At 66.2% G+C, this 56072-nt stretch carries 55 protein-coding genes (1 of these 55 running past the window's edge); 30 read left to right on the top strand and 25 right to left on the bottom strand.

Annotation, left to right across the window (positions count from 1 at the left end; all coding sequences use genetic code 11):
• From leuC to G3O00_RS06065, 3 genes are all read left to right on the top strand, one after another.
• On the top strand, positions 1–1344 hold the 3' portion of the coding sequence (gene leuC, locus G3O00_RS06075; RefSeq protein WP_206142423.1) for a 3-isopropylmalate dehydratase large subunit. The gene continues 69 nt to the left of window position 1, outside the view; the window shows 1344 of its 1413 coding nt (coding positions 70–1413); its start codon lies beyond the left edge, outside the window; its stop codon occupies positions 1342–1344.
• A complete protein-coding gene (gene leuD, locus G3O00_RS06070) occupies positions 1337–1975 on the top strand; it encodes a 3-isopropylmalate dehydratase small subunit (protein ID WP_206142422.1) in 639 nt (212 codons plus the stop codon). Before leuC ends, leuD begins: the two co-directional genes overlap by 8 nt.
• A gap of 102 nt (positions 1976–2077) precedes the next feature.
• Positions 2078–3400: a 2-hydroxycarboxylate transporter family protein gene (locus G3O00_RS06065; RefSeq protein WP_206142421.1), complete on the top strand. Its 1323-nt coding sequence runs from the start codon at positions 2078–2080 to the stop codon at positions 3398–3400.
• 102 nt (positions 3401–3502) lie between these two features.
• On the opposite strand, the gene G3O00_RS06060 is transcribed toward G3O00_RS06065, so the two are convergent.
• The 3 genes from G3O00_RS06060 to G3O00_RS06050 all read right to left on the bottom strand — a co-directional run bounded on the left by G3O00_RS06060 (position 3503) and on the right by G3O00_RS06050 (position 7207).
• On the bottom strand, positions 3503–4942 hold the full coding sequence (locus G3O00_RS06060; protein WP_206142420.1) for an MFS transporter: 1440 nt from the start codon (positions 4940–4942) through the stop codon (positions 3503–3505).
• A gap of 164 nt (positions 4943–5106) precedes the next feature.
• Entirely contained in the window at positions 5107–6258 is a 1152-nt protein-coding gene (locus G3O00_RS06055; protein WP_206142419.1) for a CaiB/BaiF CoA-transferase family protein, read from the bottom strand.
• A 7-nt stretch (positions 6259–6265) separates the two neighbouring features.
• A complete protein-coding gene (locus G3O00_RS06050) occupies positions 6266–7207 on the bottom strand; it encodes a hydroxymethylglutaryl-CoA lyase (protein WP_206142418.1) in 942 nt (313 codons plus the stop codon).
• Between the two features lie 147 nt (positions 7208–7354).
• Between G3O00_RS06050 and G3O00_RS06045 the strand changes: the two genes are divergently transcribed.
• A complete protein-coding gene (locus tag G3O00_RS06045) occupies positions 7355–8272 on the top strand; it encodes a LysR family transcriptional regulator (RefSeq protein WP_206142417.1) in 918 nt (305 codons plus the stop codon).
• A 74-nt stretch (positions 8273–8346) separates the two neighbouring features.
• Here the strand turns inward: G3O00_RS06045 and moaD are convergent, their stop codons facing one another.
• From moaD to fdhD, 5 genes are all read right to left on the bottom strand, one after another.
• Positions 8347–8604: a molybdopterin converting factor subunit 1 gene (moaD, locus tag G3O00_RS06040; RefSeq protein WP_206142416.1), complete on the bottom strand. Its 258-nt coding sequence runs from the start codon at positions 8602–8604 to the stop codon at positions 8347–8349.
• 56 nt (positions 8605–8660) lie between these two features.
• Positions 8661–9230 (bottom strand): molybdenum cofactor biosynthesis protein MoaE, encoded by a 570-nt coding sequence (locus G3O00_RS06035; protein ID WP_206142415.1) that lies wholly within the window; start codon positions 9228–9230, stop codon positions 8661–8663.
• Between the two features lie 46 nt (positions 9231–9276).
• Positions 9277–10401 (bottom strand): GTP 3',8-cyclase MoaA, encoded by a 1125-nt coding sequence (gene moaA, locus G3O00_RS06030; RefSeq protein ID WP_206142414.1) that lies wholly within the window; start codon positions 10399–10401, stop codon positions 9277–9279.
• Positions 10402–10609: 208 nt separating this feature from the next.
• Positions 10610–11824 carry a gephyrin-like molybdotransferase Glp gene (gene glp / locus G3O00_RS06025; protein ID WP_206142413.1) on the bottom strand — a complete coding sequence of 405 codons (1215 nt, stop codon included), beginning with the start codon at positions 11822–11824 and terminating at the stop codon, positions 10610–10612.
• Positions 11824–12702 (bottom strand): formate dehydrogenase accessory sulfurtransferase FdhD, encoded by an 879-nt coding sequence (fdhD, locus tag G3O00_RS06020; RefSeq protein WP_206142412.1) that lies wholly within the window; start codon positions 12700–12702, stop codon positions 11824–11826. The genes glp and fdhD overlap by 1 nt, the downstream gene beginning before the upstream one ends.
• Positions 12703–13127: 425 nt before the next feature.
• Here fdhD and G3O00_RS06015 point away from each other — a divergent pair, with 425 nt between their 5' ends.
• From G3O00_RS06015 to G3O00_RS05995, 5 genes are all read left to right on the top strand, one after another.
• Entirely contained in the window at positions 13128–14528 is a 1401-nt protein-coding gene (locus G3O00_RS06015) for a cytochrome ubiquinol oxidase subunit I (protein WP_011349658.1), read from the top strand.
• A 3-nt stretch (positions 14529–14531) separates the two neighbouring features.
• Positions 14532–15539: a cytochrome d ubiquinol oxidase subunit II gene (cydB, locus tag G3O00_RS06010; RefSeq protein ID WP_174930118.1), complete on the top strand. Its 1008-nt coding sequence runs from the start codon at positions 14532–14534 to the stop codon at positions 15537–15539.
• Positions 15540–15717: 178 nt separating this feature from the next.
• The gene (locus G3O00_RS06005) at positions 15718–16638 is read left to right on the top strand and encodes a bestrophin (protein WP_174930119.1); all 921 of its coding nucleotides are present in this window, start codon (positions 15718–15720) and stop codon (positions 16636–16638) included.
• A 79-nt stretch (positions 16639–16717) separates the two neighbouring features.
• Entirely contained in the window at positions 16718–17311 is a 594-nt protein-coding gene (locus tag G3O00_RS06000) for an SMI1/KNR4 family protein (RefSeq protein WP_206142411.1), read from the top strand.
• 57 nt (positions 17312–17368) lie between these two features.
• Positions 17369–17755, top strand: coding sequence for a VOC family protein (locus G3O00_RS05995; protein WP_206142410.1), 387 nt, complete (start codon positions 17369–17371; stop codon positions 17753–17755).
• Positions 17756–17779: 24 nt separating this feature from the next.
• Here G3O00_RS05995 and G3O00_RS05990 read toward each other — a convergent pair whose 3' ends face one another.
• Positions 17780–18220 carry a nuclear transport factor 2 family protein gene (locus G3O00_RS05990; protein WP_174930122.1) on the bottom strand — a complete coding sequence of 147 codons (441 nt, stop codon included), beginning with the start codon at positions 18218–18220 and terminating at the stop codon, positions 17780–17782.
• 211 nt (positions 18221–18431) lie between these two features.
• Between G3O00_RS05990 and G3O00_RS05985 the strand changes: the two genes are divergently transcribed.
• Positions 18432–18842, top strand: a complete 411-nt coding sequence (locus G3O00_RS05985) for a VOC family protein (protein WP_206142409.1) — start codon at positions 18432–18434, stop codon at positions 18840–18842.
• A 117-nt stretch (positions 18843–18959) separates the two neighbouring features.
• Here the strand turns inward: G3O00_RS05985 and trpS are convergent, their stop codons facing one another.
• From trpS to G3O00_RS05955, 6 genes are all read right to left on the bottom strand, one after another.
• Positions 18960–19973 carry a tryptophan--tRNA ligase gene (gene trpS / locus G3O00_RS05980; protein WP_206142408.1) on the bottom strand — a complete coding sequence of 338 codons (1014 nt, stop codon included), beginning with the start codon at positions 19971–19973 and terminating at the stop codon, positions 18960–18962.
• Between the two features lie 208 nt (positions 19974–20181).
• Complete coding sequence (locus tag G3O00_RS05975) at positions 20182–20337, bottom strand: hypothetical protein (protein ID WP_167316001.1); 156 nt, start codon at positions 20335–20337, stop codon at positions 20182–20184.
• Between the two features lie 412 nt (positions 20338–20749).
• Entirely contained in the window at positions 20750–21736 is a 987-nt protein-coding gene (locus G3O00_RS05970) for an aldo/keto reductase (RefSeq protein WP_206142407.1), read from the bottom strand.
• 91 nt (positions 21737–21827) lie between these two features.
• On the bottom strand, positions 21828–22076 hold the full coding sequence (locus G3O00_RS05965; protein WP_206142406.1) for a 4-oxalocrotonate tautomerase family protein: 249 nt from the start codon (positions 22074–22076) through the stop codon (positions 21828–21830).
• Positions 22077–22151: 75 nt separating this feature from the next.
• The gene (locus G3O00_RS05960; protein WP_206142405.1) at positions 22152–22919 is read right to left on the bottom strand and encodes a glucose 1-dehydrogenase; all 768 of its coding nucleotides are present in this window, start codon (positions 22917–22919) and stop codon (positions 22152–22154) included.
• A 26-nt stretch (positions 22920–22945) separates the two neighbouring features.
• Complete coding sequence (locus G3O00_RS05955) at positions 22946–23215, bottom strand: DUF4148 domain-containing protein (protein WP_206142404.1); 270 nt, start codon at positions 23213–23215, stop codon at positions 22946–22948.
• Between the two features lie 462 nt (positions 23216–23677).
• Here G3O00_RS05955 and G3O00_RS05950 point away from each other — a divergent pair, with 462 nt between their 5' ends.
• The 3 genes from G3O00_RS05950 to G3O00_RS05940 are packed head-to-tail and all read left to right on the top strand — an operon-like array spanning position 23678 to position 27917.
• Positions 23678–24274 carry a (2Fe-2S)-binding protein gene (locus G3O00_RS05950; protein WP_206142403.1) on the top strand — a complete coding sequence of 199 codons (597 nt, stop codon included), beginning with the start codon at positions 23678–23680 and terminating at the stop codon, positions 24272–24274.
• The gene (locus tag G3O00_RS05945; RefSeq protein ID WP_206142402.1) at positions 24274–26523 is read left to right on the top strand and encodes a molybdopterin cofactor-binding domain-containing protein; all 2250 of its coding nucleotides are present in this window, start codon (positions 24274–24276) and stop codon (positions 26521–26523) included. The genes G3O00_RS05950 and G3O00_RS05945 overlap by 1 nt, the downstream gene beginning before the upstream one ends.
• 29 nt (positions 26524–26552) lie before the next feature.
• Positions 26553–27917 (top strand): cytochrome c, encoded by a 1365-nt coding sequence (locus tag G3O00_RS05940; RefSeq protein ID WP_206142401.1) that lies wholly within the window; start codon positions 26553–26555, stop codon positions 27915–27917.
• Positions 27918–27944: 27 nt separating this feature from the next.
• Here G3O00_RS05940 and G3O00_RS05935 read toward each other — a convergent pair whose 3' ends face one another.
• The 3 genes from G3O00_RS05935 to G3O00_RS05925 form a co-directional block, all read right to left on the bottom strand.
• On the bottom strand, positions 27945–28856 hold the full coding sequence (locus G3O00_RS05935; protein WP_206142400.1) for a LysR family transcriptional regulator: 912 nt from the start codon (positions 28854–28856) through the stop codon (positions 27945–27947).
• A 107-nt stretch (positions 28857–28963) separates the two neighbouring features.
• On the bottom strand, positions 28964–30196 hold the full coding sequence (locus G3O00_RS05930; protein ID WP_206142399.1) for an MFS transporter: 1233 nt from the start codon (positions 30194–30196) through the stop codon (positions 28964–28966).
• A 122-nt stretch (positions 30197–30318) separates the two neighbouring features.
• Positions 30319–30672, bottom strand: coding sequence for a cyclophilin-like fold protein (locus G3O00_RS05925; protein ID WP_206142398.1), 354 nt, complete (start codon positions 30670–30672; stop codon positions 30319–30321).
• A 483-nt stretch (positions 30673–31155) separates the two neighbouring features.
• On the opposite strand from G3O00_RS05925, the gene G3O00_RS05920 reads away from it, so the two are divergent.
• From G3O00_RS05920 to G3O00_RS05905, 4 genes are all read left to right on the top strand, one after another.
• Positions 31156–31803, top strand: coding sequence for a hypothetical protein (locus G3O00_RS05920; RefSeq protein ID WP_206142397.1), 648 nt, complete (start codon positions 31156–31158; stop codon positions 31801–31803).
• Between the two features lie 80 nt (positions 31804–31883).
• Positions 31884–32216 (top strand): RebB family R body protein, encoded by a 333-nt coding sequence (locus tag G3O00_RS05915; RefSeq protein WP_011349668.1) that lies wholly within the window; start codon positions 31884–31886, stop codon positions 32214–32216.
• A gap of 187 nt (positions 32217–32403) precedes the next feature.
• Entirely contained in the window at positions 32404–32787 is a 384-nt protein-coding gene (locus tag G3O00_RS05910; RefSeq protein ID WP_085964591.1) for a RebB family R body protein, read from the top strand.
• A gap of 178 nt (positions 32788–32965) precedes the next feature.
• Positions 32966–33289, top strand: coding sequence for a RebB family R body protein (locus tag G3O00_RS05905; protein ID WP_011349670.1), 324 nt, complete (start codon positions 32966–32968; stop codon positions 33287–33289).
• A gap of 80 nt (positions 33290–33369) precedes the next feature.
• On the opposite strand, the gene G3O00_RS05900 is transcribed toward G3O00_RS05905, so the two are convergent.
• The gene (locus G3O00_RS05900; RefSeq protein ID WP_241024984.1) at positions 33370–34212 is read right to left on the bottom strand and encodes a Crp/Fnr family transcriptional regulator; all 843 of its coding nucleotides are present in this window, start codon (positions 34210–34212) and stop codon (positions 33370–33372) included.
• 243 nt (positions 34213–34455) lie between these two features.
• On the opposite strand from G3O00_RS05900, the gene G3O00_RS05895 reads away from it, so the two are divergent.
• From G3O00_RS05895 to G3O00_RS05860, 8 genes are all read left to right on the top strand, one after another.
• Complete coding sequence (locus G3O00_RS05895) at positions 34456–35013, top strand: sigma-70 family RNA polymerase sigma factor (protein ID WP_206142396.1); 558 nt, start codon at positions 34456–34458, stop codon at positions 35011–35013.
• 114 nt (positions 35014–35127) lie between these two features.
• Positions 35128–35433: a RebB family R body protein gene (locus tag G3O00_RS05890; RefSeq protein WP_206142395.1), complete on the top strand. Its 306-nt coding sequence runs from the start codon at positions 35128–35130 to the stop codon at positions 35431–35433.
• A gap of 35 nt (positions 35434–35468) precedes the next feature.
• Entirely contained in the window at positions 35469–36080 is a 612-nt protein-coding gene (locus G3O00_RS05885) for a hypothetical protein (RefSeq protein ID WP_241024981.1), read from the top strand.
• Positions 36081–36381: 301 nt separating this feature from the next.
• The gene (locus G3O00_RS05880) at positions 36382–36828 is read left to right on the top strand and encodes a hypothetical protein (protein WP_206142393.1); all 447 of its coding nucleotides are present in this window, start codon (positions 36382–36384) and stop codon (positions 36826–36828) included.
• Positions 36829–37700: 872 nt separating this feature from the next.
• On the top strand, positions 37701–39329 hold the full coding sequence (locus G3O00_RS05875) for a tyrosinase family protein (RefSeq protein ID WP_011349676.1): 1629 nt from the start codon (positions 37701–37703) through the stop codon (positions 39327–39329).
• An 87-nt stretch (positions 39330–39416) separates the two neighbouring features.
• A complete protein-coding gene (locus tag G3O00_RS05870) occupies positions 39417–39848 on the top strand; it encodes a hypothetical protein (RefSeq protein WP_206142392.1) in 432 nt (143 codons plus the stop codon).
• A gap of 108 nt (positions 39849–39956) precedes the next feature.
• Positions 39957–40619 (top strand): hypothetical protein, encoded by a 663-nt coding sequence (locus G3O00_RS05865; RefSeq protein WP_206142391.1) that lies wholly within the window; start codon positions 39957–39959, stop codon positions 40617–40619.
• 225 nt (positions 40620–40844) lie between these two features.
• Positions 40845–41018 carry a hypothetical protein gene (locus G3O00_RS05860; RefSeq protein ID WP_206142390.1) on the top strand — a complete coding sequence of 58 codons (174 nt, stop codon included), beginning with the start codon at positions 40845–40847 and terminating at the stop codon, positions 41016–41018.
• A gap of 45 nt (positions 41019–41063) precedes the next feature.
• Here G3O00_RS05860 and G3O00_RS05855 read toward each other — a convergent pair whose 3' ends face one another.
• Positions 41064–41345 (bottom strand): hypothetical protein, encoded by a 282-nt coding sequence (locus G3O00_RS05855; protein ID WP_206142389.1) that lies wholly within the window; start codon positions 41343–41345, stop codon positions 41064–41066.
• 305 nt (positions 41346–41650) lie between these two features.
• On the opposite strand from G3O00_RS05855, the gene G3O00_RS05850 reads away from it, so the two are divergent.
• The 4 genes from G3O00_RS05850 to argE all read left to right on the top strand — a co-directional run bounded on the left by G3O00_RS05850 (position 41651) and on the right by argE (position 45346).
• Entirely contained in the window at positions 41651–42991 is a 1341-nt protein-coding gene (locus tag G3O00_RS05850) for an NAD(P)/FAD-dependent oxidoreductase (protein WP_206142388.1), read from the top strand.
• Between the two features lie 75 nt (positions 42992–43066).
• Entirely contained in the window at positions 43067–43504 is a 438-nt protein-coding gene (locus tag G3O00_RS05845; protein WP_011349682.1) for a RidA family protein, read from the top strand.
• Positions 43505–43512: 8 nt separating this feature from the next.
• Entirely contained in the window at positions 43513–44190 is a 678-nt protein-coding gene (locus tag G3O00_RS05840) for a DUF1028 domain-containing protein (RefSeq protein WP_206142387.1), read from the top strand.
• Positions 44183–45346, top strand: a complete 1164-nt coding sequence (gene argE, locus G3O00_RS05835) for an acetylornithine deacetylase (protein ID WP_206142386.1) — start codon at positions 44183–44185, stop codon at positions 45344–45346. Before G3O00_RS05840 ends, argE begins: the two co-directional genes overlap by 8 nt.
• 61 nt (positions 45347–45407) lie before the next feature.
• On the opposite strand, the gene G3O00_RS05830 is transcribed toward argE, so the two are convergent.
• Positions 45408–46331 carry a LysR substrate-binding domain-containing protein gene (locus G3O00_RS05830; RefSeq protein ID WP_041492437.1) on the bottom strand — a complete coding sequence of 308 codons (924 nt, stop codon included), beginning with the start codon at positions 46329–46331 and terminating at the stop codon, positions 45408–45410.
• 395 nt (positions 46332–46726) lie between these two features.
• Between G3O00_RS05830 and G3O00_RS05825 the strand changes: the two genes are divergently transcribed.
• Positions 46727–48211: a cytosine permease gene (locus G3O00_RS05825; RefSeq protein WP_206142385.1), complete on the top strand. Its 1485-nt coding sequence runs from the start codon at positions 46727–46729 to the stop codon at positions 48209–48211.
• A 214-nt stretch (positions 48212–48425) separates the two neighbouring features.
• Here G3O00_RS05825 and G3O00_RS05820 read toward each other — a convergent pair whose 3' ends face one another.
• From G3O00_RS05820 to G3O00_RS05805, 4 genes are all read right to left on the bottom strand, one after another.
• Positions 48426–50705 (bottom strand): FdhF/YdeP family oxidoreductase, encoded by a 2280-nt coding sequence (locus G3O00_RS05820; protein WP_206142384.1) that lies wholly within the window; start codon positions 50703–50705, stop codon positions 48426–48428.
• 125 nt (positions 50706–50830) lie between these two features.
• Positions 50831–53680, bottom strand: coding sequence for an AAA family ATPase (locus G3O00_RS05815; protein WP_206142383.1), 2850 nt, complete (start codon positions 53678–53680; stop codon positions 50831–50833).
• A 621-nt stretch (positions 53681–54301) separates the two neighbouring features.
• Positions 54302–54571 (bottom strand): hypothetical protein, encoded by a 270-nt coding sequence (locus tag G3O00_RS05810; protein ID WP_011349689.1) that lies wholly within the window; start codon positions 54569–54571, stop codon positions 54302–54304.
• Positions 54572–54675: 104 nt separating this feature from the next.
• Positions 54676–55491, bottom strand: coding sequence for a family 1 encapsulin nanocompartment shell protein (locus G3O00_RS05805; RefSeq protein WP_174930138.1), 816 nt, complete (start codon positions 55489–55491; stop codon positions 54676–54678).
• Positions 55492–56072: the final 581 nt, after the last annotated feature.

The following is a 56072-nucleotide window of genomic DNA, read 5'->3' as shown; positions in this document are numbered from 1 at the left end:
GTGCTGTACGCCGACCTGCACATCATGAACGAGTACACGAGCCCGCAGGCGTTCGCCGGGCTCGCGGCAAGGAACCTGCCGGTACGCTGCCCGGACAAGCAGATGGGTATCGTCGATCACGTGATTCCGACGCATCCCGTTCCGGTCGGCCAGCGCACGATCGTCATCGACGCGGCGGCCAGCCAGGCTGCGAATTTCACGCGCAACTGCCGCCGGCACGGCATCCACCTGTTCGACGTGCAGGACACCGAACAGGGCATCGAGCACGTGGTCGCGCCCGAGATCGGGCTGATCCGGCCCGGCATGGTCGTGCTGTGCGGCGACAGCCACACGACGACCTACGGTGCGCTGGGCGCGCTCGGCTTCGGCATTGGCACGTCGGAAGTCGAGCATGTGCTGGCGACGCAGACGCTGGTGTACCGCGTCGCGCGCGACATGCGCATCCGCGTGGACGGCGCGCTGCCGGCCGGCACCACGTCGAAGGATCTCGTGCTGTACATCATCTCGAAGATCGGTGCGCAGGGCGCGCGCGGCTTCGTCGTCGAGTACTGCGGGCCGGCGATCGACGCGCTGAGCGCCGAAGCGCGCATGACCCTGTGCAACATGACGGTCGAAGCCGGTGCGCGCGGCGCACTCATCGCGCCCGACGCGACGACGGTCGCCTACGTTCGCGACCGGATCCGCGATCTGCCGGCGGCCCGCGTTGACGAGGCCGTCGCGCAATGGACGCAACTGCAATCCGACGCCGACGCGCCATTCGACGTCACGCATCGCTTCGATGCGGCGGACGTCGCGCCATTCGTGACCTGGGGCACGAGCCCCGACCAGGCGATCGCGATTACTGCGCGCATTCCGGCGCTGTCGGCCGAGCCGCTCGAACGCGACAACGCGCGCAAGGCGCTCGACTACATGGGACTCGATACCGGGCAACCGATCGATGGCCTGCATGTCGACCACGTGTTCATCGGCTCGTGCACGAATGCACGGATCGAAGACCTGCGCGCCGTGGCGGACGTCGTGCGCGGCCGCACGGTCGCGCCGTCGGTGCGCGCGATGGTCGTGCCCGGGTCGGTCGCGGTGCGCGAACAGGCCGAGCGCGAAGGCGTCGCACGCACGCTGATCGACGCCGGCTTCGAATGGCGCCAGCCCGGCTGCTCGATGTGTCTCGCGATGAACGACGACGTCCTCGCGCCCGGCCAGCGCTGCGCGTCGACGACGAACCGCAATTTCGAGGGCCGCCAGGGCCGCGGCGCCCGCACCCACCTGATGAGTCCGGCGATGGCCGCCGCTGCCGCGCTGGCCGGACGCATCGTCGACGTACGCAAGGAGTTCGATCATGCGTGAGCACGCCTCCGTCACCGGTATCGCAGCGCCGCTGCCGCTGAACAACCTCGATACCGACCAGATCATGCCGAAGCAGTTTCTGCTCGGTATCGACAAGTCGGGGCTCGCGCGCGGTGTGCTGTACGACCTCCGCCACGATGGTTCGGGCGCGCGGCGGCCGGATTTCGTATTGAACCGCCCGGAGTATCAAGGGGCGCGCATCCTGGTGGCCGGCGCCAATTTCGGTTGCGGTTCCAGCCGCGAACACGCGGTGTGGGGCTTGCAGCAGGCGGGCTTCGACGCGGTGATCGCGCCGAGCTTCGGCGAGATCTTCTACTTCAACGCGCTGAACAACCGGCTGTTGCTGGTGATGCTCGATCCGGCCGTCGTGTCGACGCTCGTCGAACAGGCGCGCAACCCGGCCACGAGCACGTTGACGATCGACGTGCTGCGCCAGGTCGTCAGGACAGCAGAGGGAAGCGAGTACCCGTTCGATCTGCCTGAGCGGCAGAAGCGCATGTTCGTCGAAGGGCTGGACATGATCGGCATGACGCTCGCCGATCGCGATGCGATCGATGCGTTCGAGGGGCGCCATCACGCGGCCAGCCCGTGGATGAAGATCGATTTGCCGAAGCAGCAGCGCGCGGTGTGAAAAGGGCGCTTCGGCGCCCGCAGCACGGGGCCGGACGCGCGCCGCGCGATTTCGTCCGGCCCTGCCGATGTGCGAACTCAATACAAGAAACGGAGACATGACATGGAAGCTTCCCCCGTGCAGACGAGCCTGCCGCCGTCCACGCCGCTCGCGTGGCTGCTGAACCTGAAGATCGGCGGGATGCCGCTGCCGATGTTCGTTGCGATCGCGGTCGTCACGATCCTGGCGGCCGCGACGAAGCGGCTGCCGAACGACATGATCGGCGGCTTGGCGGTGCTGATGCTGTCCGGGCTGCTGCTCGGCGAGATCGGCCGGCGGATCCCGGTGTTCCGGCATATCGGCGGCCCGGCGATCCTGTGCCTGTTCGTGCCGTCGGCGCTGCTGGGCTACCGGCTGATGGACGACGCGACGCTCAAGGCGATCACGGTGACGATGAAGACGGCCAATCTTCAGTATCTCTACATCGCGTGCCTGGTCGCCGGGAGCATCCTCGGGATGAACCGGAAGATCCTGATCCAGGGCTTCCTCAAGATGTTCGTGCCGCTGCTCGTCGGCACCGTGGCGGCGATTGCAGCCGGGATCGCCGTGGGCTTCGCGTTCGGCTACGACCCGCAGCACACGTTCTTCTATATCGTGATGCCGATCCTCGGCGGCGGCATCGGCGAGGGCATCCTGCCGCTGTCGATCGGCTATGCGGAGATCACCGGCGTCGCGCAGGGCCACCTGATTGCGATGATGGTGCCGGCTGCGCTGATCGGCAATGTCGTCGCGATCCTCGCGAGCGGCATGTTGAAGCGCTTCGGCGAAAAGCATCGCCGCTACAGCGGCGACGGCCTGCTGGTGAAGACCGGCGAGGACCGCGAGCTGCTCGCCGCGCAGCAGGCCGAGGCCGGGCTGGACCTGCGGCTGATGGGCTTCGGCCTGCTGCTCGCGTGCACGCTGTTCATTCTCGGCGGATTGCTGGCGCCGCTCACCGGCATTCCGGGGCCGGTGCTGATGATCGTCGCGGCGGCCGTGCTGAAAGTGTGCCGCGCGATTCCCGAGTCGATGGAGATCGGCGCGTACCAGATGTACAAGTTCATGTCGACGAACCTGACGTTCGCGATCCTCGTCGGGCTCGGCACGCTGTTCGTGTCGTGGGACAAGCTCGTCGGCGCGTTCTCGCCCGGGTATTTCGTGATCTGCGCGTCGATCGTGATCGCGATGGTGGTCTCCGGATTCTTCGTCGGCGCCGCGCTGAAGATGTATCCGGTCGAATCCGCGATCATCACCGCCTGCCATAGCGGGCTGGGCGGTACCGGCGACGTCGCGATCCTGTCGTCGTCGAACCGGATGGGGCTGATGCCATTCGCACAGATCTCGACGCGCATCGGCGGCGCGGCGATGGTCGTGTTCGCGACGATCGTGATGAAGTGGCTGCATTGACGGACGCAGCCGTGTAATCGTAAAGCATGCGAGGGTTCGTGCGTCGGCGCGGCGACGCCTGAATCCGGCGCCGACCGGCGAACATCCGGGATGCGTCGAGCGTCAGCGATTGAGCTCCTCGAGCCGCACGCCATTGGTTCTCGGGCCGAACGCGCCGATGACGACGACCACGACGAGCATGAACACGGTGATCCCGGTGAACACGCCGGGTACGCCGAAGTCCTTCAGCAGCGCCGCGATGATGAAGCCCGACATCATCGCGCCGGCGCGGCTGGCCGAATACGCGATGCCGCTCGCGCGGGAGCGCACCTCGGTCGGGAACAGCTCGCACTGGTACGCGTGATAGGCGACGGAGATCGTCTGCCCGGCGAGGCTGATCAGCACGCCGAGCACGATGAGCGGCGCAACGGTCCTGATCTGCGCGAACGCGAGCCCGCAGGCGATCACGGCTAGCGCACCGCCGACGATCAGGTGCTTGCGCTGGATCCGGTCCGCATAGCGCATCGCGAGCAGCGGCCCGGCCGGCATCGCGAATGCGATGACGAACGCATACAACAGGCTCTTCGTGACGGTGATGCCCTGGCCGATCAACAGTGTCGGCACCCAGTTCGCGAATCCGTAGTAGCCGATGGCCTGGCAGAAGTTGAACGCGACGAGCATCAGCAGGCGGGCGCGATAGGGTGCGCGCCACAATGCTGCGAACGCCGCGCGGTGCACGTCGGGCGCGTCGCTCGCCGGCGTGGGCGGCGGCAGCGGCATGCCCGACTCGCGCTCGGCGATCGCTTCCATCCGGCTCACGATCCGTTCGCTTCGTTCAGCATCGCCGTGCGCGGCCAGCCACCGCGGGCTTTCGGGTACCGCACGGCGGATGAACCAGACGATCACGGCGCCGGCCGAGCCGGCCAGCACCACGACGCGCCAACCGTCGAGCCCGAACACGTTCGTGGGCACGAGCCACCACGACAGGATCGCGGCGACCGGCGCGGCGGCGAACATCACGACCTGGTTGAACGCGATCGCGCGGCCCCGCATGTGCTGTGGGACGAGTTCGGTCACGTAGGTGTCGATCGTGACGATCTCCAGCCCGACGCCGATGCCGGTGATGAAGCGCCACAACAGCACGCCCTCGGGTGTCGTCTGGAATGCCATGATGGCCGAGCCGATCGAGTACCACAGCAGCGAGTACGTGAAGACGGCGCGGCGCCCGTAGCGGTCCGGCATCCAGCCGAAGCCGAACGTGCCGACGAACAGCCCCGCGAAGGTCGCCGCGATGAAGGCGGCGATGCCGGTGAAGCCGAAGAAGGCCTGCGTGGTGGTCTGCAGCAGGCCGCTCTTTGCCATGCCCGGCGCGATATAGCCGGTGAAGATCAGGTCGTAGACTTCGAAGAAGCCGCCGAGGGAAATCAGCAGCACGAGCATCCACTGGTGCCGCGTGATCGGCAGCCGGTCCATGCGCGCGGAGATGTCCGCGTCGGCGCGGATGCCGGCGCGTACCTGCGGCGTATCGAGCGGGGCGCCGCCCGCGGTGACGGTCTGATGCATGTTGTCTCCTGATCCTCTGACGGGCGGCATGCTTCTTCGAGCTGCCTGCCCTGATAACGGTTATAGGCGCACGCGGCGTGGACGGCGCGCGGAATGCCTGGCGGCGCGCGACCGGGCCTGCCTCGACGCCGGCGGGCCGCTGCCGGGCCGGCGTCGGCTATCGCTCATGCGATCGCGCGGCGTGTCAGCCGTGCCAGCACTTCCTGCGTGTGCTCGCCGACGCGCGCGAGCGCCTGGCGCACGCCGGGCCGTCGTCCACCCATCGTGATCGGCAGCAGGACGACATCGGTCGTGCGGCCGTCGTCGGTCTGCATCGGCACCAGTCCGCCGCTCGCTTTCAGGTGCGGATCGTCGAGCAGTTGCTCGGGACGGACGATCGGCGCATACGGAATGCCGGCGGCTTCGAGTTTCGGCGACAGCTCGGCAGCGCGATGATTCTTCAGGATCGCGCCGAGCCGTTCGAGCAACCGCGGGCGCACGGCGACCCGCAGCGCGTTGGTGGCGAACTCCGGTTCGGCGGCGAGCGCGGGGCAGGCGAGCACGTCGCACAGCGTGACGAACTGCCGGTCGCTGACCGCGCCGATGAACAGCTGTTCGCCATCCGCGAGCGTGAACACGTCGTAGACGCTCCACGCCGACACGCGCGCCGGCATCGGCGGTGGCGGTTCGTGCGTCATCGCGTACTGCTGCATGTGCTGCGCGCACAGGAACACGCAGTTCTCGAACAGCGCGCTCTGCACTTCCTGCCCGCGGCCGGTGCGCTCGCGTTCGCGCAGCGCGGCGAGCACGCCGATCGCGCCGAACATGCCGCCCATGATGTCGTTGACCGACGTGCCGGCGCGCAGCGGACGGCCGACCGGCCCCGTCATGTAGGACAGCCCGCCCATCATCTGCACGACTTCGTCGAGCGCGAGGCGCCGGTCGTACGGGCCGGGCAGGAAGCCCTTGTGCGTCACGTAGACGAGCGCCGGGTAGCGGGCCGACAGCGTGTCGTAGTCGAGGCCGAGCGACGCCATCAGGCCGGGTCGGAAATTCTCGAGCATCACGTCGCAGGTGCCGATCAGTTCGACCGCGGCCTCCTTGCCCTCGGGCGTATGGAGGTCGAGCACGACGCTCTTCTTGTTGCGGTTGAACGAACGGAAGAAGCCGATGCCGAGGCCGGGCAGGTTGCGCGTCTTGTCGCCGCCGGGCGGCTCGATCTTGATCACTTCGGCGCCGAGATCGGCGAGGATCATCCCGCACGTCGGCCCCATGACCATGTGCGTGAATTCGATGACGCGAATACCGTCGAGTGGAAGTCGGGTGTCGTGGTTCATGATGGGTTCAGGCGGTGGTGGTGGCTGCGATGGCGTGGGTGGCCGGCAGGCCCGCGCGCCACAGCGCGCCGTGCAGCGTTTCGCCGTCCAGCCAGCGCGCGACCTTCGCGCGCAGCGTCAGCAGCGCGGCAATGTCGATGCCGGTGTCGATCCCCATGTCGGCGAGCATGAACGCGAGGTCTTCGCTCGACGCGTTGCCGCTCGCGCCGGGCGCATGCGGACAGCCGCCGATGCCGGCGAGTGTCGCGTCGAAGCGGGCGACGCCCGTTTCGAGCGCCGCGTACACATTCGCGAGCGCGAGGCCGCGCGTGTCGTGAAAATGGCCGCACCAGAAACGCTCGCCTGCGGCGGCGCGCGCCTTGCCGAACAGTTCGCCGACGGCGGCCGGGCCCGCATAGCCGACCGTGTCGGCGATGCTCACGCGGTCGGCGCCGGCATCGAGCAGCGCATGCAGGTAACGCAGCACCGCCGATTGCTCGACGCGGCCCTGGATCGTGCAGCCGAACGCGGTGCCGATGCCGCCTTCGATCAGCGTCTTCGAGCCGGCCGCATCGCGCGCGGCGCGGATGCGCGCCACCTCGGCGACGACTTCGTCGGGCGTCTTGCGCAGGTTCGCGATGCTGTGTGCGCGGCTCGCCGAGAGCGGCACCAGCATCAGGTCGGCGCCCGCGTCGAGCGCGTGCTCCGCGCCCTTGAGGTTCGGCACCAGCACCGACACGCACAGGCCGGGCAGCGTCTTCGCATACGCCACGAGCTCGGCCGTATCGGCCAGTTGCGGGAGCAGGCGCGCCGGCACGAACGATCCGACCTCGATTTCGCGCTGACCGGCCGCGTACGCGTCGCCGATCCACTCGATCTTGTGTTTCGTCGGAAGAATGCGCGGGATGCTTTGCAGCCCGTCGCGCAAGCCGACTTCGCGTATGACTGCCTGCTGGGGGAACGACCGCATGTCGCTTGTCTCCGTTGATTTCGCCCGTGTCGATGCACCGGCGTCGTGCTAACTTTAGACATTCCTGATGGACATTAAAGCGGTATTTCGGAACCGCCACGTTTCCGGAATGGAATGTCTGAATGCCTGATTGCCTGGAGACGGCGGATGCGTGACATCGACCTGAAAACACTACGGCTGCTGGTGGCCGTGTGCGATCACCGCAATATGGCGCGGGCGGCGGAGGCGGTTCATATCGAGCCGTCGGCGATCAGCAAGCGCATCGCGCAACTGGAAAGCGACCTCGGTGTGCCGCTGCTCACGCGTTCGCGGCGCGGCGTCGAGCCGACGGCCGCGGGCAATGCGCTGCTCGAGCACGCGCGCAGCGTGCTCTTCACGATGGAGCGCATCGCGAGCGATGTCGCCGCGTTCGGCGGCGGGCTGAAGGGGCGCGTCAGCATCTGCGCATCGGCATCGGCGATCGCGGAGGCACTGCTCGACGACATTTCGTCGTTCATGCGCGAACCGGCCAACGAGAACATCCGGGTGGACGTGGAAGAGCGGTTGTCGTCCGAACTCGTGCGGCAGTTGCGGGAAGGCGCGGCGAGCGTGGGCGTGTGCTGGGACAACGTCGATCTTCAGGGCTTGCAGCATCGGCCCTATCGGCAGGACCGGCTGGCGCTGGCCGTGCATCGCGATCATCCGCTCGCGAACGCGCTGTCGCTGAGCTTCGAGCAGACGCTGGGCTACGAGCATGTCGGCCTGCTGCCGACGACTGCCGTTCACACGCTGTTGCAGCGCGCGGCCGCCGATGCCGGCACGACCGTGTCGTATCGCGTGATCGTGTCGGGGTTCGATGCCGCGTTTCGCGTCGTCGCGGCCGGGCTCGGGATCAGCGTCGTGCCGATGGAAGTGGCCGACACGTATCGGCCGGTGTTCGGCATCAAGGTGATCCCGCTCGTCGATGCGTGGGCGAAGCGCCGGTTCGTCGTCTGTTTCAGGAGCTTCGACGCATTGCAACCGGCCGCGCAACGGATGGTCGACTATCTGTCGAGCCGGGCCGCGATGCCGGCAGCGAGCGACTGATACGCAGCGTCAACGGGTGTGAACTGCGACGGGCGATCGATGTCACGCCGGGTGCCTTCCGGCTCGTCGTGATGTCAGCCGCCCGTCACCGGCGGGAAAAACGCCACCTCGCTGTCTTCCCGCACGACGAATCCCCCCGTCACCATCTCGAGATTGACGGCCGCGCGCACGGGCCGGTCCGTCCGCAGCGCTTCCGCGCTGCGTGCGTCGCGTGCGGCCAGCGTGTCGCGCAGCGCGTCGACGGTGAGCTCGCGCGTGTCGATCTCGACGATTTCCTCGTCGAGATCGAGTTGCTCGCGAATGCTTGCAAAGTATTTGATCGTCAGTTTCATCGCGATGTCTTGAAAGGAATCACTCGGCGGAATCGGAACACGCGCAGCACCGACGCTCAGCCCCAGCGCCGCATCGCCTGGTCGTCGTGCGCCTTCGCCTCGACCCAGCCGGATACGCCGTCGTGACGGATCTCCTTCTTCCAGAACGGGGCGTGGGTCTTCAGGAAGTCCATCAGGAATTCGCACGCATCGAACGCGGCCCCCCGATGCGCGGCGGCCACCACGACCAGCACGACCGCCTGGCCGAGCGGGATGCGCCCGACGCGATGCACGATCTTGATCGCTTCGAGACGCCAGCGTGCGCTGGCTTCCTCGACGATGCTCCAGAGCGCCTGTTCGGTCATCGTCGGATAGTGCTCGACCTCGAGCGCGATCACGTCGTCGACGTCGCCTTCGTTGCGCACGACACCGAGGAAATTCACGACCGCGCCGACATTCGGATTGCGAACGATCGGCGCGAGCTCGGCGCCCGCGTCGATCGGCGCGTACTGCACGCGCACTTCGAAGCCGGCGGTAATCGACGGTGGCGGCTCGGGGTGCGGGTCGGTCGTGATGTCGGGAGCGGGGCTGCCCGCGTGCAACGGATCGTCCGGTAGCCCGGCACGGGATTCGGTGAAGCTCGTCATGACGGTTCTCCTGTAGGCGGTGCGTCCTGTGTCGCGCGGCGGCCCCTCAGCCGCCGACCAGCGACATGCGCACGGTCGGATAAGTCTTGCCCGGCGCACGGGCTGGCCGTGCGGCCCGGCGCTCGGAATAGCGGTCGTCGCGGTGCGTCCAGCGGTCGCGCACAGCGGCGGCGAGGTCGGCGGTCGACGCCGTGTCGTCGAGCCACGGCCGCAGGTCGGTGCCTTGCGTCGCGAACAGGCACGTGTAGAGCTGGCCGTCGGCCGACACGCGGGCGCGCGAACAGGTGCCGCAGAACGGATGCGACACGCTCGCGATAAAGCCGACTTCGCCCGCGCCGTCGATGTGCGCGCAACGGATCGCGGTCGCGTCGTGCCCCGGTTCGCCGACGAGCACGAGCGGATAGTGTTCGTCGATCAGTTCGCGCATCCGCGCGGCCGGCACGACCTTGTCGCCGGACCAGAAGCTCGCGCCGCCGACGTCCATGTATTCGATGAAGCGCACGGCCACGCCGGACTGCCGGAAGTGCCGCACGAGCGGCAGGATCTGGTCGTCGTTCACGCCGCGCTCGATCACCGCGTTGACCTTGACCGGCGCGAGCCCGGCCGCCTGCGCGGCCTCGATGCCGGCCAGCACGCGCGACACGGGCACGTCGACGTCGCTCATCCGGCGGAACACCGCGTCGTCGATCGCATCGAGGCTGACCGTCACGCGCGACAGGCCGGCGTCGCGCAGTGTGCGCGCTTTCGCGGCCAGCAACGAGCCGTTGGTCGTCAGCGCGATTTCGACGGGCTTGCCGTCGACGGTCGTCAGCGCGGCGAGGCGTTCGATCAGCGCTTCGAGGTTGCGGCGCAGCAGCGGCTCGCCGCCCGTGATGCGGATCTTTTCGACACCGAGCGACGTGAACGCACGGGCGATCTTTTCGAGTTGCGCGAACGACAGCCGCTCGGACGACGGCATGAATGCATAGTCGGCGCCGAAGCTTTCGCGCGGCATGCAGTAGCCGCAGCGGAAATTGCATTGATCGATCACGGACAGGCGCAGGTCGCGCAGCGGGCGGCCGAGCGTGTCGGACGTGCGGGGGAAAGCGCCGGGCGATGCGCTGCCGGAAAGTACGGCAGCGGCCGGCGCGGCGGAAACGATGGCATTCACGATCGGTTCGTCGGCCTGCAAGAAGTAAGCGGTGGGGCATCGCCGGTCGGCCGTGCGTGTGCGGATGGGCAGGCGCACGGCGCGTGACGAGCCTCTTCGTGAGGATAGTCCGCCGGGTTTTTCCGGCAGGGACACAATCGCGCCCGAATTGCAGGAATACAGTTCGCAGTACGACCTGCGTGGCCTGCGCGGCGAAGGGCGCGGATCGGGCGGATGTCCGGCGTCGCGCTCATGCGAGCCAGTGCGCGAATTCGTAATACGGTACCGCGTCGCCGCACGCGATGCGCTGCCCGGCCGGCAGCCGGGCCAGACCGCTCGCCTGCACGAGCGACTGCAGCGTGCCGGCGCCTTGCTGGCGCAGCGTGTCGAGTGCGGGCGTGCCGTCGAGGCCGACGGTGCAGTGCACGCGCACGAAGCGCTCGCGCTGCGCATCCGGTTCGAAGTCGCTGTCGATCGGCAGCGACGGCACGACCGGCACGCGGGCGGTGCGCCCTTGCAGCCGGCGGATCAGCGGCGCGACGAACAGCGCGAACGCGGTCATCGCGGCGCCCGGATTGCCGGGCAGCAACACCACCGGCTGCGTGTCGAGCCGTGCGAGTGCAACCGGCTTGCCCGGCTTCATGCGCACGCCGGTGACGATGAACGACGCGCCGAGCGCGTCCAGTGCGGGGCGCAGCAGATCCTTGTCGCCGACCGATGCGCCACCGACGCAAATCACCAGGTCGCAGTCCGCGTGCAGGTCGCGCAGCGCGCGATCGACGGCGGCCGCGGTGTCGGCCGCATGCAGGCTCATCGCGACCTCGGCACCGGTTCCGGAAACCAGCGCGGCGAGCATCGGCGCATTGCTGTTGTAAATCTGTTGCGGCGCACGCGGCTGCCCGCATGCGACGAGCTCGTCGCCGGTCGTCAGGATGCCGACACGCAGCGCCGGGCGCACGTCGACACGCGCGAACCCCTGCGCGGCGGCCACGCCGACATGCATTGCGCCCATGCGCACGCCGGCCGGCACCAGCAGGTCGCCGGCGCGCACTTCCTCGCCCCGGCGGCGGATATGCGAGCCGGTGCGCTGCGGCACGTCGAACGCGACCCAGCCGTCCTGCTCGCGTGCGTGCTCCTGCATCACGACGGTGTCCGCGCCGGGCGGGATCACGCTGCCGGTGAAGATGCGTGCGGCCGTGCGCGGGGCCAGCGGTGCCGGCGTGTCGCCCGCATAGCAGCGTTGCGCGACGCGCAGCGGTTCGCCATGCGCGAGATCCGCGTGACGGACGGCGTAGCCGTCCATCGCACTCTGGTCGGCCGGCGGCTGGTCGAGCACGGCGGTGAGCGGCGCGGCCAGCACGTGGCCGGCGGCTTCCTCGACCGGGACGGACGTGGTGGCGCCGAGCGGTGCGAACGCACTGGCGAAATGCTGCTGCGCGGTATCGAAATCGGTCAGGGGTTTCATCAGGAGAGAGCCGGAAGCGCCGGCGCGAGCGCGGGTTGATCGGGGTGAGCGGGTGGCGCGGTGTCGGGCGACACGTACTCGACGAAGCCGTCGTTGCGGCAGAAGCCGAGCAGCCGCACGCCGGCTTCGCGGGCGACGTCGATCGCAAGCGACGTCGGCGCCGAGATCGTCGCGATCATCGGGATGCCGACCCGCGCGGCCTTGCGCACCAGTTCGTAGCTTGCGCGGCTCGACAGGAACACGAAGCCGTCGTGCAGGTTGGCGCGACGCCGTGCGAGCCGGCCGATCAGCTTGTCGAGCGCGTTGTGGCGGCCGACGTCCTCGAACACGTCGAGCACCGCGCCGTCGCGGTTGCACCAGGCGGCCGCGTGGATGCCGCCCGTCTCGCGCATCAGCGTCTGGTGGGCCGGCAACGCACGCGCGGCGCGTTCGATCGCTGCCGCGCCGATACCGGCGGCCGTGCCGGCGGCGGCGATGCGTGGCGGGTGCAGGTCGAGCTGCGCGATGCTTTCGATTCCGCATACGCCGCAGCCGGTACGGCCGGCCAGCGCGCGCCGGTGCGCCTTCATCGCCATGAACGCCTGCTGCGACACGGTCATCCGCACTTCGGCGCTGCCGGCCCGGCATTCGCTTTCGATGTCGAACACGTCCGATGAGCGCTCGACGATGCCTTCGCTCAACGCGAAGCCGAGGCCGAACACGTCGAGGTCGATCGGGGTCGCCATCATGACCGTGTGCGCAATCCCGTTGATCACGAGTGCAACCGGCGTTTCGTCGACGACACGGTCGACGGTGTCGCGCGCGTCGCCGGCACGGTGACGTGTCACATGACACGCGGTGCTGCCGGTCGGATCGTCACGGCGGATGCAGGACTCCATGCGGTTTTCTCCAGGCGGATCGGCCGGCGGGCCGGCCGGGTCGGGCGCGTGCGCCGGACCAGGGGATTCGATGCTGCCGGGCGGGCGCGGCCGAAGGGCTCGGCATGGCCGTGGGCAAGCGTTTCATGGGATCTTAAAGGGGATGAAAGGCGCGCCGGATATACAGCGCTGCAATGCGGAAAGCAGTACAGCTGACCGTCGCGAAGGCACGAAATGTGTTTTCCGTACACACATCTTCGGCAGCGGAAGCAGCACAGTTTTAACGCGCGCTCGAACGATTGCGAGTATTGTTGCAAACGCGATATCGTCATTCACGCTTCGATGCCATGCGAGTGACCGTTTGTGTTCGCATGTGTTGTCGCCAAGCCGTCGCGCGATTTCCTGCTTCGAGCGTACGTCCTCACAACCACGAGCAAATTACGGTCATGGAAATCTTCGATGCGTTCCATCTCGCCCGATTGCAATTCGCGTTCACGGTGTCGTTCCACATCGTGTTTCCGGCGATTAGCATCGGCATGGCGAGCTTCCTGGCAGTGCTGGAATGGCGCTACCTTGTCACCGGCGATGCCGCCTACAAATCCATGTTCCAGTTCTGGTCGAAGATCTTCGCGATCGGCTTCGGGATGGGCGTGGTCTCCGGCGTCGTGATGGCGTACGAGTTCGGCACCAACTGGGCCGGCTTCTCGCGCGTCGCGGGCAACATCACGGGCCCGCTGCTCACGTATGAAGTGTTGACGGCGTTCTTCCTCGAAGCCGGCTTCCTCGGCGTGATGCTGTTCGGCTGGCAGCGCGTCAGCCCGCGCGCGCACTTCTTCGCGACACTGATGGTCGCGGTCGGCACGCTGATCTCGACGTTCTGGATCCTCGCGTCGAACAGCTTCATGCAGACGCCGCAGGGCTACAAGATCGAGAACGGCCTCGTCGTGCCGGTCGACTGGTTCAAGATCATCTTCAATCCGTCGTTCCCGTACCGGCTCGTGCACATGACGATCGCGGCGTTCATCGTCGCGGGCTTCATCGTCGCCGCATGCGGTGCGTGGCACCTGCTCAAGGGGCGCCGCGACGAGCCGGTGAAGCGCAGTTTCTCGATGGCGCTGTGGATGCTGCTGGTGCTCGCACCGATCCAGATCGTCGTCGGCGATGCGCACGGGCTGAACACGCGCGAATACCAGCCGGCGAAGATCGCGGCGATCGAGGGGCTGTGGGAAACCGAGAAGGGCGGCACTGCGCTGAACCTGTTCGGGTTGCCCGACATGCAGGCCGAAACCACGCGCTATGCGATCCAGGTGCCGCACCTCGGCAGCCTGATCCTCACGCACAGCTGGGACGGCGAGATTCGCGGGCTGAAGGAATTCCCGCCGCAGGACCGCCCGTATTCGCCGATCGTGTTCTGGACGTTCCGGATCATGGCGGGCCTCGGGATGCTGATGCTGCTCACCGCGCTGCTCGGGCTGCTGCTGAGAAAAGGCGGGCGCCTGTATGAGACGCGCTGGTTCCAGTGGTTCGTGGTGGCGATGGGGCCGTCGGGCATCCTCGCGCTGCTGGCCGGCTGGATCACCACCGAGGTCGGGCGGCAGCCGTGGACCGTGTACGGCGTGCTGCGCACCGTCGATTCGGTTGCGCCGCTCAGCGCGCAACAGGTCGGCGTGTCGCTGTTGATCTTCGTGGTCGTGTATTTCCTGGTGTTCGGAACGGGTATCTATTACATGATGAAACTGATGAAGCGCGGGCCGGCTGCCCAGGCCGGGTATATCGAGCTGCACCGGCATCCGGGGCTGCGCAAGAGCGCGCTGTCCACGCCGCTGAACGTCACCGAAGCGGAGTAAGCCATGCAAATCGATCTTCCTGTCATTTGGGCCGCCATCATCGGCCTCGGCGTATTCATCTACGTGATGCTGGACGGCTTCGATCTCGGCATCGGCCTGCTGTTTCCGTTCTTCGATGCGAAGGCCGAACGCGAAGTGATGCTGAACACGGTCGCGCCGGTGTGGGACGGCAACGAGACGTTCCTGGTGCTCGGCGGCGCGGGGCTCTACGGCGCGTTCCCGGTCGTGTATTCGACGCTGCTGCCGGCGAACTACCTGCCGCTCGTGCTGATGCTGGTCGGGCTGATCTTCCGTGGCGCGGCGTTCGAGCTGCGCGCGAAGGCCACGCGCACGCAACACATGTGGGATCTCGCGTTCATCGGCGGCTCGGCGCTTGCCGCGTTCTGTCAGGGGATCGTGCTCGGTTCGCTGCTGCAGGGCATCAAGATCGAGAACAACCAGTTCGCGGGCGGGCCGTTCGACTGGCTGTCGCCGTTCAGCCTGCTGTGCGGGATCGGCGTGCTCGTCACGTATGCGACGCTCGGCTGCGGCTGGCTGATCCTGAAGGTCGACGGCGAGCTGCAGCGCAAGATGCGGCTCCTGATGAAGCCGCTCGCGGGTGTGCTGCTCGCCGTGATGGGCGTGGTCAGCCTGTGGACCGTGATCGGGCTGCCGGCCGTCGCGCATCGCTGGTTCGGCAGCGGCAACCTGGGCTGGTTCCTGCCGGTGCCGATCCTCGTCATCGCGTGCGTGTGGGGCATCTTCCACACGGTGAAGCGCGCGCACGAGGCCACGCCGTTCCTGCTGACGCTCGCGCTCGTGTTCCTCGGCTACACGGGGCTCGTGATCAGCATCTGGCCGAACATCGTGCCGCCGTCGCTGTCGATCTGGGACGCGTCGTCGAGCCCGTCGAGCCAGAAGTTCGCGCTCGTCGGCACCGTGATCGTGCTGCCGATCATCCTCGTGTACAACGCGATGCAGTACCGCGTGTTCCGCGGCAAGGTGCGCGAGGGCGATATCGGCTATCACTGAGCGGCTATCACTGAACGCCGCATGATGTGACGGGCACGGCCGGCGCGGGCGTATCATCACGCGCAACGCGGCGCCCGTGCCCGGCATTCACCCGACAGCGGCCCGCCACGCGCGGGCCGTTGCGCATCGGGCGCCGGCGCACCGTTTCGCGCATTTCCCTGGCAGTCGAGAAAACACCATGATCGTCCGACCACAACAAAACTGGCTCAGGATGCTGTTCGTCTGGAACGGCTCCGTGCTGCAATCGATCATTCCGCAGCTCGTATTCATGGCGATCGTCAGCACGCTGGCGGTCTTCACGAACGGGCGCATCTTCGGCGAGAAGATCCCGCTCAACACCGCGCCGTTCACGCTGTTCGGGCTCGCGCTCGCGATCTTTCTCGGCTTTCGCAACAGCGCGAGCTTCGAGCGCTTCAAGGAGGCACGGCATCTGTGGGGCAACCTGCTGATCGCGGCGCGTACGCTGACGTCGCAGTTCAATCGCTACCTGCCCGACAGCGTGAGCGACGCCGAGCGCAACCGGCTGGCCGACCTGCTGATCGCGCTCACCTATGCGCTGAAGCATCAGCTTCGCCATACCGATCCGACGGCGGACCTGCAGCGCATTCTCGGTGCGGAGCGCACGACCGAGCTTGGCGGCAAATGCTTCAAGCCCGTCGCGATCCTCGACGAGCTGCGCGGCGCCATCGTCCGCGCGCTGGGCCGTGCGCCCGGTAGCGACGCGACCTGCTGGATGTTCGAGACGCAACTCGACGAGGTCGGCAAATCGGTCGGTGGTTGCGAGCGCATCCTGTCGACGCCGATTCCGTTCTCGTACAGCGTGCTGCTGCATCGCACCGTGTATGCGTACTGCGTGCTGCTGCCGTTCGGCCTCGTCGATTCGACGGAGTTCTTCACGCCGCTGATCTGCGTGTTCATCTCGTACACGCTGATCGCGCTCGAAGCGATCGCGAGCGAGGTGGCCGAGCCGTTCGGCCTCGCGCCGAATGCGCTGGCGCTCGATGCGATGACGCGCACGATCGAGCGATCGGTGCTCGAGCTGGGCGACCGCCCGTTGCCGGAGGAATTCATGCCGGCGTCGACGTACCAGATCACCTGAGCAGGGGCGCGCAAGCGCGAAAGTGGTGGATCGCGTCGGACGCTAGAATGGCGGCTGCCTGTTCTTCGGACCTGACGCGATGACCCTCGTCGACACCTATCTCGCCGGCCTGCGCGCCGCGCTTCCCGACACCGACAACGCGGCGCTCGCCGCGGCAACCGGCGCGACGCCCGCGCAGCTCGACGCGTTGCGCGTGGCCTATCCGCAGTGCCCGGCCAGCCTGCTCGAATTGCTCGGCAAGCTCGACGGGACCTACTGGCGCGACTACGGCGGCACGACGGTCAACGTGCTGGTGCTGGGCTCCGACGTCGACGAATACCCGTATTACCTGCTGTCGGCCGGGCAGATGCTCGAGGAAGGCGCGAAGTATCGCGACAGCATCGCGGAGATCTATGGCGACGATGCGAACGACGACGGCGAACTCGTCGACTCGCGCATCGACATCGCACTGCCGATGAACCGGCGGCTGTGCTTCTCGCACTGCATGAACAACGGCGGCACGTCGCAGCTCTACATCGATTTCAAGCCGGCGCCGGGCGGCAAGGTCGGGCAGGTCGTGCGCTTCCTGCACGATCCCGACAGCTATGCGGTGATCGCCGACGACTTCGACGGCTACCTGCGCAAGCTAATCGACGACGGTTATGCGTTTGTCATCGATTTCGACGAAGAATAGCGGCGGGGCGTGACTGCGCGAGCGGCGGCGCCGGCTGCCATTTCAGGAGAGATTGACATGCGAATCTACGTGACGAGTATCTTTGTCGACGACCAGGACAAGGCGTTGACGTTCTATACCGACAAGCTCGGTTTCAAGCTGAAGAACAACGTGCCGGTGGGCGAGTACCGCTGGCTGACCGTGGTGTCGAAGGACCAGCCGGACGGCACCGAGCTGCTGCTCGAGCCGAGCAACCATCGCGCGGTCGGCCCTTACAAGCAGGCGCTGTACGAGGATGGCGTCCCGGCGGCATCGTTCCAGGTCGACGATCTCGATGCGGAGTTCGCGCGGCTCAGGGATCTCGGTGTCCGCTTCACGCTGGAGCCGATGGACGCCGGGCCCGTACGCGTCGCGATCGTCGACGATACGTGCGGGAACCTGATTCAGCTGATGCAGATGAAGTGACGCAATGCGCCGCGCGCGGGGCGCTCAGCTCGCCGCAACCGGCGGCGCATTCTGCATCCAGCTGCGCTCCTGCGTGCGGCGCTGGATGCGCCACCCGCATTCGGTCCGCACCAGCAGGTCGCGATACCAGAGCCCGACGAAGCACACGCGATCGTCGCCGGCTTCATCGGCCGAGATCATCATCGCCTGGCCGGCCGTTCGCGCGGTCGCGGCGTCGCCGTCGACGATCAGCAGCGATGTCGAGATCGTGTGCTGCGTGCCGCGCATCGCCGACGTCACGTGTTCCAGATAGGCGGCAATCTCCGCACGGCTGCCGGCCGGGCCGCCGAAGGCCGTGTAATCGAGCGTCGCATTGGCGGCGAAGAGGCGCTCGAATTCATGCCAGTCGTGGCGGTCGACAGCGTGGCAATAGCGGGTCAGCAGATCCTGGATCTCCATCCGGTCGATCGTTTCCTGGGGCGTCATGGCGTCGTGGGTGGGTGGATGACGGGGAAACGATAGCGGGGGCGCAGGCGCGCGACATCGGCGGAGTGGACTAAGGGCCGGCCCGCCATCGGCGTGAACGACATCGCGCGTGACGGCGTCGTTTCACGTAGCACCCACGAGCCGCAAGGCGACTCCGATGCGAAATGGCGCGCTCAGGTAGACTCGTGTGCCCTTCGACGGAGGAGATGCGATGCAATTGCTTGATCACGTATCAATCGGCGTGCCGGATATCGAACGGGCACGCCCGTTCTACGATGCCATCATGGCCGCGCTGGGCGCAGCCAAGGTCTATGACCGGCCGACCGCGCTCGGGTATGGCGAACGCTGCAATGCGAACGACACCGCATCGACTTTTCTGGCGGTCTATCTGGATCCCGCTGAAGTCGGCGCGAGCAAGCGGCACTGGTGCTTCAAGGCCGCGAGCCGCGAGCAGGTGGATGGTTTTTTCGAGGCCGGCCTGGCGACGGGCGGGCAGTCCGACGGCGAACCCGGCTTGCGGCCGCATTACCACGGCGACTACTACGGCGCGTTTCTCGTCGACCCGGCCGGCAATCGGGTCGAGGCAGTGTGTCATGCGTCCGTGCCGGCGAGCGCATCGTGATGAAGCGGTGCGTGCATCGACGCTCGCTCGCGCACGTGACGTGGTGAACGCCACGCGCCGACCCGATACCGTCCGGCGGCGCGCGGAGCGCATTCGCACGCTCGCTGCCTGCGCCGCTCAATCGAAGTAGTTCAACCCCATCGCACCCTTCACCTCGGCGAGCGTCGCGCCGGCCACGTCGCGTGCGTGCATCGTGCCGCGCTTGAGGATCGCCATCACTTCGGCCTTGTCGGCCTCGAATTCGCGGCGGCGCGCGCGGATCGGCTCGATCAGCGCCTGCAGCCGCTCGTCCAGCACGCGCTTGACGACGCTGTCGCCGAGCCCGCCGCGACGGTAGTGCGCTTTCAGCTCGTCGACCTTCTTCACGTCGGGTTCGAACGCATCGAGGAACGTGAACACGACGTTGCCCTCGACCTGGCCGGGATCGCTCACGCGCAGGTGGTTCGGGTCCGTGTACATGTCCTTCACGGCCTGCGTGATCTCGTCCGGCGTCGAGCCGAGCGTGATCGCGTTGCCGAGCGACTTGCTCATCTTGGCCTTGCCGTCGATCCCCGGCAGACGCGTGACCGGCGACAGCACGGCCTCGCATTCGACCAGCACCGGCTGCTCGACGGTCGCGTTGAAGCGGCGCACGAGTTCGTTGGTCTGCTCGATCATCGGCAACTGGTCGTCGCCGACCGGCACATGGGTCGCCTTGAACGCGGTGATGTCGGCCGCCTGGCTCACCGGGTAGGTGAGGAAGCCGGCCGGGATGTCGCGCTCGAAACCGCGCAGGCGGATCTCTTCCTTGATGGTCGGGTTGCGTTCGAGGCGCGCGACCGTGACGAGGTTCAGCAGGTATTGCGACAGCTCGGCGAGTTCGGGCACCTGCGACTGCACGACGATCGTCGAGATCGCCGGATCGATGCCGACCGCGAGATAGTCGAGCGCGACTTCGATCACGTTCTCGGTGACGCGCTGGCGGCGGCCCATGTTGTCGGTCAGCGCCTGTGTGTCGGCGAGCAGCAGGAACTGCTTCGCTTCGTGCTGCATCTGCACGCGGGCGCGCAGCGAGCCGATGTAGTGGCCGAGATGCAGCGGGCCGGTCGTGCGGTCACCGGTGAGGATGGTCGGGCGGGCGGGGTGGGTCATGTTGGTCGTTGCTCCGGGTTATCGAAGCCGCCAGCCATGGTGTCTGCGCAGAAACGCAAATGCCGCCATCGCTGGCGGCATCACGTTTGGGACATGCAAAAGGAAACGGGCCGCCTGGGTCAGGCGCGCCACCAGCAATGCACGTTCGGCGAGGCAGGTCGGGTTTCCATTGCGTGAGTATAGCGCAGGGCGGGAGGGACGTGCCGCGTCAGCGGATGACCGACTCCATCGCGAGGTACGCGGTTTCGGCCGACGGCCACAGCAGGTACAGCAGGCCGGCCATCAACAGCAGTGCGCTTGCGCGTACCAGCGGCGTGCGGTCTTTCTCGCGCGGAGGGCGGGTGGACGGCTTCGAGTTCTTCATGCTTGCTGGCGCACGAGGCGCCGCTCCAACGGTTGCTGCAACGGGTCGGGTGGGGCGACGCCGGGGTGTTGCGGGTTTGACGGGGGCTGGGGTGCGGTTCAGGGCACCGGCGCGCGACGGCGGGGTGAGCCGGTCGTGTGGCAAAAAAAGGGACGGTTGAGTGTCCGGCTGCCGTCCATACGGAGGCGACGTGCATCCTACCAAATCGTCGGCATGGGCACAGTCAAGAATTGTCGGGAGGGGCGGCTATCGATGTGGCTCGATCTTCGGCATTCGCGGCGACGACTGCAGGCGCAATGGGAGCGGTGGGACGGTACCGTTCCCACGGCACCGTCCGGTAGACAGGAGGGAAGCGGTTTTGAAGAATGGCGGGGCGCGCCAGCCTCGCGTTAACGTGAAACCGGTCAACTGCTTACCACGCGTAGGCCACCGGCGCTTCGCCGCCCGGGCCTGGCCAGATCTCGTCCAGCTTGGCCTGCGTCTCGTTGGAGAGTTTCAGCGAGAGCGCGTTGAGGTTTTGCCGCAACTGCTCGATCGTACGTGGGCCGCTGATCGCGGCGGTCACGACCGGGCGGTGGAGCAGCCACGCCAACGCCACGTCGGCGGGCGCTTCGCCCAGCGTGTCGCACAGTGCCTCGTAGGCTTCCAGCTGCGGGCGTAGCGCGTTGATACGTTGTCGCAGCCCCGGCGTGGCCCGGCGACCGTCGGCGAGCTTGCGCAGCACGCCGCCCAGCAATCCCATACCGATCGGGCTCCACGGAATGAGGCCGATGCCGAAGTGGCGCAGCGCCGGGACGACTTCCAGCTCGACGGTCCGCTGGGAGAGGTTGTAGAGGCTTTGCTCCGATACCAGCCCCAACAGGTTGCGCGAGGCGGCGACGCATTGCGCGGTGGCGATGTCCCACCCGGCGAAATTGCTGCTGCCGACGTAGGTGATCTTGCCGTCGCGAATCAGTTGCTCCATCGCTTGCCAGATCTCTTCCCAGGGTGTCGTCCGATCGATGTGATGCATCTGGTACACGTCGATATGATCGGTCTTCAACCGTTTGAGGCTGGCATCGCAGGCACGGCGTATGTGATAGGCCGACAGATACTTGTCGTTCGGGCCGGTATCCATCGGTTGATACACCTTGGTCGCGAGCACGATCTTGTCGCGTCGTCCACCCTGTGCGAGCCAGCGGCCGATGATTTCTTCGGAGAGCCCGAAGCCCTTTTTCATGTCGGGGGACTGCGGGCCGCCGTAGACATCGGCCGTGTCGAAGAAATTGATGCCGGCGTCCAGCGCCGTGTCCATGATCCCGAAGCTGGTTGATTCGTCGGTCAGCTCTCCGAAGTTCATGGTACCCAGACCGATGCGGCTGATTTTCAGACCGGTACGGCCAAGATGGGTGTAGTCCATTGCGTCATGCTCCTGCGATGGTCGCTATCGAGATGGGATCGCGACGTGTCGTCGAATCGTTGGTTCGGAGTCGGGGGGGCTAACTGATTGCTCACCCTTCCGCACTCCTCGCGAGCGGGCCATAGCCGGGACGTTTGAGCAAGCGGTCCGCTGCGGCTTCGATATCGGGGCCGTAGATTTTCCGCATCCACTCGTCCGGCGCGACTTCTTCCACGGCAACCGACACCGAGCCGGCGTCGAGCGCGAGTACGTCCATGACGGTTTCCGTCAGCCGGTTGGCCAGCGCCTGCTTGATTGCGCTGGTGCGCCCTTCAACAATCTTGACGATGAGATGCGGCATGAAAAGACTCCGGTCGTTTCGGTTCGGGATTTCAACCGAGAGGCGATGGCGCGCCGTCGGCCTGCGCCGACGATCTCAGTGAGCCGTGAAACCGCCGTCTACAGGAAGGCCGACACCCACGACGAAGCTGGAGCCGGGACTGCACAGCCACAGAACGGCCGCCGCCACTTCGTCTGCCGTGCCGAGTCGGCCGATCGACTGCTCCTTCAGGATCTCGGCCATGGCGCCGGCCTGCTGCCTGAGCATGTCCTGCACCATCGGCGTGTCGATCGTGCCGGGACATACCGCGTTGATGCGCACGCCGCGGGACGCGTACTCGACCGCGGCGCTCTTCGTCATGCCGAGCACCGCGTGCTTTGTACCGTGATAGGCCGCGCGCCCCGGCAGGCCGATCAGGCCGCCGAGGGATGAGTTGTTGACGATCGCACCGGCCCCCTGTGCGCGCATTACCCGGAGTTCGTGCTTCATGCTCGCCCAGACGCCGAACTGGTTGACGGCGACCACACGCGAAAAACTTTCTGCAGGCTCATCGGCCGCGTCGCTCGGCGGTACCTGGATACCGGCGTTGTTGAACGCCATGTCGAGACGACCGAATCGTGCAACCGTCTGATCGACGGCGGCGGCGATCTGTGCTTCGTCGGTGACGTCGCAGGCCAGCCCGATGGCGATTCCGCCTGCGTCGACGATCTTGGCCGCCTCCTGCGCGGCGAGATGGCCGTCGAGATCGGCCAGAACCACGGAGGCGCCGCTGCGCGCGAACGCGCGGGCGGCGGCGAGGCCCATGCCCATCGCGGCGCCCGTTACCAGCGCCACATTGCCGTTGAAATCGTAAGTCGGATTCATGTTGTCGGATCTCCGTCACTATCGATTCAGTTGCACGCGCTCGACGTGCCGTTGGTGGCCAGTCGCGGTTGTACTGTGGATTCCTGATGAGTTGATACCCTGAAAGACGCGGTCTGGGCGTCATCCACCCAGGTACGGGGATTCGCGCGGGCGGGGTTGAAGCCGGCGGCCTGATATCGCGCCATTTCGGTGTAGACCTGCTCGCGCGTCAGGCTGTGCGACACAGACTGCGCGGATGCCAGCAACGGACTCGCGACGGCGAGGAGGGTGACAGGAAGGCGAAGGACGAAGTTCACGATGTGGGTTCCGGACAAGGCTGATGGCTGCGATGCATTTCAGGGGCAGCTCGGGTTGGATCGGACAGACTGGGGCGTCGTCGGCGTCTTCCGCACGATGGTGGCGAGCGGACGCAGCGCGCAAGGGATCGATCGATGTGGAGAGTCTACGTTTGCGCGGCGATTTGATTAAGCGGCCAGCTCGACTAGAGCCTATAAGCAATTTTCATGAATCGTCGGGTGGGAAACCGGAGACGCGCCGATACCGCATCCCGTGTCATCGCGAGCGGCAGCCGGATCGACCGGAGCTATCCGGCGGCTGACCGACTCATTAGCGTCGCTGATAGACCCTATCTGAACCATGTGGTTAATCTGAGAAAACCAGCGTGCTAGCATCGATTGAAACATGCGGAAGACACCGGATACGCTTCATCTATCCATGTGGAGTCCATATAAATAATCGTTAAGGAAAACGGAAGAGTCATGCTGCTTCATATCAACGGCAAGACCCACGAGGTTCGGTCCGACGGTGACACGCCGCTGTTATGGGCGATTCGCGATGAACTCGGCCTGACGGGAACGAAGTACGGTTGCGGGCTCGCGCAATGCGGTGCCTGCTCGGTTCTGGTCGACGGCACGCTGATGCGCTCGTGCGTCACGCCGATCGAGGGTGTGGCCGGGCGCAGGATCATGACGATCGAGGCGATCGAAGAGGACGAGATTGGCGAGCGAGTCGTCGCGGCGTGGGTCAGGCACCAGGTTCCTCAATGCGGGTACTGTCAGTCCGGTCAGGTCATGGCCGCGACCGCATTGCTCAAGCAGAATCCGCATCCGACAGACGAGCAGATTGCTTCGGCGATGATCAACCTCTGCCGCTGCGGGACGTACAACGCGATTCGTGCCGCGATGTACGACCTGTCGGGCAGCCCGACCGCCCAGGCCGACGCCGATCGTTTGGCCGGGCCAGCCGTACCGAACCTCGGCACCGCAGCGACGGCCACTATGGCCGGCATCGCCATCGTGAGCATGATCGCGCGCGAGAAGCCCGGTACCGACGAAGACGCGCGGGGTGATGCGTGATGAAGGGTGCCGACACGCCCGCGCCGGGCGATAGGTTCCCGATCGGCGAACCGGCGAACCTTTCCCGGCGACGTTTCCTCCTCGCTTCCGCAGGCACGGCCGCCGGCGCATTCGTACTCGGGTTCGGCCTGCCGGTGCGTGCCGCGCGTGCCGGGACGGTCGCCGCGGTGCCCGGTACGCGCGTCCCGGCATTCCTGGAGATTCGTCCGGATGGCACGATCCGGCTGCTCAGCCCGTTCATGGAGGGCGGCCAGGGCATCTTCACGGCAATGGCGCAGATTGTCGGCGAAGAGCTTGATGCCGATCCCGCGCACTTCGTCGTGGAAAGCGCGCCGCCCGGTGCCGAGTACAAGGTCATGGAAAACGGGATGCGGATTACCGGCGGCAGCATGTCGGTGCGCATGAGCTATTCGACGATGCGCCGCCTTGGCGCCTTGGCGCGCCGGATGCTGCTGCAGGCGGCGGCTGCGCAATTGCGCGTGCCGGTGGATGGGCTGGGCACGGAACCTGGCAGGGTGGTCCATCGCGCATCCGGCCGCTCGCTCGACTACGGGCAACTCGCCGCGCACGCGATGGATCTGCCGATGCCCGATCCCGCGAGCGTGAAGCTGAAGGATCCCGCGCAGTTCCGCTGGATCGGCAAGCCGGTCCGGCGCGTGGACGTGCATCAGAAATCGACCGGCAAGGCGATGTACAGCATCGACAGTCGCGTGGATGACATGCTGCAGGCGGCGGTTCAGCATGCCCCGCGACTTGGGCTGACTGTGGGCGCGATCCGCAATGAGGTGCAGGTCCGCGCGATGAAGGGCGTGCATTCCGTTCATCGCTTGCCGGGCGCGGTCTCGGTGGTGGCCGAACGCTGGTGGGACGCGAAGCGTGCGGCGGAAGCGCTCCAGGTGGACTGGCGGGAGCCCGGGCCGGACTCCGCCGTGCGTTACATGCCTGCCGATTTCTCGACGGCGGCATTCGCGCAACGCCTCGCCGGAGAACCGGGAACCGGCGACGACGCGGAGGTCGTGGGCAATGCGGCCGCTGCGTTCAAGCGTGCGCAGAAGGTCGTCAGCGCGACCTATCACAGCCAGTATCTGAATCACGCGCAGCTGGAACCGCCGTCGGCGCTTGCGCGATTCAACGCCGACGGGTCGCTTGAACTGTGGATGCCGAATCAGGCGCCCGAGATGTTCCAGGCCGATATCGCGAATCGAACGGGCCTGGCTGTCGAGAAGGTGATCATCCACTCGCCGCTGCTCGGCGGGTTCTTCGGGCGGCATTTCCTGTACGACACGGCCCTTGTGTATCCGCAGGCGATTCAGCTTGCCAAGGCAGTCGGACGACCGGTCAAGGTTGTATGGAGCCGCGAGGAGGAGTTCCTGCGGGATGCATTGCGGCCGATGGCCGCGGTGCGCTTTCGCGGCGGACTCGACGCACAGGGGCTGCCGATCGCCCTCGAAGCCGTAACGGTCACCGAAGGTCCCACCGAGGCGTTGAGCAACAAGCGCGGCGAGAAAGTGGATCCCAGTGCCGTTGAAGGGCTGGCCGGCAAGCAATACGCGATTCCGGATCGCCGCATTGCACGGCTTTATGTGAAGAGCCCGGTGGTGCAAGGTTATTGGCGGTCGGTCGGCAACTCGATGAACGACTTTTTCTACGAGACGTTCCTGGATGAGCTTGCTGACGCGGGCGGGCACGACCCGTACGACCTGCGGATGCGGATGTTGAGCGGCAACACGCGGCTCACGAATCTGTTGCAAGCGGTGGGCGAAATGTCGGGCGGCTGGAAGCGCGGACCGTTCACGGCCGGCGACGGTACGCGTCGCGCGCGCGGCGTCGCGATGGCAAGCCCGTTCGGTACAGAGGCCGCGGTGATCGCGGAGGTGTCGATCGAGCAAGGGCAGGTCAAGGTGCACGACATCTGGGAGGCGATCGATCCGGGCAGCGTCGTCAACCCGGCCATCGTCCAGGCACAGGTGAGCAGCGCGGTGGCGCTAGGGCTGTCCCAGGTCCTGCTGGAGGAGACCGTGTACGAAAAGGGGGTGCCACTCGCGCGCAACTACGACATGTACCCGATTCTGCCGCCAGTGCGCATGGCACGCGTGCACGTCCGGATCATCGAGAGCGGCGAGAAGATGGGCGGCATAGGCGAGCCGCCGTTGCCGGCCGTACCGCCGGCGGTGGCCAATGCGGTTGCCCGGCTGACCGGCCGGCGCATTCGCAGCATGCCGCTCTCGCGCTACACGTTCAACACGTGAAGCTCACGCTCGGAAAACCTCGCCTGACAATGAAAAAAAGCTGCATCAAGAAAACCCTCGCCATCCTGCTGCCCGCCTGCGTTGTCGTGGCGGCCGGCGTCGCCTGGTTCGCGACCCGCACACCCGCGTCGCCGTTCAATGGCACCGCCGATGCGGGCGTGCCGTCGGCCGAACTGATTCGACACGGCGAATACGTCGCGCGGCTCGGCGACTGCGTCGCGTGCCACAGTACGCCGAACGGTGCACCGTTCGCCGGTGGCCTCGAGATGGCTACGCCGTTCGGGTCGATCTTTGCGACGAACATCACGCCCGACGGTGCAACCGGCGTCGGCCGCTATACGCTCGCGGATTTCGACCGCGCGCTGCGCCATGGTGTCGCGCGCGACGGTCATCGCCTCTATCCGGCGATGCCGTACCCGTCCTATTCGAAGCTTGCCGACGACGACGTGCGTGCGCTCTATGCGTACTTCATGCACAGCGTACAGCCGGTTCGAAAGGAAAACAGGCGCAGCGATATCCCGTGGCCGCTGAACATGCGGTGGCCGCTCGCGCTGTGGAATGCGGTATTCACCGAGCCGGATGCGTATCAGGCGAAAGTGTCGGCCGACGGGCAATGGAGCCGTGGCGCCTATCTCGTCCAGGGACTCGGTCATTGCGGCAGCTGTCACACGCCGCGCGGCGTGGCGATGGACGAGAAAGCACTCGACGAGCGCAGTACCCTGTATCTGGCGGGCGCCGAACTGGACGGATGGTATGCACCGAGCTTGCGGGGCGACGCGAACGCTGGGCTCGCCCGCTGGAGCGAGGACGATGTCTTTCGTTTCCTGAGGACGGGGCGCAACCCGCATGCGGTCGTGTTCGGGTCGATGGCCGACGTATTCAACAACTCGACGCAGCACATGACGGACGACGATCTGCGCGCTGTCGCGCATTATCTGAAGTCGCTGCCTGGCAATCCTGCGCGCGACGGCGCACCGTGGCAGTACGACGCGGCGTCCAACGATCACCTCGCGCTCGATCAGCGGTTGAAGGTGCCCGGCGCACAGACTTTCATCGCGAAATGCAGCGCGTGTCATGGCATCGACGGGCGCGGACAGGGCGTGTGGATACCGCCTCTCGCGGGCGCGGCGTCGTCGATGAGCAATACGAACGTGTCGTCCGTCAACGTGACGTTGAACGGCTCCGGCCGTGTCGTGGCGGATGGCGTGCCGGACGCCTATCGCATGCCGCCGTTTCGCAAGCAGCTCTCCGATCAGGAGATCGCGGACGTACTGACCTTCGTCCGGACGTCATGGGGCAACCGTGGCGGCGCCGTGAGGACCGATGAGGTGAAGCATCTTCGCGAACTGACGCATCCGGCCAGCAGCAACGTGATCGTGCTGCAGATGCGGTGAGTCTAGTCACGGTGATGCGCGCGCCGTTCAGCGTTTCACCTTCTTCGACCGGGTGACGCGCAACGCTTGCACCACGAGCGAAAATGCCGGCGACAGCTGACGCCTGCTCGGATAGTACAGATGGTATCCGCCGAATTCCGGGCACCATTCATCCAGCACGCGTACGAGCCGGCCGCTGTCGATGAGCGGCATCAGCTCGTCTTCGGGCAGCAGCGTGATGCCGAGCCCGGCCAGCGCTGCGTCGATCTGCGGCTGCGTGGTATTGAAAATCAGCTGTCCGTCCACGCGGACGTTCACGCGTTGGCCCCGGCGCTCGAAATCCCAGACATACAGGCCGCCGGAGGTGGTCATCCGCTGGTTGATGCAATTGTGCGCGGTCAGGTCCTGAGGCGACTTCGGGACAGGGTGGGCGGCAAAATACGCCGGCGATGCAACGACGGCCAGGCGCAATGGCGGCCCGATGGGGACGGCAATCATGTCCTTGTCGATGGTGTTGCCAAGGCGAACGCCGGCATCGAAGCGGTCTGCCACGATGTCGCGGAAACCATAGTTCACGTCGAACTCGATCCTGATATCCGGATATGCGCGCAGCAGCGGGTCGAGCTTCGGCAGCAGGATGCTGTGTAGCGCGTAGTCTCCGCATGTAATGCGCACCGTGCCGGCTGGCTTGTCGCGCAACTCGGTCAGCGCATCGAGCTCCGCTTCGATTTCGTCGAAGCGATTGCCGATGGCCTGAACCAGACGCTCGCCCGCGGCGGTGGGCGAGACGCTGCGGGTCGTGCGGGTCAGCAGCCGGATTTGCAATCGCTCCTCGAGGCTCCGAATGGTCTGGCTCAGGGCAGGTTGCGTGACACCGAGCGCCGCGGCGGCACGGGTGAAACTGCCTTCGCGCGCGACGGTGACGAAGGCCCAGAGGTCGTTGAGATTGCGCCTTCCCATAGCCCAGCCTCTCGCGGAAATTGACTGGCCGTATTTATATATTCTTTTGGATTCAGCGGCCAGTCGAAGGGGGTATCAAGCGGTTCCTGCCGATCGGGTCCATTCGATCAGGCGCCACGTGCTGCGGCCCCGCGTGCCGTCATGACCGTCAGGGCGGCGGAGACCGCCAGCAGCGCGGCGCTCACGACGAACGTGCTTCGATACCCGCTGTGGTCGAACAGCACGCCGCCCACCGTGGAGCCCAGTGCGATGGACATCTGGACGACGGCGACAAACAGGCCGCCACCGGCTTCAGCGTCGTTCGGAAAGACCCGGGCAATCCAAGCCCACCAGCCGACGGGCGCCGATGTACCGGTCAGCCCCCACAGCCCGAGCAGTGCGACGACGGCGGCAAGCCATCCTCCGAACACGATCAGGGCCACGGCGATCGCCGCCATCAGCACGGGCAGCGCGATCAGCGTCGGATAGAAGCCGCGCTGCAGGAACCTGCCGATGAGCACAGTGCCGACGAAACCCGCGGCGCCGATCACGAGCAGGACGAGTGAAATCGTGGGCCCGTGCACTTGCGTGACGGTTTCGAGGAAGGGCCGTACATAGGTGAACAACGCAAACTGCCCCATGAAAAACAGGCTGCCGGCCAGCATGCCCACGGCGACGCCGGGGCGCCTGAACAGCGTGAATACCCTGAACACGTGAGCGATGCCCGACGGCCGTGCCGCCGCGGGCATCGAAGGTAGCGTGATCCATTGCCAGACGAGCGCGATCAGCACGACCGGCACGAGGCACAGGAAGGCGTCGCGCCAGCCGATGACAGCGCCGAGATACGCGCCGAGCGGCGCGGCCACCACCGTGGCCAGCGCATTGCCGCCATTGACGATGGCAAGGGCGCGCGGCACCTGGGACGTCGGCACCAGCCGGATGGCCGTGGCCGCCGACATGGACCAGAAACCGCCGACCACGACGCCGATCAGCGCCCGGCCCAGCATGTAGGTGAGGTAGTTCGGCGCCAGCGCGACGATCGTGCCGGAAACGCCCATCGCAGCCGTGAGCCCGAGCAACAGCGTCTTGCGGTTCAGGCTGCCGGCCAGCCCCGAAATGAACAGGCTCGTCAGGACCGCGAAGGTGCCTGAGATCGCGATTCCCTGGCCTGCCATCCCCTCGCTGACGTGAAGGTCGGTCGCCATGGGTGTCAGCAGGCTGACTGGAAGGAATTCCGATGCGATGAGGGCGAACGCACAAACCGACATCGCGAAGACGCCGCTCCATGGTGTTGCTTGCGCATCTGGTTCATTGAGGGCGTCGGAATTGCCCGTCGGGTTGTCGATGAGGATGTTTGTCATGGAATACGGTTGGTTGCGTCGCCCGGTGGGAAAAGTCACGCCAGCGGCGGCCGTGCTGCGGACGTTTCGCGTGCGAGGGGCCAGACCATCTGGCATGAAATGTCGTCGTTCGTCGGACGGGCTCAGGGCTCGGCGCGTTCGATCCGGACTTCGTACGGTCCGGGTTGCGCCAGGATGGACAGGCCTTCGTCCACCTTGCCCAACGGCAACAGGCTTCGTGAATAGGTGCGCGGCTTGATGAAAATCGCCAGGTTGGCCCATGGCGCGTAGTGAGCGAGTTCGCCGGCTTGCGGCGCAATTCCGGCAGGGGCGCCTGCGACGGACAGTGGGCGAGGCAGGTCCGACACACGTTCGATGACGTCATAGTCGGTGAGCGTCAACGACATCGGCAGTAGCGTCGCGAAGTCTTTCGCGGTGGCGTTGTCGTATAGCGTGGCGGTGGCGACCTGGTCGCCGACGATCAGTCGAATTTTCATGAGGGGTGTTTCCGAGAATGGTGGCGACGTAGGGACCGATGGCGGGGACGCCGCACTTCCGAGGGCCCAGCTTGCCAGTACCAGCAGCGAGCTTCCCGGCAGCGCGCGTGCTCCGTGCCACAACCGGCCCATTGACACGGGGGCGGAGATCTTCATGCGTCAGATGATCCCGGTTGGGCGCCGCGCTGACTAGCTGCTTAATGATTAAATGGCTTATAAGATTGACTAATTAATTCATGTTGCCGCCCCGCTCCGATACGCGCGGCCGGCGTGTGCAGCGCTCGATTTCACAGACCCGTCTCCCGATTCGTCCCTGCAGCGGTCCCGCCGAACTTTCCGGCGAGGCCGTCGCACGTCCATTCCCGGGAGAACACCATGCGATATCCATTGCAGCCTGCCGACCAGCGCGCCTCGGCGCTGCGTCCGACCGCCCCCCGACCGCACGCACCGGCGCAGCGGGCGGACATCGAGGAGAGGTAAGCCATGAGCCACGAAGCACTCGACCCGCTGCTGCGGCAGTTCGCGGAGAAGCGACTGGGGCGGCCCCTCGCGCCGGCCGAAGAACAGATGTTGCTGGAGCAACTGCCGAGCCGGAACGGGAACCTGCCAGCGCCGGCCGCCGGCATGGCCGCGCCGGCGCCCGCCGCGAACCGGCCGTTGCCGCAGTTGAAAACCCGGCAGGAGGCACGTGAACAGGTCAAGCATTTCCTGCAGCTCAACCAGCAGAAGGCGTACGAGAAGATGCGCGGCATCCTGCAGACGATCGACGCACAGAACGAGACGACCCTCGGCATGCTGGCGTCGGAACAGCGGAAAGTGTCGGGCGTACTCGACGCGCACGAGCCGCAGGGCGACGCGCAGGCATCCGGCGCGGCCGAGATCCAGGACAGCACCCGCGAGGCGCTGGCGATGATCGGCGAACAGTTGACGGGCCTGATCCGGCAGGAAATCGACGCGTGCTTTCGGCAATACGTCGATGCGCTCGCCGAGCGGCTCGATGCCAGGCTCGACGCGATGGAGGCGCGGCTGCGAAGCACTGACGCGGCCCCGGCCCCGGCCGCACCGTCCGAACCGACCGCTGTCGTCGCCGCGGCCGTTCACGATCCCTCCGGCCAAGCGTCCATGGAGTAGCACGCGGGTGATTCGGCAGAAAGCGAAACGGGCCGGCCCCGATGTGCGATCTCTCAACTACGTGAACCAAGGAGCAACAAATGGCTGATACGTGTCAAGTGTGCCAGGTCAATCCCGCGATTACCGATGCGGTCACACAGGTCAACGTCAAGGTGGTCGCGGAAGCGCCGGCAATGGCGATGGGCTCGCTGTACCAGGCCCAGAGCCATTCGCTCAGCATCCTGTTCGAGAACGCGGTGCAGCAGCAGTCGCAGGCCGCGATCCAGTCGCAGACGTCGACGAACGTGGGGACGATGCAGCTCTATACGATCGGGCCGGAAAGCGCGGGCGCGGCCGCCACGGAAATCGGCGCGAACGGGATCATCTCCATTCTGGCCGACGTGATCGCAATCGGGAAGGCAGTCAAGCCCTGACGCGCCATTGCAACGCCGTGGTTGAGCGGCGGCGCAAGCGGCGCGAGCCGCCAATGCCGCCGCCGTGCCACGGACCCGCATGGCCGCCGGCGCCTGAACAGCGGTGCCGCGCGGTGTTCCGGAGTAACCGACAGAACGGGCAGAGCCGAATCGATACGGTGCCTGTTCGCGAACCAGGAGAAATACGATGGCAAACGACACAACCGACCCGGCAGCACCGACGGATCCGAAGGACCCGAAAGACCCCTGCAACTGCAAGACGTGCGCGGTGAACGCCGCGATCACCGACGCGGTCACGCAGACCAACGTCAAGGTGGTCGGCGAAGCGCCGGCGATGGCAACGGGCTCGTTGTACCAGGCCCAGAGCCATTCGCTCAGCGTGCTGTTCGAGAACGCGGTGCAGCAGCAGTCGCAGTCGGCGGTGCAGCTGCCGACCTCGACGAACGTCGGCACGATGCAGCTGTACACGCTCGGGCCGGCGAGCGCGGGGGCCGCCGCGACGGAAATCGGCTCGAACGGCGTGCTTTCCGTGCTGGCCGACGTGCTCGCGATCGGCAAGGCGCTCGCCTGACGCGTAGCGCGGCGTCGACGCCGGGCGGCGGCACCGATCGGTGGCTGCCGCCCGGCGCCCGATGTCGTGTCGGCGCTCGCGACGTCTCGCCGGCCCTGTGCGGCGCGCGTCGCCGACCGACCCTCTCATGCTTTCGCCGTGACTGCGCCGCAGCGGCGAGCCAACCAGGAGCAACGACATGCCGGAACAGGTTTCTGCCGCGGTGACCGATGCGGTCACGCAAGCCAACGTCAAGGTGGTGGGCGAGGCGCCCGCCGTGGCCTTGGGCACGCTGATGCAGTCGAACAGCCATGCATCCGCGATCCTGCTGCACAACGCGGTACAGATGCAGGCGAACCAGGCGATGTCCAATCTCGCCGCGACGACCGTCGGCGTCATGCAGCTCTATGCGGGCTCGCCGGCGGCGGCGGCCAGTGCCGCGCGATCGGCGAACGACAGCTTTGCGTCGCAGCTGGCCGCCGTCGCGCAGCTGATGAACGCCATCGGCCATTGGCGCGGCTGATCCTTCCTGCGCGCCGCCCGCCCGGCGCACGCGATTTCCCCGCGCCGCGGCACCGCACGACGCTCGTGCGTGCCCGGCCGTCAATTGGCGTCGACGATGGTCCGGAGCTGCTCCGGCTTCTCGATCGTCACGCCGTGTTCGTGAAGCCGGATCAGGCCGTCGCGCTGCATCTTCTGCAGGCTGCTGTTCAGTCGCGGCCGGCTGACGTTCAGCATCGCCGCGAGGACGCTCTGGTTCTCCGGTAGCGGTACCTCGAGATCGTTCCCTTGCATGCGGTTCAGCAGATGGCGCGCGAGCCTGGCGTCGAGCCGGTACAGGCATGCCGACTCGACGAAGTCGCTCAACTGGTGGATATGCCGGCACAGCTGCTCGTGGATGCGACCCATGAATTCCGGGTTGGCCAGCAGCGGCGCGAAGTACGGGCGATGCAGCAGCGAAATGCGGCAGTCGGCGCTCAACTGGGCGGTGAAGTTGCGCCGGTGCGCGCGAATCAGCGTGTTTTCGCCGATGAGTTCGCCCGGCATCGAGTGGCCGAGAATGATCTCGCGTCCACCGGGTTCGTGCAGCGTCTTGTAGACGTGTCCGCGGTGCACGAATGCGACGAAGTCGCCCGGATCACCCTTGAAGAACAACAGGCGATTGCCGTGTTCGGGCCAGGGCGTGACATGCCGCTCGATATGCGCGATCAGGCTTTCCGGGAGGTCGGTGAGTATCGGTATATTGCGCAGCGTCTGAGCGTTAGCAAGGGCAGGCATGTTTTCCGCGCGAGGTTGTTTGACGATACGGCCACCTAGCGAAAAACGCTGCCTTCGGCATTGCGTGAAAAATGAATAATGAAAGTGTCGGGATAATCGGCAAGCAGGCCGGACAGGGCGGCACTTTGACGGCAACGGCGCCTGGTCGATCGACAGGGGTAGCTGCATGCCGGCGGCGCACGAACCCTTCGCGGCGGCAGTCGTTCTTTTTCATCGCAATGCCGTTATTCAGGCCCGGCGACGCACCTGAAACAACGGATCGGGCTATGCCGGAGAATTGAAATTTCCGTTCATAATAATCAAGAATATTTACCGAGGCCGATTATCGTTATAACGGTGTTACACGGGTAACAGCGTCATTCGCGGCGTCGAATCGATTCTGTGTTTTCCATAAAAACTGGAAGGCACGCGATGACAACCTCGAACCAGCACGCTGCCCCGACGCCCGAGTGTCCGGCGCAGCAACTCGATCGCACGTGGCGGGAGATGCAGGGGAAATTGCGGCGCCGCGCGCGCCTGTTGTGCAAGGGCGATATTCACCGCGCCGACGAACTGCTCTCCGATACCGCACTCAAGGTCCACATTTACCTGCAGCGCTCGCCCGAGCGCGTTCAGAACCTGGCCGGTTTTCTCTTTCTGGTGCTGAACCACGCATTCCTCGATGGCGCACGGCGCCGGCTGCGCGAAAGCGGGATGCTCGAATTCGACCCGGGCTGGGACGACGATCACACCGTCGAGCTGGCCGGCCACGCGCCGTCGGTGGAGCAGCAGATGCTGCTTCGACAGCAGTTGGTGCGTCTCCAGCAGGCGCTGTCCACGCTGCCCGCGCAGCAGCAGATGCTGTTCACGCTCAAGTTCGAGGAAGACCGGCCCTATCTGCACATCGCGGCGACACTCGGGATCAACGAGCCGCTTGCCCGGAAGCGTGTCGAGTTGTTGCGCAAGAAGTTGCGCGAGGAACTCGCGTAAGCGCGTTCACGAACGCGGGCACGCAGCGTTCCTAACGGCATGTGCGGCGTCGCTGGCCTGCCGGCCCGTCCGTTCCTTCAATCGCATGCCGGAGCCGGGTTCCGAGGAGGCCTCGTGGCAGACAAAGTCAATGAGCAGATTACCGATGCGGTGACGCAGACCAACGTCAACGTCGTAGCGGGATCCCCGGCCCAGGCGCTGGGCACGCTTTACCAGATGTTCAGCCAGGCCGTCGGCATCTCGGCGCAGAACATGACGCAGCAGCAGGCCGCGCTGAACCAGATTTCGAACGCAGTCGTGTCGAAGGCGGTGGCCATGATCTTGTCCGTCGAAGCATCGCCGAAGGGTGCATCGGGCGGTGGGGCTGGCGGCATGCCGCAGGTTCCGGCGGCCGGGCCGCAGACGGGCCCCACGCATTAGGACGCGATGACTCTCGGGATATCTGAATCATGAACATGAAAGGTCTTTTGGGCGGACGCGGTGATGGCACGACGCAGGCGCCGGACGATGTCGCGGACGCCGCAGCCGAAGCCGAAGCCACGACGCCGGCCGATGTCACGCCGCACGCCGCGACACCGAAAGCCGGCGCGCGCGCGTGGCCGGTCAACCGGCTGCGCCGCTTCACCGATGCATTGAAAGCCCCGAACCCGGTCGCGGGTCCGGCCGGGTCCGGCGGCTCGGCGCTGCAGACCGTGCAGGCGATCAATGCGGAGGCGGCGTCCTATGCGACGACGCAGATTGCCGTCGGCCCGAACATGATGATCACGCAGGCGGGCGGCATGGTCGCGCAGGCGGCGGCCAACTACTTCGAGGCGACGACGTCGCTGGCGATCGCGGGCAAGAGCGTGCTGATGAAGGACCTGGCGCAGAAGACCGTCGACGAGAACGTGCCCGGCATGGCGATGGATGCGGTGGGCCTGTTGTTGACCGATCTGTTCGTAGCGACCGCGGCGATCGTCGCGGGTGCCGCGGAAGCGATCGAAGGGGAGGCCGCCAGTGTCGCACTCGACAGGATTGACGAGAGCCTGCAGAAGTATCAGGCGCTGCTGGACAAGAAGGGCGCGTAGGGTACGCCGACGATGCCGTCGCGGGCTGCGCGGGCAGCGTCGACGACGGCCCCGGCAGCCGCGAAACGACCGGCATTGAATCGATGCGTGCGTGATCGTCCGCGTGGCGTGGATGATCGCGCCGATGTGGAGCGTCGCGGGCAATTGCCTTCCGCACGCGCACCGACGACGCATCAATCGACACGACCCGCCGGGCCGTCGGGCCCGATGGGGGATGTGAGCGGCGGGACCGATGCACGTTCGCTTTCCCGAACCCGTCGCGGCCCGCTATCTGCAGTCCTATCAGTCACGTGAGGAACCCATGTCCTACATCATTCAAAACGTACACGGTCCCGCGCCGCTGGCAGTAGGCGAGCGCACCTGGGGCGATGCGACGGAAATCGATTTCGGTGCGATGACGAGCTGCATCGCGCTCGTCGAGCAGGCACCGGCTCAGCCCACGCAGGTGCGCGGAATCCACCTGTCGATCGTCAGCATCGACGGCACGAATGTCTACGATCCGGCAGCAGACGTAGCCGGCCAGGTCGAGACGATCATGCAGCAGAGCGGCGATCTGCGTGCATGCCTCGGCCGCATCGACCTCTGGCAAGCCAGCGACACGCAAGAACTGCAGGATTTCTTCGTCGGGCTGATGCAGAGCCTCGACATGCTCAATTGGGTCCAGGTGGAAGACGGCAACCTGCGGGTGCGGATCCACGGTGGCGTGATGCAGTATCAGCACGGCACCGGCGCATGGATCGACGTGTAGCCGGCACGATCCGTTGAGGACGGTACCCGCCATGCGTGCGGGTGCCGGTTCGAATGGCACGGTCAGGAATGGTCGTGGATGGGTGGGTCGTGAAGGGGAAGTCGAATGACCGGGATGCCACCCGCTCGGGATCTCGTCGTTTGAATGTTGCGATGCGATCTTCCTTGTTCTCTGCGAGTGTTCACCCGCTCCCGCGACGCTAACCGCAATTACCGGAGACGCAAGTTCGCAGCACCGTCACCCAGTCCAACCCAAGACGCTCTCCTGGCCAGAAACGATTGCACCGGCCGAGCACCGGCCGAGCACCCGCCGACGATCGTAAGGTAGCCGTCGGCCGATTGCATTAATAAACTCCATCACTCACCTGCGATTATCTGGCGCCGTGTCTTTACGATATCGTCGTAAATGTACGAGATTATTCATGAAAATAAAACAAGCCAATAGTCGCTTCAGAGTACAAATTTTTTAATAATCAAGCCTGCCTTGCCCTTGCTAAAACAAGCGCCATCTGCTTTATTTACTCATACCAAATCAGGATAAAACGCTATCGGGGTATCTCGGCTACTTTGCCAGGCATTCGTGCCTGCCGAATCGGCATCGATTCACCACGGCATCCCTACGATCTGAAGGCGCAGCCCCTTTCCAGAGGCCGTGTTGCGCCTGTTGCGCGTGTCCACGCCCCCATGGAGGCGATCAGGTGACCACGCGGGCCCGCCTATGGCCTGCCGATTAATGCTTTCAACTTGCCAAGCGCTATTTTAATAAAACGAATTCAATTGAACGTGAGTTTGACTGATTTTTGAATTACCTGCTTACGTTCAAAACCTGGCGGCCAAACCGTAACGCTACCCACGAAGGGGACTGGACACATCATGAATAACGCACCTGGAGTCAGAGTTCGTCCGTCGATCGAATCGTTGCAAGCCGAATATCTGGCAGGCAACAAAAAGCCGCTGGAAGACGTGATGCGCGCGTGGAAAGGCATCAAGGCATTGCCGCCCGACGATCCGAACTCGTTCTTCATGATCGGCGGCTTCCACGGCGAGCCGTTCCGCGGCGCCGGCTGGGGCTCGGCGTCTTACTGGGGCGGCTATTGCAACCACGGCAACGTGCTGTTCCCCACCTGGCACCGGGCCTACCTGCTGCGGCTGGAACAGGCGCTGCAGAGCATCCCCGGTTGCGAGCAGGTGATGCTGCCGTTCTGGGACGAAACCAGCGAAGAGTCGCTGACGAAAGGCATTCCGTGGGCGCTGACCGCCCCGGATTTCGAGCTCGACGGCGAAACGATTCCGAACCCGCTGGCGTCCTTCGCGTTCAACCGGGCGATCGCCGACAACATCAACGGCGACAATCCGAACTACAGCAAACCGCTGCCCTACACCACGGTGCGCTACCCGTTGTCGGGGCTCGTGGGGACCGACAAGGACAAGGCCGCCACCGAGAAGCACAACGCGAAGTTTCCGAACGCCAAGGAGAACGTCGTCATACTGAACCGCAACATCGTGGACTGGCTCACGTCGTACATCGTCGTGAAGGGCGACGTGGTGCCGACCAACGTGAAGAGCAAGTTCGAGCAGTGCCTGAATGCGCCGAACTACACGGTGTTTTCCAATACGTCGTCTGCGGCCCAGTGGAACGAGAATCTTCCGGCCGATGCGATTCCCGTCGTCCCGCTCGAGTCGCCGCACAACGATATTCACCTTGCCGTCGGCGGGTTCGACGTGCCGCACGGCCCGAACAAGGGCGATTTCTCGCCGATTCCGGGCGCCAACGGCGACATGGGCGAAAACGACACGGCGGGCCTCGATCCGATCTTCTATTTCCACCACTGCTTCATCGATCGCGTGTTCTGGCTGTGGCAGAAGCGGCATGGCTACACGCAGCACCTCGACGTCATCGCCGAGTATCCGGGCACCAACTCCGTCGATGCGCAGGGGCCGACGCCGGGCACGGTGCCCAACTCGTGGCTCACGCTCGAATCGCCGCTCGATCCGTTCAAGAAGAGCGAGAACGGCAAGGAGCGCGCCTATACGTCGCTCGACTGCATCAACATCGAGGAACAGCTCGGCTACACGTACGGCCCCGGTTCGCTGGAAAACCTGCCGAAGTACTCGCTCGCGGCAGCGACCGTGCCGGCCGGCAACAGCAGCAAGGTCGTGCGCGTCTCCGGGTTGAATCGTGCGCCGATTGCCGGGTCGTTCCTCGTGTCCGCGTACGTCAACGTGGACGGCGAACGGCAACTGCTCGGCACGGAGGCCGTGCTGAGCCGCTGGAGCGTGGTGTCCTGCGCGAATTGCCAGACGCACCTCGAAGTCAAGGCGTTCTTCCCGCTGAATCACTTCGCCGAAAGCGCGGTGCAGGATGCGCAGTACGAGGTCGAAATCCATACGCGCGAGGGCGTACGCCTGCAGACGCAACCCGCGTCACCGCCCGCTTTGCAAGCCGTCGCCGGCGCGCCGCCGCAACCCGCACCGAAACTGTTCCGGCTCGAAGTCCGGTAGCGGCGGCGCGTGACGGACCGGCGCCGTCGCCCGGCGCCGGTTCACCTCGGTACGTCGACAACGTGGACATGAAGGGGAGACGCGGGCATGAGCTACACACCCGAAACCGGCAGCCTGGTGGGGCTGTGGACCTATCGCAGTTTCCTGAACGATCCCGACCCGGCCACCGCATTCAACGACCTTGAATTCGGCCTCGGCACGATCGAGATCGAGCAGGCGCCGGCGGGCATTTTCAAGGGGCGCATTTTCGGCCCGGGATGGGAACTGCAACTCAACGGCTGGATCACCTACGGGAATCCGGGCACGGTGCGATTCCAGGGGCGCGGCGTGGTCAGCGGCGAGGAATGGGTATACGACTATGTCGGGTACGTGAGCGCGCCCTGGCCCAATGGCGTCGATCAGCGTCCGGCGCTGACCGGTTCGATCGTCCGCACGGTTCCGCATGCGAGCGGTAGCGGCGGCGTCGCGCCGGCCGGGGTGGTGTGCTCGTGGTATGCGGTCATGAGGGATCCCGCCTGAACCGTCATGACTACGCCGACTGCACCGCCGGCTGACACGGCCAGGCGTCCGGCAAGGGTGACGGACGCGATTCGCGCGAGCGCCAGGATCGGGCCTGCGCGAACGGCCATGCTGCCGATATCCGGACGCGTGCGCGGCGGGCTGGCGTTCGCGCTCCTCGGTTTTCTCGCCTGCGACTTGCCGACCAGGCTGCACGGTGCCCCATCCGGCTGGATATGGAACGGCATCGGCGCGATTGCCTGCGGCATCGCCGGCTACTCGACGAGAAGCGGCTCGCCCGGCCGGTGTGCGCGCCGGTCGATGCTCTGGTGCATGGCCGCGATCTGCGCGGGCTTGACGCTCGATGCGATGCGCTCCCCGCTGGATGCGATTCTCAATATCTGCGGTGGAACGCTCGATGCCGGCGCCATGTGGAATACGCTCGTGCTCCATCTCCAATGGTTTCCGATGTCGATGCTGGCCATGCTGGCGCTGTTGATCCGGCGCGAGGCCGACCGCCAGGGCGCGCATCGACGCAGCACGGTACGCGCGCTGGTTCGGGCTCCGGTTCGGGTCGCGCTAGAGTTTGCGGCGATGCTGCTCGTTATGGTACTCGGCATGACGGCGATCAAGGCGGTGGCGTTCAGTCTGGGGCTGCGTTGGGACACGAGCGGCGTGGCGGTTGCGATGCTCGTCAGCATGCTGGCGTTCTACGCGCTGAGTGATCGCGTTGCGCTCGGAGCAGTGTCGTTGAAAGACCGCTTGCGCAATAAAAACGAACGGATTACTTAGGATGGCAAAAAGCTGGAGATCGTATTCGACGAAACATGATCGTGGCGTGAGTCGATTGCAATAACGAAGACCACGCGTTCGGCGGCAAGCGAACGGCGCGCAACGGTATCGACCGGCATGCGCAGGGCGACTGCTTGCCCGCGAATCGCCGCGTTGGACGTCGGGTCGTGCGCGCAGTGGCGTTCGCGCCGGCAGCGAGTACACGGCTACTTTCGATGTGACGGCGTGGAAGGTGGCAGGGATGCCGTTGATCAGGCGATCGCGCAACTGCGCAATATCAAAAAGCAGCGCGGCCATCTCTTGTCAGACGAGGCCGCGTTCAAGCTGATCCGGAAAAGTGTGATGACGCGGTTTGCGCTCATTGACCGGAGCGCTTTGGCATCGGAATCCGACTTCTAACCCGCGTCACACGGAAGTTGCGCGTACTCCAGGCGGCGGTCGTCACTATTCACGATGCTCGTGATCATGCTCGCGCCACGGATCTCGATCGTGCGGATGACGATGCCTCCACTCGTCGCGTTCCCAGTAGCGATGGCCGTCCCAGTAGCGGTCACCGTGCATGCCGATCTCGACCGATACACCGGCGCCCGGGGCGTGCGCTCGCTCTTCGTACCTCGGTTGCGGTGCGCCGTAGCCTTGCGCGAAGGCCGTACTGGTCGCGGCGAGTGCGCCGCCTGCCACGAGGGTCGCGATAATTCGACGCGTTGCAATTGTCAGGGGTTTCATCGAGCCGTCCTCCATTAAGTGCCGACCACGACTCACGCGCATGATTCGTTCCCGTATGGAGCGGCAGATGCGTCGCTCGCCATTTCGACCCTGCTGCCGCGTCACTTCGCAGCCGGTGCCGGCCCGGTGTCGGAACGCATGATGTCTCCGTCCGGAGGCATCCCCCCAGCTTTTTTCTCGTCAACAACCACAAAAAACATCATTTCGCCTACGCCTGGCTGTCAGCAGAATGTCTCCATTCCCACTCGCGCGACGACACGAGCATACGAGCGTCGCAGCGAGCCGCACTTCAGAAGGAGACAGCCGTGGCAGTCGAAACAACCTCAATCGATACGCTCGTCGTCGGCGCCGGACAGGCCGGCGTGGCCATGAGCGAGCACCTGGGCAAGCTGGGCGTACCGCATCTCGTGCTGGAGCGCAGCCGCATCGCCGAGCGCTGGCGCACGGGGCGCTGGGATTCGCTGGTCGCGAACGGCCCCGCGTGGCACGACCGCTTCCCCGGCCTCGAATTCGACGGCCTCGATCCCGACGCGTTCGCATCGAAAGACCAGGTCGCGGACTACTTCGAAGCGTATGCGCGCAAGTTCAACGCACCGATCCGCACCGGCGTCGAGGTAAAGAAGGTCGTGCGCAATACCGGCAAGCCGGGTTTCGTCGTCGAGACGTCCGACGGCACGATCGAGGCGAACCGCGTGGTCGTCGCGACGGGGCCGTTCCAGCGCCCGGTGATTCCGCCGATCGCGCCGGACGACGCGCGCGTCGTGCAGCTCCATTCCGCCGACTATCGCAATCCGGGCCAGCTCCCCGACGGCGCGGTGCTGGTGGTCGGCGCGGGGTCGTCGGGCGTGCAGATCGCCGACGAGCTGCAGCGCGCGGGCCGGCAGGTCTACCTGTCGGTCGGCCCGCACGATCGTCCGCCGCGTGCGTATCGCGGCCGCGATTTCTGCTGGTGGCTCGGCGTGCTCGGCGAATGGGACAAGGAAGTCGCGACGCCCGGCCGCGAACACGTGACGATCGCGGTGAGCGGCGCGCGCGGCGGTCACACGGTGGATTTCCGCAAGCTCGCGAACCAGGGCGTAACGCTCGTCGGGCTGACGAAGTCGTTCGATGGCGGCGTGGCCGTGTTCGAACGCGATCTGGCGATCAATCTCGCGCGTGGAGACGAGAACTACCTGTCGCTGCTCGATGCGGCTGACGCCTATGCGGCACGCAACGGCCTCGACCTGCCGGAAGAGCCCGAAGCGCGCCGCATCCTGCCGAACCCCGAGTGCGTCGCGCATCCGATCCTCGCGCTCGACCTTGCCGGCGCGGGCGTCACGTCGATCATCTGGGCGACGGGCTACGCGGTCGACTACGGCTGGTTGAAGGTCGACGCGTTTGCCGACAACGGCAAGCCGCAGCACCAGCGCGGCGTGTCGAAGGAGCCGGGCATCTATTTCCTCGGGCTGCCGTGGCTGTCGCGGCGCGGCTCCAGCTTCATCTGGGGCGTGTGGCACGACGCGCGGCACATCGCCGATCACATCGCGATCCAGCGCACCTACCTCGACTACCACGACGCATCGCAGCGTCGCTCGACGTCGCACGCGGCGCAGGACGGCGCCGCGGCGCACGCCGATGCGCAGCCGCTCGCCGACGCGGTGACCTGACCGAACCCCTGCCGTCTGCCGCACCGCGTTCGCATCCGGTGCGGCGGCGTGACCCCTGACGACTGAAGGATTCCGATGAGCCAACCCACCCATACCCGTATCCGCATGTTCAACACGAAGGATACCTACCCGAACCAGACGCTCGACAACGACCTGTGCCAGGCCGTGCGGGCCGGCAATACCGTCTACGTGCGCGGCCAGGTCGGCACCGATTTCGACGGCAAGCTGATCGGCCTCGGCGATCCGCGCGCGCAGGCCGAGCAGGCGATGAAGAACGTCAAGCAGCTGCTGGAAGAAGCCGGCAGCGACCTCACGCACATCGTGAAGACGACGACCTACCTGATCGACCCGCGTTATCGCGAGCCCGTGTACCAGGAAGTCGGCAAGTGGCTGAAGGGCGTGTATCCGATCTCGACGGGGCTCGTCGTGTCCGCGCTCGGCCAGCCGCAGTGGCTGATGGAAATCGACGTGATCGCGGTGATCCCGGACAACTGGCAGCCGAACCGCGCATAGGAGGCGACATGACTTTCTCCATCGTCGGGCGCTGCCCGGAGACGGGCCAGCTCGGCATCGCGATCAGCTCGTCGAGCATCGCGGTGGGCGCGCGCTGCCCGTGGGTGCGCGCGGGCGTCGGCGCCGTCGCGACGCAGAACATCACGCTGCCGGCGCTTGGGCCCCAGGTCCTCGACCTGATCGAGCACGAGCAGCTTGCGCCCGCCGCGGCGCTCGACCGTGCGCTCAGCGCGAACGGCTGGAGCCAGTACCGGCAGGTCACGGTGATCGACGGGCAGGGGCAGACGGCGTGCTTCACCGGCAAGGAAGCGCTCGGCACGCATCACGCGGTGCAGGGCGAGCAGTGCGTGGCGGCCGGCAACCTGCTGGCTGCGCCGGCCGTGATCGACGCGATGGTGCGTGCGTTCGAACAGGCGCCGGGACTGCTCGCCGATCGCCTGCTGGCGGCGATGCAGGCGGCGATGGCGGCCGGTGGCGAAGCGGGGCCGGTGCATTCGGCCGCGCTCAAGGTGGCCGGCGACGTGACCTGGCCGATCGTCGACCTGCGCGTCGACTGGGCCGATGCCGATCCGATCGGGCAGCTCGATGCGTTGTGGCAGGCGTATCGGCCGCAGATGCAGGACTACCAGACGCGCGCGCTGAATCCCACCGCCGCGCCGAGCTACGGAGTGCCGGGCGATGAATGACACGTCGAGCCGCGCACTGCTCGAACGGCTGATCGGTTTCGCAACGGTCAGCCGCGATTCGAATCTCGAGATGATCGGTTTCATCCGCGACTATCTCGCGGGCTTCGGCGTCGAGAGCGAACTGTTCTACAACACGGAGCGCACGAAGGCGAGCCTGTACGCGACGATCGGGCCGCGCGATCGCGGCGGCATCGCGCTGTCGGGCCATACCGACGTGGTGCCGGTCGACGGGCAGGCGTGGACGGTTGAGCCGTTCCGGCTGACCGAGCGCGACGGACGCCTGTACGGCCGCGGCACGGCCGACATGAAGGGCTTCATCGCGTCGGTGCTCGCGGCCGTGCCGGCATTCGTCGCCCGGCCGCTGGGCGTGCCCGTGCATCTCGCGTTCTCGTACGACGAGGAAGTCGGCTGCCTCGGCGTGCGGCCGATGCTCGAGCAACTGGCCGCGCGCGAGCACCGGCCGCGCCTGTGCCTGATCGGCGAGCCGACCGAACTGAAGCCGGTACTCGGCCACAAGGGCAAGCTCGCGATGCGCTGCCACGTGAAGGGCGCCGCGTGTCACTCGGCTTACGCGCCGTCGGGCGTCAACGCAATCGACTACGCGGCGAAGCTGATCGGCCGGCTCGGCGAGATCGGCGCGGCGCTCGCGCGGCCCGAACGGCACGACGCACGATTCGATCCGCCGTTCTCGACCGTTCAGACGGGGCTGATCAAGGGCGGTCGCGCGTTGAACATCGTGCCGGCCGAATGCGAGTTCGACTTCGAGGTGCGGGCGCTGCCGGATTTCGATGCGCACGACGTGCCGCGGAAGCTGCAGGACTATGCGGAATCCGAACTGTTGCCGAGGATGCGCGCGGTGCAGCCCGATACCGACATTCAACTGCAGCCGCTGGGCGCGTATCCGGGCCTGGCGACTGCGCCGGACAGCGAGGCCGCACGCCTGCTCGCGATGCTGAGCGGCTCCGACGCATTCGGCACGGTGGCGTTCGGCACCGAGGGCGGGCTGTTCGGGCAGGCCGGCATTCCGACCGTGGTGTGCGGGCCCGGCAGCATGGACCAGGGGCACAAGCCCGACGAGTTCGTCACGCTCGACCAGCTTCACGGCTGCGACGCGATGCTGGGGCGGCTGGCTGCGCATCTCGCTGCGGCCGCCTGACGCGGCGCGCCGTACCGACACGCACGCACCGCGTTTCGCAGTGCGTGCGTGTTGCCGTTCCTTATCGCGCCGTTTCCACGACGATCTGCGCGAGCCGCTCGCGGCAGAAATCGACGAACGACTGCGCCTGCTTCGTGAGTTGCCCGCGCTTCAGCCGCGCGCTCACGAGCCCCGACGGGCTCACCGTTTCGCTGAGGGCGATCGTCACGACCCGCTGGCCGTCGTACGTGTACTCGGAATGCGGACGCGTGACGAGCAGCGAGAAGCCGAACCCCTGGCCGACCATCCCGCGCACCATCTCGATCGACGGCGAGCCGAACACGATGTTCGGCGTGAGCCCGAGTTCATGAAAGAGGCTGACGAAATAGGTGCGGCTCGGCTGCACGTCGAGCAGGATCATCGGCTCGACGCACAGGTCGCGCAGCGATACGTGCGTCTGCCCCGCGAACCGGTGGTTCTCCGGCAGCAGCACGTACGGCTGCTGCGGCGGCATCAGCGGCTCGGTCTCGATCGTGCCGTCGAGATCGTGGTCGTACATGAGCGCGAGATCGAACGTGCCGGACGTCAGGCCCTGCACGAGTTCCTGCTGGTCGCCGTCGCGCAGCCGGATGTTCACGCCCGGGTAGCGCTCGCGAAAACCCGCGATCAGTTGCGGCAGATAGAGCGGCGCGACCGTCTCGAAGCAGCCGATGTCGATCTGCCCGGTGATCACGTCGTTGTCGGCCAGCGCGTTCTGTTCGAATTCGTGCGAGATGCGCAGCAGCTCCTGCGCTTTCCGGTAGAAGCGCGTGCCGCTCGGCGTGAGCGACACGCCCTGCGCGTGATGGCGGATGAACAGCTTCACGCCGAAGCTTTCCTCCAGACCCTTGATCGCGCTGGAGATCGACGGCTGCGCGATGAACAGCTGGCGCGAGGCCTCGGCGACGCTGCCGGATTCCACCGTCGTCACGAAGTATTTCAGTTGCCGCAAAGTGTAGTGAGCCACAAGCACCTCTGATGCACGGCCCCGGCGTGCCGCCGCGGGCGCAATCTGTCCATGGTTGTGCGTAGCACCTTACCTGAAAGCCCCCCGGTGCCGGCAGTTCCGCTGCAGAGCTTTTTCGTATGTCCCGGAAATATTTTTAGTATTTTCCGGTCGCGATGGTCGTGGCGCACCATCGTCTCCAACCTGGAACACGACGTTCGCGAAGCGGTTGTGCACGCGGCAGCGGGACATGGCATCCGTCCCCGCATGCGCGTCGTCCGCTTCGTTCGACACCGCCGCGCGTGCACGCGGTGCGTCGTCGCTCGCGTATCCGGACCCGATTGCAGGCGCGACCCCCAACGCGCGCCGGCTGACACGGCAAGCGCGCATCGGCGCGCAGGACAGGAGACATCACCATGACGAACGTGGACCGCAACGCGTCCCCGATGATAGAGAAGCACACGATCGGCTACGTGCCGCCCGCGGAGCGCCACGGCAAGGTGCGCGACCTGTTCACGCTCTGGTTCGGCGGCAACATCGCGCCGCTGCCGATCGTGACCGGCGCGCTCGGCGTGCAGCTGTTCCACCTGAACCTGATGTGGGGCATCGTCGCGATCGTGACCGGCGCGCTCGGCGTGCAGCTGTTCCACCTGAACCTGATGTGGGGCATCGTCGCGATCGTGGTCGGCCAGGCGGTCGGCGGCGTGCTGATGGCGCTGCATTCCGCGCAGGGGCCCCAGATGGGCATCCCGCAGATGATCCAGAGCCGCGCACAGTTCGGTTCGTGGGGCGCGCTGCTCGTGACTGTGATCGCGGCCGTGATGTACGTCGGCTTCTTCGCGTCGAACATCGTGCTGGCCGGCAAGTCGGTGCACGGCATCGCGTCGTCGGTGCCGGTGCCCGTCGGCATCGTGATCGGCGCGGTGGGCTCGGGGCTGATCGGCATCGTCGGCTACCGGTTCATCCACATCCTGAACCGGATCGGCACCTGGGTGCTCGGCATCGGCATTCTGGTCGGCTTCTGGATGATCCTCACGCACGTGACGACCGACGATTTCCTGACGCGCGGCGGCTTCAACTTTGCCGGATGGCTCGCGACGGTGTCGCTGTCGGCGTTGTGGCAGATCGCGTTCGCGCCGTACGTGTCGGACTATTCGCGCTATCTGCCGGAAAACGTCGGCGTCGCGTCGACGTTCTGGGCGACCTATCTCGGCTGCACGATCGGCTCGACGCTCGCGTTCATCTTCGGCGCGGTCGCGGTGCTCGCGGTGCCGGCCGGCGCGGACGCGATGGATGCGGTCAAGCAGGCGACGGGCCCGCTCGGCCCGCTGATGCTCGTGCTGTTCCTGCTGAGCGTGATCAGCCACAACGCGCTGAACCTGTACGGCGCGGTGCTCGCGGTGATCACGTCGGTGCAGACGTTCGCGTACAAGTGGATTCCGACCGCGAAGGCGCGCGCGGTGGTGTCGGTCGTGATCTTCGTCGCGTGCTGCTACGCGGCGATCGGTGCATCGACGAACTTCGTCGGCAACCTCGTCGATCTCGTGCTCGCGCTGCTCGTCGTGCTGGTGCCGTGGACGGCGATCAACCTGATCGACTTCTACGTGATCCACAAGGGCAAGTACGACATCAAGTCGATCTTCATGGCCGATGGCGGGATCTACGGCCGCTTCAACCCGCAGGCGCTGCTCGCGTATGCGATCGGCATCCTCGTGCAGATTCCGTTCATGAACACGCCGATGTATGCGGGCCCGATTCCCGCGCATCTGGGCGGTGCGGACCTGTCGTGGCTCGTGGGGCTCGCGCTGACGTCGCCGCTGTACTACTGGCTCGCGTCGCGTGACAGCGCGTATCGGCGCCGGCAGACGGGCGCGACGATGCCGCCGACGGCGGCGCGTTGAACGGGACGTGATTCGGGGCGCAGGCGGGGGCCAGGGTGCCGTTTCCCGTGCTGCGTAGTAGAGGAGGCGCTGAACGCGGATTGCCGGCGTTCAGCGCCTTCGTCGTGCCGCAGTCGCGGCGAAGTAGCCGGGCGAACCGTGCGCGGCACGGTGTCGCCGGCTGGCGGCGGGCTCGCGGGGTGCGCTGCACGGCGCCCGCGAGCCTGCCGTTGCGTCAGACGACCGCCGAGCGCGCGACGCGCACCGGCACCGACTTGTACGACGGCGTGCCGCTTTCCTTGTCGATGTAGTCAAGCGGCACGAGCACGTTCGCTTCCGGGTAGTACGCGCCGACCGACCCCGGCGCGATGTCGTACTCGATCGCGGTGATCTTCTCGAGACGCAGCGCGCGGCCCGATGCGGTGACCGTCTCAATGTCGACGAGGTCGCCGTGTTCGAGCCCGTACTTCGCGAGATCGGCAGGGTTCATGAACAGCACGTCGCGCCGGCCGAACACGCCGCGATAGCGATCGTCGAGCCCGTAGATCGTCGTGTTGTACTGGTCGTGGCTGCGCAGCGTGATCAGCCGCAGCACCTGCTCGGCGCCGAGCACGTCGGCATCTTCCTTCACGCCCTTGTAGACCGAGAACATCGCCTTGCCGGTCGGCGTCGGCCACACGCGCTCGGTGGGCGGCAGCGGCAGGCGGAAGCCGCCCGGCGTGCGGATGCGGTCGTTGAACGCCTCGAAGCCCGACACCGTGCGGTCGATCAGGTCGCGGATGCGGTCGTAGTCGTCGATCAGGTCGAGCCACGCGACCTTGCTCGCCGGCAGCGTCGCATGCGCGATCCCCGCGACGATCGCCGGCTCCGAGCGCAGCTGGTCCGACGCCGGCTTGAGCTTGCCGGCCGATGCGTGAACCATCGACATCGAATCCTCGACGGTGATCGACTGCCGGCCGGTGGCCTGCATGTCGAGCTCGGTGCGGCCGAGCACCGGCAGCACGAAGGTTTCCTTCGCGACGAGCAGGTGCGAGCGGTTCAGCTTGGTGCCGAGATGCACGCTCAGGTCGAGCTTCGCCATCGCCGGGAACGACTGTTCCGGATCGGGCAGCGCGACCGCGAAGTTGCCGCCGAGGCACAGCAGCGCCTTCGCGGTGCCGTCGATCATCGCCTGCATCGCCTGCACGGCGTCGTGCCCGTGATGCGCGGGCGGCGTGAAGCCGCACACGTCCTCGATCTTCTTCAGGAACTCGGCCGACGGCTTCTCGGTGATGCCGACCGTGCGGTTGCCCTGCACGTTCGAGTGGCCGCGCAGCGGGCACACGCCGGCGCCGGGCTTGCCGATGTTGCCGCGCATCAGCAGCAGGTCGGCGATCAGGCGCACGGTTGCCGTGCCCTTGTTGTGCTGCGTGACGCCCATCCCGTACGTGATGATGGTTGCGTTCGACTTCGCGTACGCGAGCGCGACCTGTTCGAGCTGCGCCTGGCTGAGGCCGCTTGCACGCTCGATGTCGTCCCACGACGTGGCTTCGAGGTCGGCCGAGAACGCGTCGAAGCCGTTGGTGTGCTGCGCGATGAAGTCGCGGTCGAGCACGTCGCCGCGCTCGGCTTCGAGCTGCAGCAGCGCCTTCATGATGCCCTTCAGCGCGGCCGCGTCGCCGCCGGCGTCGACCTGGTAGTACGTCGAGGCGATCCGGGTCGAGCCGAACGACGCCATCTCGATCATGTCCTGCGGATCGGCGAAGCGTTCGAGCGCGCGCTCGCGCAGCGGGTTGAACACGATGATCGGCACGTTGCGCCGCGAGCACTCGTGCAGCGTGCCCATCATCCGCGGGTGGTTCGTGCCGGGGTTGTGGCCGATCGAGATGATCAGCTCGCAGTGATCGAAATCCTCCAGCGATACCGTGCCCTTGCCGATGCCGATCGACTGCGGCAGGCCGACGCTGGTCGGCTCGTGGCACATGTTCGAGCAGTCGGGGAAGTTGTTGGTACCGAACTCGCGCGCGAACAGCTGGTACAGGTACGCGGCTTCGTTCGACGCGCGCCCCGACGTATAGAACTCGACCTGCTCGGGCGGCAGCGCGCGCAGCACTTCGCCGATGCGCGCGAACGCGTCGTCCCATTCGATCGCGCGGAACGTGTCGGTCGCGCGATCGTAGACGAGCGGATGCGTGAGCCGGCCCATGTTCTCCAGCTCGTAGTCCGACATGCGCAGCAGCGACGACACGGTGTTCGCCGCGAAGAACTCGGGCGTCACGCGCTTGGTCGTCGCTTCCCACGTGACGGCCTTCGCGCCGTTCTCGCAGAACTGGAACGTCGACTTGTGTTCCTTGTCGGGCCATGCACAGCCGGGGCAGTCGAAGCCGTCGGGCTGGTTGGTCCGCATCAGCACGATCGGCGCCTCGATGGTTTCCATTTGCGTGCGCACCGCGTCGGCTGTCGCGCGAAGCGCGCCCCAACCACCGGCGGGCCCGTCGTACTTCCTGATGCCTGGCACTTCGCGTCGATTTGTCATGTGAATCTCCATCTGCCGATCCCGTTGCGGGAGGCTCGGTTTGCGCCGTGTCGCGGCGTGGGGCGGGTCCGTCCGGTGGACGGAGCCGGTCATGCATGCCCCGGGCGTGCGGGGCATGCTGTTTTTCAGTGCGCGTCCTTCTTCGTACCGGACGACTTCTTGCCGGACGCTTTCGCGGCAGGCGCGGGCGGCGGTGCGTCGGCGGGCGTGCTGCCCGTCTTCGCGTCGTCGCCTGCCTTGGCCGCCTTGCCGTTCGGTTTCGCCTTGCCGTCGGCATCCTTCTTCGCGTCCTTGGTCTCCTTCGCTTCAGGGGCGGCGAGCGTGTTGAACTTCACTTCGTCGCTGGCCTTGTCGTAGTCGACTTCGCACCGGTCGCCCGACTTCAGCCGGTCGGCGAGGATTTCTTTCGCGAGCCGGGTCTCGATGGTCTGGCGGATCTGGCGCTTCAGCTCGCGCGCGCCGAACTCCGGCTGGTAGCCGGCTTCGGTCAGATGCTCGACGAGCGAGTCGCCCATCACGAGCGTGATGTCCTGCGCGGCGGCCGTGCGTACCACGCGGTCGAGCTGGATCTGCACGATCGAGCGGATGTTCTCCTTCGACAGCGCATGGAAGACGATCACCTCGTCGATCCGGTTCAGGAACTCGGGGCGGAAATGGCCCTTCAGCACCTGCATCAGTTCCTCGCGGATCGCCTTGTCGGTCTTGCGCGCGGCTTCCGGTTGCGTGAGGTTGTCCATGATGATCGCGGCGCCGAGGTTGCTCGTCGCGATGATGATCGTGTTGCTGAAGTCGACCACGCGGCCCTTGCCGTCGGTCAGGCGGCCGTCGTCGAACACCTGCAGCAGCACGTTGTAGACGTCCGGGTGCGCCTTCTCGATCTCGTCGAGCAGGATCACGCTGTACGGGCGGCGCCGCACGCGCTCGGTGAGCTGGCCGCCTTCGTCGTAGCCGACGTAGCCGGGCGGCGCGCCGATCAGCCGTGCGACCGCGTGCCGTTCCATGTACTCGGACATGTCGATGCGGATGATCGCCTGCTCGTCGCCGAACACGGTCTCGGCCAGCGCCTTCGCGAGTTCGGTCTTGCCGACGCCCGTCGGCCCGAGGAACAGGAACGTCGCGATCGGCCGGTGCGTCTGGCCGAGCCCCGCGCGCGACAGCCGCACGGCATCGCTGACCGCCACCACGGCATCGCTCTGGCCGACCACGCGCTCGCGCAGCTGCTCTTCCATCTTCAGCAGCTTCTGGCGTTCTTCCTGCGTGAGCTCGGACACGGGGATGCCGGTCAGCCGCGACACGACCTCGGCCACCGATTCGACGGTCACTTCGAGCGTTTCGGAGCCCGTCTTGCGCTGCCACGCTTCCATCATCTCGTCGACGGATTTCTGCTTCGCAGTGATCTGCTCCTCGAACTGCTTCGCTTCGTCGAAGCGCTTGCGCGACGTCGCGTAGTCCTGTTCGCGCTTCAGTTGCGCGATCTGCGCTTCGCCTTCCTGGATGTCGACCGGGCGCGACGTCGCGCCGATCCGCACACGCGCGGCAGCCTGGTCGATCAGGTCGATCGCCTTGTCGGGGAGGAAGCGGGACGTGATGTAGCGATCGGCGAATTCCGCGGCTGCGACGAATGCGTCGTCGGCGAACGTCACCTGGTGGTGCGCCTCGAGGCTGTCGCGCAGCCCGCGCAGGATCACGATCGTCTGCTCGACGCTCGGCTCCGGCACGAACACCGGCTGGAAGCGCCGTTCGAGCGCGGCGTCCTTCTCGATGTACTTCTGGTATTCGTTGAGCGTCGTCGCGCCGATCAGGCTCAGCTCGCCGCGCGCAAGCGCGGGCTTCAGCACGTTCGCGATGTCGAGGCCGCCTTCGCCGCCGCCCTGGCCGGCACCGACGATCGTATGCAGCTCGTCGATGAACAGGATCAGTTCGTCATGCTTCGCAGTGACTTCGTCGATCAGCTGCTTCGCACGCTCCTCGAATTCGCCGCGATACTTCGCACCGGCCACCATCGAGTTGATGTTGACTTCGACGAGCCGCTTGCCGCGCAGCACCTCGGGCACGTCGCCGTTGACGATCCGTTGCGCGAGCCCTTCGACGATCGCCGTCTTGCCGACGCCCGGCTCGCCGATCAGCACCGGGTTGTTCTTCTTGCGACGCGCGAGCACTTCGATCGTGCTCTCGATTTCCTGCGCGCGGCCGAGCACCGGGTCGAGCTTGCCCTGGCGCGCGATCGCGGTGAGGTCGCGGCCGAACTTGTCGAGGTTCGGCGTGCCGGTCGGCGCATCGACGCGGCCGTCCTCGGCGCCTTTGCCGACCACCTTCACGACCTTCTGGCGCAGCGCCTCGGGGGTGACGCCGTATTTCTTCAGCAGCGTGCCGGCGACGCTGTCCGGCACCGATGCAAGCCCGATCAACAGGTGCTCGGGGCCGATGTACGAGTGACCGAGATCGCGCGACGCCTGGAACGCGTACTGCACGGCTTTCTTCACGCGCGGCGAGATCGACAGCTTGTCGAGCGGCGCATCTGCGTCGGCTGTGCCGGTGTGCGCATGCTCGTCGATGTACGACCGGATGTCCTGCGGCGACAGCTTCAGTTCCTTCAGCAACGCGGCGCACACGTCGGTGTCCGCGAGCGCGTACAACAGGTGTTCGGAATCGAGTTCGCTGCGGCGCAGCTCGTGCGCCTTCTCGGCCGCGCGCTGCAGCAGCTCCAGCGTCTGCTCGCTGAACGCATCGGTCGGGTCGACCGATTCGCGCGGGATCTCGGCGGCGAGCGGCGCGTCGTCGTCGAGCCCACCGAACAGCGACGACGAGCCGCCACCGCCGAGCAGCGAATCGAACGGGTTCAGCATGCTTTGATGCCGCATCAGCTGACGGAAGTGGTAATCGCAGATCGAGATCGTCTTGCGCTCGCCGTCCTGCATCACGGTTGCGCGCGCGACGGCCGGCCGGGCGTGGCAGATATCGCAAAGTGCGGGCATGGTGGTCTGGCTCCTGTCGGTGAAAGTGGGTCGAAGGGTGAAGTCCCGATGCGGTGCGGCGCTTGGCGCTTCCCGACCGCGAATGCACGACGCGCGGCACGGTGGCGCGCGGGCGGCACCGGTGCTGTCACGCAGCGCGCGCCGGCGTCGTGCACGGTCGCGGTCAGGTCGGCAAGCGTGCGTGCCGGGAGGAGCCCACGGCATCGCTTCGACTGCGTTCAAAATAGCGAATCGGCGGAGGCTATCCAAGGCACAGTTCCGCGCCGGCCCGGCCGTGAATTGCACCCTCGCATGCACGCGCGCACGGGTGGCAAGGAGTACAGACGGGCGGGCGCACGGCGGCACGGGCGTGCGCGGCGTGCGCAGCGGGTGATGACAGGAAGCGGGAAGGGGCGCAACGCGAACGGATCGCGGTGCGACATCGGCGCGCAGGGCGCCGGTTGCGGGCGGATGAAAGGCGCCGCGGGTGGAGAGGCGCGACGGAAGTAACGCGGGGGGAGTGTGCCGCGACCGGCTAAGTGCAACCACACACGCACCGCAGACGATGCGTGTGTGGCGGCCGAAGGCGAGGGCGGGTTGCACGGTCCGGGCCGGACACGGCGCAACCGTGGCGTGCCGCGGTCAGTCCGGGAGTGTCATCGCAAGCCGTTGCCGGGCGATCTGCTTCACGTCCGTTGACAGTGCCGCATTCGGCAGGCCATTGGCCCAGACGGAGAACGAATCCTCGATCAGGTTGCGCGTGTCGGGCGGCAACTCCGCCAGGACCAGCGACAAGACGGTAAACAGCACGGCGGTGTCGCCGGCCTGGCTGCTCGCGTTCGCATCGACCGCCTGCTTCAGGTGATCGACCGACGCTTGCAGCGCCTGCAATGCCTCATTCGACTCGCTCATCACACACTCCATGCAAGATGGGTTTGATCGGCGACGAACATGCGGCCGGCGGTGTGGCCGCTCGCGCGCGACGCCCGGCGGGCATCGCGCGCAGGCCACCGCGGTTAGGCCGCCGTGTTGGCCTGCGGCGCCACGGCCACCGATGCTTCGCTCGTCAGCATCAGGAACGTGAACGTTTCGCGCAGGTACAGGCGGACGACCTTGTCGGTATGACTCGTGTAGCCGATCGATACGTCTTCCCCGAGGTGCAGCTCGTAATCGCCGCCGCGCGTGGACAGCACGCAGCCGCCGCTGATCGCCGGCGCCCAGATGATCTCGCCGCTGACGATCCGCTTGATATGGCCGAGGACCGGATAGCCCTGGTCGCGCGCTTCGCTGAGCGCCGTGTACGCATCCGAGCCGAGCACGACCGAGTACGGGCCGTCGACGCCGGCCAGCCGCAGCGCCTCGAGCGCGTCGCTGATCGCGTCGGGATACGCGCTCACGTCCGCCGGCAGCGTGAGCTTGTTGTTCGACGTGCCTTCGCGGATGCCGACGATGCCGGCGGCCGCGTAGCCGTCGAAAATCGCGCCGTCTTCGGCGAATGCAAGCCGCTGTGCGGCGTCCTTCGCCGGTTGCCAGTCGGCGTCGCGCGCGCCGCGCTCGACGCTGTCGATCGCATCGCGGCTCAGCTCGAACGGCACCGTCAGCTCGACGATCGTGCGGACTTCGCGCAGCCGCGCATTGACTTGCTCGCGCGGGGCGGCGACGTCGACGAGGTGCCCGGTGCCGACGGCCGACAGCTCGGGGCCTTCGGGGCCGTCGACGTCGACGACGCGGCGGCCGGCCACCGATCGTTTGAACGTGCGTGCCACTTCCTCCTCGATTTGTTCCCAGGCGGAGGACGAGATCGGGGCGAGTTCGCGGTGCAGGTTATTCATGGGTTCTGGTTGCCTCACGTCTGCGAAAACACTTCATTTTGGGCCGATCGGCTGACGGACTGCGCCTGATGCCAGGCAGGCCGATCGCGGGCGAAAATGCATATTAGCAGGCTCTATTGACACCACTGCAGCACAAATCGAAACGACACCCTGCGGTGGCGCAACTGTTCTGCAATTCGCGTGCGGGTGGTGGTGAGCGCGCGTGCGGAATGTCCTGACCGGATGGCGATGTCCGGGTGCGTACCGGCGCTCGCGTCGCTCGGGCCGCGTTCGATAGCGCGCGAACCCATGCTGGTTGAGGGCCTATCGCGTGTCGTTCATTCTTGTGAACATTCATCCAGCCGGGTTTCGGGAAGCCGGAGTGGGGCGGCGTTCAGTCGTCGGGCCCGAGCCCGGATGAATCATAGACTCAGCCTATTGAGGCTTCACAACCCAGTGGAGGCCGTTCATGGCACGACGACTCGTCTCGCCCGGCGCGGGGTTGGCGCGCCGGACTGCCCTCGACGATTTGGGTTACGACGGCACGCCTTTCAGCGAGCCGATTTTCAGCGAGCCGTCGCGATGCGGCGCGGCCGAAGCGG

Source organism: Burkholderia sp. Ac-20384, assembly GCF_017104605.1.
Lineage (GTDB): Bacteria > Pseudomonadota > Gammaproteobacteria > Burkholderiales > Burkholderiaceae > Burkholderia > Burkholderia lata.
Note: the sequence above shows the minus strand (reverse complement) of the source record. Positions and strands in the feature narration are given on the sequence as shown.

Excerpts from the sequence above, each read along its gene's own strand:
- leuD (WP_206142422.1), top strand. The coding sequence starts at position 1,337 with ATGCGTGAGCACGCCTCCGTCACCGGTATCGCAGCGCCGCTGCCGCTG.
- G3O00_RS06065 (WP_206142421.1), top strand. The coding sequence starts at position 2,078 with ATGGAAGCTTCCCCCGTGCAGACGAGCCTGCCGCCGTCCACGCCGCTC.
- G3O00_RS06060 (WP_206142420.1), bottom strand. The coding sequence starts at position 4,942 with ATGCATCAGACCGTCACCGCGGGCGGCGCCCCGCTCGATACGCCGCAG.
- G3O00_RS06055 (WP_206142419.1), bottom strand. The coding sequence starts at position 6,258 with ATGAACCACGACACCCGACTTCCACTCGACGGTATTCGCGTCATCGAA.
- G3O00_RS06050 (WP_206142418.1), bottom strand. The coding sequence starts at position 7,207 with ATGCGGTCGTTCCCCCAGCAGGCAGTCATACGCGAAGTCGGCTTGCGC.
- G3O00_RS06045 (WP_206142417.1), top strand. The coding sequence starts at position 7,355 with ATGCGTGACATCGACCTGAAAACACTACGGCTGCTGGTGGCCGTGTGC.
- moaD (WP_206142416.1), bottom strand. The coding sequence starts at position 8,604 with ATGAAACTGACGATCAAATACTTTGCAAGCATTCGCGAGCAACTCGAT.
- G3O00_RS06035 (WP_206142415.1), bottom strand. The coding sequence starts at position 9,230 with ATGACGAGCTTCACCGAATCCCGTGCCGGGCTACCGGACGATCCGTTG.
- glp (WP_206142413.1), bottom strand. The coding sequence starts at position 11,824 with ATGAAACCCCTGACCGATTTCGATACCGCGCAGCAGCATTTCGCCAGT.
- fdhD (WP_206142412.1), bottom strand. The coding sequence starts at position 12,702 with ATGGAGTCCTGCATCCGCCGTGACGATCCGACCGGCAGCACCGCGTGT.
- G3O00_RS06015 (WP_011349658.1), top strand. The coding sequence starts at position 13,128 with ATGGAAATCTTCGATGCGTTCCATCTCGCCCGATTGCAATTCGCGTTC.
- cydB (WP_174930118.1), top strand. The coding sequence starts at position 14,532 with ATGCAAATCGATCTTCCTGTCATTTGGGCCGCCATCATCGGCCTCGGC.
- G3O00_RS06005 (WP_174930119.1), top strand. The coding sequence starts at position 15,718 with ATGATCGTCCGACCACAACAAAACTGGCTCAGGATGCTGTTCGTCTGG.
- G3O00_RS06000 (WP_206142411.1), top strand. The coding sequence starts at position 16,718 with ATGACCCTCGTCGACACCTATCTCGCCGGCCTGCGCGCCGCGCTTCCC.
- G3O00_RS05995 (WP_206142410.1), top strand. The coding sequence starts at position 17,369 with ATGCGAATCTACGTGACGAGTATCTTTGTCGACGACCAGGACAAGGCG.
- G3O00_RS05990 (WP_174930122.1), bottom strand. The coding sequence starts at position 18,220 with ATGACGCCCCAGGAAACGATCGACCGGATGGAGATCCAGGATCTGCTG.
- G3O00_RS05985 (WP_206142409.1), top strand. The coding sequence starts at position 18,432 with ATGCAATTGCTTGATCACGTATCAATCGGCGTGCCGGATATCGAACGG.
- trpS (WP_206142408.1), bottom strand. The coding sequence starts at position 19,973 with ATGACCCACCCCGCCCGCCCGACCATCCTCACCGGTGACCGCACGACC.
- G3O00_RS05975 (WP_167316001.1), bottom strand. The coding sequence starts at position 20,337 with ATGAAGAACTCGAAGCCGTCCACCCGCCCTCCGCGCGAGAAAGACCGC.
- G3O00_RS05970 (WP_206142407.1), bottom strand. The coding sequence starts at position 21,736 with ATGGACTACACCCATCTTGGCCGTACCGGTCTGAAAATCAGCCGCATC.
- G3O00_RS05965 (WP_206142406.1), bottom strand. The coding sequence starts at position 22,076 with ATGCCGCATCTCATCGTCAAGATTGTTGAAGGGCGCACCAGCGCAATC.
- G3O00_RS05960 (WP_206142405.1), bottom strand. The coding sequence starts at position 22,919 with ATGAATCCGACTTACGATTTCAACGGCAATGTGGCGCTGGTAACGGGC.
- G3O00_RS05950 (WP_206142403.1), top strand. The coding sequence starts at position 23,678 with ATGCTGCTTCATATCAACGGCAAGACCCACGAGGTTCGGTCCGACGGT.
- G3O00_RS05945 (WP_206142402.1), top strand. The coding sequence starts at position 24,274 with ATGAAGGGTGCCGACACGCCCGCGCCGGGCGATAGGTTCCCGATCGGC.
- G3O00_RS05940 (WP_206142401.1), top strand. The coding sequence starts at position 26,553 with ATGAAAAAAAGCTGCATCAAGAAAACCCTCGCCATCCTGCTGCCCGCC.
- G3O00_RS05935 (WP_206142400.1), bottom strand. The coding sequence starts at position 28,856 with ATGGGAAGGCGCAATCTCAACGACCTCTGGGCCTTCGTCACCGTCGCG.
- G3O00_RS05930 (WP_206142399.1), bottom strand. The coding sequence starts at position 30,196 with ATGACAAACATCCTCATCGACAACCCGACGGGCAATTCCGACGCCCTC.
- G3O00_RS05925 (WP_206142398.1), bottom strand. The coding sequence starts at position 30,672 with ATGAAAATTCGACTGATCGTCGGCGACCAGGTCGCCACCGCCACGCTA.
- G3O00_RS05920 (WP_206142397.1), top strand. The coding sequence starts at position 31,156 with ATGAGCCACGAAGCACTCGACCCGCTGCTGCGGCAGTTCGCGGAGAAG.
- G3O00_RS05915 (WP_011349668.1), top strand. The coding sequence starts at position 31,884 with ATGGCTGATACGTGTCAAGTGTGCCAGGTCAATCCCGCGATTACCGAT.
- G3O00_RS05910 (WP_085964591.1), top strand. The coding sequence starts at position 32,404 with ATGGCAAACGACACAACCGACCCGGCAGCACCGACGGATCCGAAGGAC.
- G3O00_RS05905 (WP_011349670.1), top strand. The coding sequence starts at position 32,966 with ATGCCGGAACAGGTTTCTGCCGCGGTGACCGATGCGGTCACGCAAGCC.
- G3O00_RS05900 (WP_241024984.1), bottom strand. The coding sequence starts at position 34,212 with ATGCAGCTACCCCTGTCGATCGACCAGGCGCCGTTGCCGTCAAAGTGC.
- G3O00_RS05895 (WP_206142396.1), top strand. The coding sequence starts at position 34,456 with ATGACAACCTCGAACCAGCACGCTGCCCCGACGCCCGAGTGTCCGGCG.
- G3O00_RS05885 (WP_241024981.1), top strand. The coding sequence starts at position 35,469 with ATGAAAGGTCTTTTGGGCGGACGCGGTGATGGCACGACGCAGGCGCCG.
- G3O00_RS05880 (WP_206142393.1), top strand. The coding sequence starts at position 36,382 with ATGTCCTACATCATTCAAAACGTACACGGTCCCGCGCCGCTGGCAGTA.
- G3O00_RS05875 (WP_011349676.1), top strand. The coding sequence starts at position 37,701 with ATGAATAACGCACCTGGAGTCAGAGTTCGTCCGTCGATCGAATCGTTG.
- G3O00_RS05870 (WP_206142392.1), top strand. The coding sequence starts at position 39,417 with ATGAGCTACACACCCGAAACCGGCAGCCTGGTGGGGCTGTGGACCTAT.
- G3O00_RS05865 (WP_206142391.1), top strand. The coding sequence starts at position 39,957 with ATGCTGCCGATATCCGGACGCGTGCGCGGCGGGCTGGCGTTCGCGCTC.
- G3O00_RS05855 (WP_206142389.1), bottom strand. The coding sequence starts at position 41,345 with ATGAAACCCCTGACAATTGCAACGCGTCGAATTATCGCGACCCTCGTG.
- G3O00_RS05845 (WP_011349682.1), top strand. The coding sequence starts at position 43,067 with ATGAGCCAACCCACCCATACCCGTATCCGCATGTTCAACACGAAGGAT.
- G3O00_RS05840 (WP_206142387.1), top strand. The coding sequence starts at position 43,513 with ATGACTTTCTCCATCGTCGGGCGCTGCCCGGAGACGGGCCAGCTCGGC.
- argE (WP_206142386.1), top strand. The coding sequence starts at position 44,183 with ATGAATGACACGTCGAGCCGCGCACTGCTCGAACGGCTGATCGGTTTC.
- G3O00_RS05825 (WP_206142385.1), top strand. The coding sequence starts at position 46,727 with ATGACGAACGTGGACCGCAACGCGTCCCCGATGATAGAGAAGCACACG.
- G3O00_RS05820 (WP_206142384.1), bottom strand. The coding sequence starts at position 50,705 with ATGACAAATCGACGCGAAGTGCCAGGCATCAGGAAGTACGACGGGCCC.
- G3O00_RS05815 (WP_206142383.1), bottom strand. The coding sequence starts at position 53,680 with ATGCCCGCACTTTGCGATATCTGCCACGCCCGGCCGGCCGTCGCGCGC.
- G3O00_RS05810 (WP_011349689.1), bottom strand. The coding sequence starts at position 54,571 with ATGAGCGAGTCGAATGAGGCATTGCAGGCGCTGCAAGCGTCGGTCGAT.
- G3O00_RS05805 (WP_174930138.1), bottom strand. The coding sequence starts at position 55,491 with ATGAATAACCTGCACCGCGAACTCGCCCCGATCTCGTCCTCCGCCTGG.